Genomic DNA, 57055 nt, shown 5'->3' with positions numbered 1-57055 from the left:
CCGCACCCGTAAGGTTGTATTTACTGATTTGAAGCCTAACTCCTTTGACCAAATAACTTCCGATGGCAGCCTCATCTCCTTTTTTGAGGCTAGAAAAAATCTTAGATAGATCATCGGTTTTGACTGATTTTGGTTTCATACTTTACCCTGCTTTCTTTCTTAGTTTGCGTTCTGTTAGATTTTGAAATGTTAATGCATATTAGGTAGTACCTTCTAACTTGCAAGATAATTTTTTATTGCCTTTCTTTTGAAAGAGTATATTCTTTTTTTAGGAGAAGTTCCCATGTCAGAAGCAAACACATCAGCAAAAAAATATACTTCATTGAAAGAGTTTTTTCCCTTTTACCTTTCCGAACATAGCCATCCTCTCAATCGAGCACTTCATTTCATCGGTAGTTCATTTGCCTTGGGTTTTCTGTTAGGTTTTCTTTCGACACACTCGCTTTGGAATCTTTTGGCAGCGCTTATCTCTGGTTATTTCTTTGCTTGGATAGGTCATTTTCTCGTAGAACACAATCGACCTGCTACATTTACCTATCCATTCTACTCATTTATCTCCGATTGGATCATGTATGCAAAGATGCTCACTGGGAGAATTCCTAAGACATAGTGTTAAAATGAGAGCAAAACTATTTAAAAAATTTTCCATCTTCATTCTGGGTTTTGCTCTACTTTGTTCGATCCAAACTCCCAACCAAAAGATCAAAGACCTACAAATGAGAACAGACCTGGGAGCAGAAGCGATCCTCAGCCGAATCCTACCTATAGTATTTTCAGAACGCTTGAAAGAATGGAAATATGATCCGATTCAATCCAAACTCTTCGTTTCTTACGGTGGACACTCCGCTCTCACCTTTGACCGTAAAGAAGAATATTCTGAAAATCTAACACAGGAACATGCGCTTTTTAGTCTACGCTTGGTTTGGTCCACTTCACATTTGGATTTAAATTCTTTGGTTCTACTTTTGAAAAAACCGATCTATATTGAGGAAACAGAGACTACCGAAGAAGAGATCATGGAAATCGATCTGCTCCAGACAAATCTAAACAAAAGCGAGATCAAAACAATTTTGGATGACTTAGATGGTTTAGACCCTTTTATTAAAAAGGGGGCCAATTTTCACTTAACCAAGCCATTGACAGACATAAGAAAGATCTGGAAGGTAGAAAAGAACCAAATTCCCAATATCAATGTGAAATGATCCAAGGATCTGGATTTTGGATCGCATTCTCCAAACGATCCAAATAGGAACTTTTCGGGATTTCATAAGCACCCAACGCCCAAGTAACATGATTTAGCTGTTGGGTATCAAATAAAAGAAAGCCATCTAGTTTTAGTTTTTCAAATAGATGATATAATGCAATTTTTCCTGCATCGGATTCATAAGCAAACATGGACTCACCTGCGAAAAATTTTCCTATGGCAACTCCATAGACTCCGCCCACCAGTTCTTGTTTTTCGTTCCAAACCTCTACGCTGTGGGCCCAACCCATTCGATGTAGCTGGAGATAACCTTTGAAAAAACCACTAGTGATCCAAGTGTTGTCTTTTTCCCGATAGGAGCAACCTTGCATGACAGCCAAAAATGCCTCATTGAAAGAGATTCGATGTCTCTTTTGTCGGATCTTCCGCATAACAGTCTTAGAAAAATGAACTCGATTGAGATCAAAGATCGCTCTCGGATCCAAACAATACCATCGGATTGGGTTTTCAGACCAAGGGAAGATTCCCTTTTGGTAGGCATACAGCAAACGATCGGTATGGAAGTCACCTCCGATCGCTACTAAATCGTCTTTATGTGTTCTTGGGTTTTTGAAAAATTGTTGGAAATCTCTCTGTGTCACTCTAACAGAATGTCCTTAGGGTAGTCGTAAACCAATTTGACGCGCAAACTCTTTCCATTCTCATCATTGATATTCGAAAGTCCTTCGAACTGCAATATTCTTTTTGTTTTGATGTCATATACAAGGAGAAAGGGCTGGACCAATCGTTTCAAAATGAAGTTATCGATTTCCAATTTCAAATACAATGCGGACCTATCCTTCCATTTGTCTTCTTTGATTTTTTCTACGGCAAATAGGTAATCATCGAGTTGGACCGGCGCTAAAAAATGAAAGGAAAGTCTCTCTCCTTGCATGAGTTTATCCCATTGGTTCCTCACAAAATAGTCAAAACCTCCATCCATAACTCCTGGTGTCTTTGGCTGGTAAGTCCTTTCTTCAATGGGATCTTCGCTTTTCCTTCGGAAAAAAAGCTTCACTTGTTTCCCGTTAACTTCTGCTCCCTCCAGATACCCGTCTCTGTCGTCTTCGGTCCGAAAGCTCGGCAAAACCGGGTTTGGTGCAAACTCTATCCGCTTCCTTCCGAATTCCTTTCCAGATGGATCTTTGTAACTGATTTGAGAGTAGATGTGTTTATCACCTTGGTAAAACTCACGGTGGTTATCTGTGTAGAGAAATTTGCCAGTTTTTAGGTCATAGGCCTTACCGAGATAGGAGAAGCGAGCTTTTTCGGCAAAAATAGGGAAAAAGGATGGAAAAACGATGACCAAAATCAGTATTCTACGTTTCATACTCTTTAGACATGAAAAAGTACAGGTTGACTGACCAGAGAACGGTTTTGGGAATCCTGAGTAAACTCAGCAATGTCAGTTTACAAGATCCAAAATCCAAACATAAGTACCAAATCCAAAACCCCAATACGGTAAATGATATCATCAAATCCGTTCATTTCGAACTCAAAACCTTAGAAGATAAGTGGAACAAACCGAGTAGTTTGCTCTGTGTTTTAAAAGACAATCGAGTTGAAATACGGATTAAACAAGTAAACCCGTACCGAGATGATCTATTCATGGTAATGGAAATTTTGATCGAACCATTAGAGCGTTCAGCAAAGAGAACATCATTAGAAGACATCAATGCATACCAATTTCAGATTGCCGCAAAGATAGATATCAGTACCATCATTTCTCTGTATGGAAAAACATCCATTATCAACCAAGCTTTAAACCAATGGCAGTTCCATTTGGAACAAGTCTTGGGAAATTTTGGCTACTTCATCAAAAAAGTAAATATTGGTTTTTATTATGCTGCGGATACACCGCTCATGGAAGCACTTAGCGTTAGTTCGGCTCCGTTTTTTTTGCGTGATTCAAACAAAGGAATGTTCTTTACGGATCAAGGGTTTTTCTCACCAAAAAAATTGAATGAGATTTACGTACGCTCCTATTTGGACAATTTGCTAGTAAACAATATCAAATCTGTTTTGATCTATCCTGTTTTTTCCAACGAAAAAGTATTGTTAGGTTATTTTGAAATCCAAAGTAACTTACCTGATTTAGGGAACCAAGCTTTGCAACAAGACATTACAGGACCTGGTGGAATCAATCCACTGCTCGCATTTCTGGAACGAAAGTCTGAAGAGTATGTTTTCCATTTGGAATTTTCCTACGCAAAGGATTGGGATCTTATCGCGGAGACGGCAATGGTTCGAGACTTAAGCCAGGACGGAAGAGGGATCGGTATTTACCTTTCAGATGGCAGGGATTGGGAATCAAAACCTCTAGGTGCTCCTGTCTCCTTCCAACTCCTCATCAATGGTATCTATTTCACCTTCTTTGGTTCCCTCAGGAGCATTAAGCCAGGCAGCCATGAAAAGGAATCCAAGAGCGCAGGAGTTCACATCTTTCAATGTGATCGACCAGAAGGGCTTGCACTTTTGGAGGCATATGCGACTCAATTGATAGGAGCAGGGGTCGCCTAATGAGTCCAGAACAGTATGATACAATCTTGCAAATTCTTCGGGAAATCCAGGCATTCCAGGAAGAAAGCCGAGCAAGTAAAATCATACTCTACTTGGTTCCCAATATGGGAATCATCTTTGGAACCACTCTCCTATTCTTTCTATTCCTTTGGATGCACCGACAGAAGATGGCTTTGATCCAATCTGGCCAGTACAAACCCTGGTCATTCGACCTGAGAGCCTATTCCTTTTTCCTGGGTCTTTTGTTGACATTCACTGGATTAGCCCTTTCCATAGTATTTATCAGCGTGCTGGGGAATTCATTGGCTATGCTGGGAGGGGTAATCCCATTCGCGATTGGGCTCGGTCTATTGACCTACTACAAACTAAGCAGCTAGACAAAACAAAGGAGCGTGTCTGCAACGAGGCAGATTGGCGCGCGGTGCAAGCTGTACTCAAAGGAGATCTTTCTTCTTTTGAAGAGCTCATGAAACGATATGAGGGAATGGTGCTTTCCCAAGCGCGGAGGGCCTTTTCTTCCTCTGACGAAGCAGAAGACTTTGCCCAAGAAGTTTTTTTGAAAGCCTATGAATCATTAAGTACATTTCGCGGTGAAGCCCAATTCTCGACATGGCTCTACCAAATTGCTCGCAATCTCATCATCAAATCTTCCAAAAAGAAATCTCCCATTATGGAAACCTTAGTCGAGACCCAGGTGGCAAGCCACAAGGCCGATATTGGCGATGAAATTTTACGAGGAATGCGTGAAGAGTCGGATAAGCGCCTACTACAAATGTTGTTGTCTCGTCTCCCTTTGGTCTACCGAAAGCCCATCATCCTTCACTACTTTGAAAATCGCCCTTTAAAAGAGATCTCCGCTGATCTAAATGTGAAAATCAATACCCTAAAGAGTCATATCTCTCGTGGGAAGGAATTGCTTAGGAAGTGGTGGCAACATGAAACTTAAACGCACACCTTTGGAACAAACATTTTTACATCCAGATCCTCTGCTTAAGGGACGGTATCAGAATCCTTCTTTCCGTTTGGCGGTCTTGTCTCAGCTATTACCTGTCCATTATTTGGTGACGGCTCTCTTTCTCTCTGCCACTCTCTTTTTGATTCCAATCGGACTACTGATGCTTGTCAAAGGCTCGATGGATTGGAAGCCTTATTTACTCCCTATTTTGATTAGCTCTAGCCTATTTTATTGCTTCTATTCCTTGCTTTTGGGGGTCCTTTTCATCAACTCTCGAATTCCTTTTCTAAAAGAATGGAAAGAAAAACTTGGCTTTCATGAACTGTAATTCTACTCTCCATTCTTTTTCCTTAGCTGTTTTGTTCTCTTTTCTATTTGCCCAGCCTGTCCTTGCGGAAGTTCCCAAAGCAAAGGACCTATTGGAATTGGAAATGGACAAGGCGCTCCCTCTCATTGAATCTTTGAGCCTTGAAGAGAGTAAGGAATTGGTCACGCAAATCCGAGCTGAGGCAAAGTTGACCTATCCTAAAATAGACCATTTTTACTTTTTGGTTTCGCACCTTGAGGAAATCCAAGCAATCCAAAAAGAGCAGGCACGTCTTCGGAGTTTACTTTGGGTCTTTGCTTTAGCCTTGGTTCTTTTTTTAGGTTTACTTGCTTATTTGATGATTCGCCAAAGACAAGCCATTGAACAAATCAATCGTTTGAGCCAACCAGAATAAATCTCAATTGTAATCGAATTGTATTCGTAATGTAACCAAAACTAGGTATGTTATGAAATATCTATGAAAATTCTTGTTGTTGATGACGAAGAAGACATAGCCAACTTAATCCAGTTCCATTTGGAAGAAGAAGGATTTCAAGTAGAAGTCTGCCACAATGGAATGGAAGTTTTAGGACGTCTGGAGAAAAATCTCCCGGACGGAATGATCCTTGATCTGATGTTACCCGGCATCGGTGGTTTGGATCTATGCAAACGCATCAAAGAAAAATACCCACAATTGCCCATCTTGATGGTTACGGCCAAGACAGGGGAAACGGATGTAGTGCTCGGCCTTGAGCTTGGAGCAGACGACTATATCAAAAAGCCTTTCAACATTCGGGAACTCGTTGCAAGGGTTCGCACAGTTACCAGAAGAAATGCAGAATCTGCAGCTGTTGTAGAAAAGGTAGGACCAGTCAGTAGCGGAAAGATCCAAATGAATCCAACCGCCCATAAAGTTTATGTGGATGGCAAAGAGGTTGAACTTACACTGATAGAGTTCAAAATCCTACAATTATTTCTCTCAAACCCTGGAGTTGCTTTCTCGAGGGATAAACTCTTGGATCGTATTTGGGGAAAGGATGTCTTTGTTACAGATCGTACGGTAGATGTAAACATTAAAAGACTAAGAGACAAATTACTCTCAGAAAAAGAAAGACTCGAAACAATCCGTGGTGTCGGATATCGTTTCAGAGATGCGTAGCTTTTTTTCCACATTACTTCTATTAAACTGGGGTTTACTGCTAATTTTGATTTTGTTGGCAGCAGGTGTGATTGCAGTAGAAGATTACCTGTCCAATAGCTTGAAGCCTTTGTTATTTTTTTCTTATATTCTAATAGCTATCTTTGGCACGTTTTATGTTTCTTTTACAATCGCACGAAAGGTCACAGATCCCCTATCTCTCATAGAGAATAAAACCAAAGATATCAATGCTGGAGATTTTGGAGTTGAATTGCCCTCTCCGGAAATTTTGGAATTAGCTCAGCTTACATCTTCCATAAATGAAATGGCAAAGCGACTAAAGAACCAGTTCTTAGACCTGACAGTAGAAAAAGAAAAATTCAATTCATTACTCCAAAATTTAAAGGAAGGAGTCTTTGCCATTGATTTTAATAACAAGTTTCTTTTTTTAAATCGCAATATTCCAGAAAGTATCATTTCTCAAAATTCTCAATTCAAAGATATACGTTCTGCAGTAAAGAATAGAGAGCTCTTACAATTCATCGAAACAAAAGTTGCAAAAAAGGCCGAAGGTAAAACAGAATTTCAGGAAGGAAGCCACTTTTACAATGCTCGTTTGTACCCGATAAAGTCCAACGATATCGTATATTTATATATCGGAGTGATATTAGATATTACAGAGGATAGACAAAATCAGCTAGTAAGAGAACAATTCTTTCAAAATGCTTCTCATGAACTTAAAACACCGATTACATCTATTAAAGGTTACGCAGAAACTCTCCATTACCGACTAAAGTTAGAAGATGGTAGCAATGAAAAAAAGTTCTTAGATGCGATTTTAAGAAATACGGAACGGCTCGTGAGAATCGTGGAAGATATGCTCACAATCTCCCGACTAGAAAATCACAAAACGATTTTGCAAACTGAATCCTTCCAATTATATGAACTCGTTAAAAATGTGAGAGATTCCGTTGGAGTCATTCTCTCCAATAAAAACCAAAATTTAATCATCGAAATTGAAAAAACCATGAGAGTCCAAGCCGATCTAGTCTTGATGGAGCATGTACTCGTAAATTTAATCTCGAATGCCTCAGCCTATTCGCCAGAGAATTCAAACATCGTAGTTTTTGCTAAAGAGGTTAATGAAAAGTACCTTTTGGAAGTTCGAGATAATGGGATCGGGATTTCTCCAGAAGACTCAGAACGTATCTTCGAAAGGTTCTTTCGTGTCGATACAAATCGATCTCGGAAAGAAGGTGGTACAGGACTAGGTTTGTCGATTGTAAAACACATAGCAAGACTCCATGCAGGAGAAGTATACGTTCGTCCAAACCCTGAGGGCGGCTCAATTTTCTCATTTGAATTTCCAAAAAAATAGGGACGATTTCACTCCTTTCACGGCATATTGGCTATGAATTGATTTTATGAAATACCCTCTCGGCTTTTACTCTTTTGGAAAAAATATCGGCATCAAAGATTCGACTTTAGACTTCGCTGTTGTTTATTCAGATGTTCCTTGTAAGGCGGCGGCAGTTTTTACAAAAAATAACTTTCCGGGTGCTCCTATCATAGTAGGAAGAGAACATATACGTGACGGCCAATTACAAGCACTGGTAATCAATTCAAAAAATTCAAACGTTGCCACGGGAGAACTTGGCATTGAACATTCCAGGCAAATCTGTGCTGCGATCGCACAATCATTGAATATAAAAAAAGAAGATGTCTTACCTTCGTCAACGGGTGTCATTGGTGTTCCACTTCCGATAGAAAAGATCTTAACCGCCTGTAAATCCGCCAAAGAGAATCTCCAGCCAGGAAACCTCGACCAAGTTGCAGAAGCGATAATGACAACGGATACTCGCAGAAAAATTGCAACGAGAGAAATTCAGTATCAAGGTAAAACAGGTGTTCTTTATGGAATAGCAAAAGGTGCTGGCATGATAGAACCGAATATGGCTACCATGTTATCATATATTTTTTCTGATTTTTTACCTGAATCGGACGATTTGTACGGTATTTTAAAAAATGCCGTAGATAAATCATACAATTGTATCAGCATAGATTCAGACACTTCTACAAGCGATACCGTCGTTTTAATGTGCTCAGGAAAATTAGGTAAGATTCCCGATGCACTTTTTTATAAAAATTTAGAGGAAATCGCTATCGAGTTATCGAAAAAAATTGCGCGCGACGGTGAGGGTGCAAGTAAATTGATCGAGTGTACTATCTCGAAGGCTCGAGATGAAATTCAAGCAAGAAAAATAGGAAAATCAGTCATCAACTCTCCCTTGATCAAAACCGCTATCTACGGGGGAGATCCCAACTGGGGGCGATTTGTTATGGCTGTTGGAAAGGTATTTGATGAGCCAATCCCTTACGAATCCCTGCAAATCTATTTAGGTGGGATTTCTGTAAAAGGTGCCGATGCAACAACCAAAGAAAGATTAGCTGAGTATCTAAAATCCAATGAGGAAGTTAAAATTTTAATTCAATTGGGAACAGGAGACGTAGAGAAAACCTTTTGGACTTGCGATTTCACCGAAGGTTATATTAAAGAAAACGCATATTATACGACATGAAGTTTTCTTTGTATACAAATCAATTGAAGAGATTGTTACCTTCGAATTACCAACTGAAACAATCTCTAACCATCATTTTAACAAGAACTACGTATATCATAATCGTTCTCCTCACATATTATTTTATCTTACGAAATCTACCAAAAGATCTCAATTATCATCTCGAAATGGCATTTATACTTGTGATGGCAATGTCTATCTTAATCTACTTACCTCTAGTCGAGAAATTCACTCGAAAGATGAGAGTAAAACTTTTATCTGAATACCTCACCGACGATGCGGAATCCTACAGACAAGCTATCAAACAATTTAACTATGATTCACTCGTAAAACATGTGTTTCCCGATATGGTCAAAATTACAGAAAGCCATGCTGGTACTATTGCCTTGTTAAATCCTTTGGGCACTTTTGACTTCCACAGCTATTTCCGAGGAAGGCAAAAAAAACTCAGTCCAACAAAAGAGATTAAAGTAAAACAATCCTTTTTGGAGTTCCTCAGAAGCAAAAAGAATGGAGCTTCCCTTATGGATGCAATCCATTCGACTGAAATCAACAACGACTTCATGGAACTACATGCAAATTTTATTTATCCATTTTTGTTTCGAGAAAAAGTATTCGGATTCTTGGCTGTTTCTAACATTCCAAACACAGAATCAAAGCATACCCTGTCTCTATTGGCAGGACAATCTGCCTTAGCCATTCATAACCATGTGCTCTCCTATCACATCACAGAGAACAAAAAATACCAAAAAGAAGCAGAGTATGCAGATCGCATACAGGATTTATTAGAAACAGGAAAGATTCCAGACTTGCCTGGTTGGTCGATTCGAGCATACCCTAGAAACCATGGAAACCTCGTTGAATTTTTCCAAGTAGAAGATGGATCTTGGTACTTTGTTGTACTACATGCAGGAAGGACATACCAGCACATCGGTATCATTCTATCCTATATCCTGGGTGTCGTATATTCTCAATCCAGACTGCGACTCTTAAGAGGATTTTCAGATATCAAACAATTGATTACGAATACATTTCAAAAATTAGATTGGAACAATAAGTACGAACTCATCATTGGAAAGATTGATTTTAACGAAATCTATATCATCCAAGAAGGAAAACAATTTAAAGTGGTGAGAGAAAGTAATGATGAAGAAGTCGTAGCGAGTATGGGATGGAAAAATAAAATACCCATGGAAAAAGGAGCGATTCAAATTTTATTCGCAGAACAGGCTATACTTAGATTCAGTTTGAGCGACAAAAAATGAGAGAGATAACAATCACTATTTTTTCTACTCTTATCTTTTGTCTTTTGGTCTTCTTTGCTTATTTAGGTATCCAATCTTCCAAAATCAGACTTCCCTTTTTCTACTATGATTCAGGTTTAATTGTAAATGTAGCCGAAGAGTATAAATCTCTTTGGGGAAGTTATCTCAGCCAAGAAGATATCGCGAACTTCCATCAAGCGGAGAATCTAAATCTTGGAGAGACCTATACAATCAAGGTACGAAATTTAAAACAAGAAGAAAGATTGCTGTCTGTTCAACCGATCAAATTTGAAAAATTTGATATCCTTACATTTTTCAGTTTAGATTTTTTGTTAGCCTTCTTCAGCGTACTATCTGCCGTCTATTTTTACGTCGCCACAAGAGATGGGTTGATATTTTCTTTCTTTTTAAATCTATCGATTTTGTTTTTTTCGAATGTCTTTCTCATCACCTACCATATAACGGTTTTTCCATTATTCTTTTCTATCTATTTCAGTGCATTTCTTCATTATCATCTCATTTATCGTTTACGAGGAAAGGAAATCCCATCTAAATGGTTGCTTCCTCAGTTTTTGATTGCAGTTGTTATTGGTGTCATTGCTGACCAAGAAGATACAAATTGGCAATTGGCACTGAACATAGTCAATATCGGACATGGACTGAATTTTTTCTTTGGAGTATTCAATTTCACTTTAAATCTTAAAGACTTACTCAACACAAAAACAAAGGGAGAAGCATTGCTTAAGAGGATTTCATTGCTTACGGCCATAGTCCTGTACACGAGCATGCCAATCTCAATTCTTTTTTTCCAAGGGTTTCCCTGGTTTTATGTAGATAGGATATTTTTCTTTTTGTCTTATCTTTTCTTCATGATTACTTTCTTTTACGGAACCTATCGATATACCTTTGTTCCTTCATTCGTCATCTTTACTCCTACAATTATTACTTTGATTTTGGTTTCTTTTTCTACTGTTGTATATATTTCCTTGGTACTGTTGGTAGATTATTTGCTTCCAGTTCCTTATCTTAAAGAAAGATGGTTTCTAAATTTTCTTTTGCTTCTCGTGCTAACCATCTATATGATTCCCATCAAGTTGAAAATGAAGGAGTGGATTGATTTTTGGTTTTTTGAAAAGAATCCCATCCTGAGTAAAGGGATAGAAAAAGTAACTAAGATCATCACAGATCCAATTTCGATGAGACGAACTATCTCATCGATCAATAGAACTGTGATGGAAACCCTTTCCATTTCCAATATCATTATTCTGATTCCAGGAGATACATTTGCTAGAACAGATTTACGAAATGTAAATTTTGTCCGGATCCCAGCTCAATCTGAAATTTGGAATTATTTTGCCAATACCGATCGAGTGACCGTTACATCTCACCTTGAATATGGAATTGGGTTAAGAGAAACTCTTTATAATTTCTTAAAAGAATTAAATATCCAATTGGCTTTCCCAGCTTACGGGCATTCTTCGGGTAAAAAAATTATTAGAGCAATGATCCTGCTTGGAGAAAAATCAGACTCAAATTACTTTTCTATTGGTGAGCTAAAGTTTATCAATGAAATTGTAAAGATTACTGCAATGCTTATTGAAAATTACTCCTTGTTAGAGGATGAAATCCAAAAAAGAAAAATCGTGCGCGATATCCAAACAGCATCTCTGGTAGACAATACCTTGAGAATTATCCCACCCAGTGAAATCAAAGGGATTGAATTTGCCTATATTAGTAAACCTGCAGTAGGAATTTCGGGAGATTATCTAGATATTATTTCAATCTCGCCTAGCAAAATGATAATTATGTTAGGTGATGTTTCTGGGCACGGATTAGGAACAGGCTTTCTAGTGAGTGCGATCAAAGGTATCGTACGCGAGCAACTCAGAAATGGGACCTCTCTTGAGGGACTTTTCCGAGAGATCAATTCGTTCTTTCGAGCGCGATACCAGGGAAGTGAGTTTATGACTCTCATTGGCGGAGTCATCGATACACAGTCAAAAACATTTCGATTTATCAATGCTGGCCATTTAGCACTCATTGAAATGTCTCCAGACGCAAAATTACACTTTCATTCTAAGACACAGAGAGTTCTGGGCATACTTGAAACAGATTATGTTTCCCAAGAAGTTAATCTTGGTTCAGGAACCAGATTATTCCTTTTTTCCGACGGTGTGACGGAAACATTTAGTGAAAAAGACGAGCTATTTGGAGAGGAATCTTTAGTCGAGTTTCTTTCGTCTCATGGTCAATCTGCGATCAAAGACCTACCGATTCGCCTGGAAGAAGTTTTAAACCGATTCCGTGGAAATAGAGAGATGACCGATGATATGACATTTATCTCTCTATCTTTTTCAAATCTCTAGCCGATAATCTAATAGGCTATGTCTGACAAACCATTGAAGTTTGCGATTTTTTTGTCATTGGTCTTAAGTTTGATCGCATTTTGGGACCATCAGGTGACCTCATACCTAAAAGAATTTGTGGTTTTGATCCACGAAATCTGTCATGCGACAGCTGCACTCTTTACTGGTGGTGTTGTAAAAGGTATTGCTTTGCATGGAAATGAAGGTGGTGAGACCATTGCAACTCCAGCATCCTTTAGAGGTTCTTTCATTTTAGTAGTATCTGCAGGATATGTTGGTTGTTCGTTAGTTGGTGGTTTGCTATTGAGAGCAGGCTTTTCAGGCAGACATGCACGTCAAACATTGATTTTATTCGGTCTATTTTTGATTTCTGTCAGCGTTCTTTATTCCAAATTAGGTGAGTTAGCTTACTTTACTGGAATCCTTTGGGGAGTGGGAATTTTAGTAGTTGGTATGTTAGGTGAATCTATATCGATACTGAGTCTTGTATTTTTAGGTACGAGTATTTCTCTTTATTCGATCTATGATCTATCAGATTTTGCAGACAAGTTGTCCGACTCTGATGCGGGTATCCTTGCCTTTTGGATGGCAGGCTTAAGCCCGGAAGACTTAAGTTCAGAGGATGTACCAAAAGCTGTCTTGTTTTTAGGATATCTCATTGCTAGTTTATGGAGCTTACTCAGCATCGGTATCATCATTCATTTCTTGCGTAGTTCTTTACATGAACATACAATTGAGGTGACTGAGGACAATGCGAAGCTTGCTGATTGGGAGCGATTCCCAGGAGACCTTTCTCCTGAAGCCAAGGTCTGGCTAGAAAAGAGAGGTGTTGACCCTGAAAGTGGAATCGTGATTCCACCGGATACTTTCTTTGGTATGCCTCCAAAAGACAATTAGTCAGAAGACGGTAAATTTTTAATTTGCCGAGGATTTTGACCTGGCAAATATAGAATCTCAATGGCCAAACGAATTCTCATTACGGGCGGTGCTGGGTTTATCGGCTCACATCTCTGCGAAAAACTCTTACAAGAAGGCAATGAAGTCATAGCCCTAGACAACTTCCACACAGGTCGAAAAAACAATCTAGAAAAGCTCTTTGCAAATCCCAAATTTGAACTCATTCGACACGATATCACAGATCCAATTAAACTCGAGGTAGACCAGATTTACAATATGGCCTGCCCTGCTTCGCCAGTTCACTACCAAAGCAATCCAATCAAAACGATGAAAACAAACATTCTGGGTATGATGAATATGCTTGGATTGGCAAAGCGGGTTGGGGCAAGGATACTACAAGCCTCAACGAGCGAAGTCTATGGAAACCCTCTCGAGCACCCTCAAAAAGAATCCTATTGGGGAAATGTAAATACGATTGGAATTCGTAGCTGCTATGATGAGGGTAAACGAGCGGCAGAAACACTTTGTTTTGATTATAAGCGAACCTCAAATGTGGATATTCGAGTCATTCGGATATTCAATACATATGGCCCGCGGATGATACCAGATGATGGCCGCGTGGTTTCAAATTTCATAGTGCAGGCAATTCGAGGCCAAGATATAACCATCTACGGTGATGGAAGTCAAACAAGATCCTTTTGTTATGTAGACGATTTGGTACGTGGTATTGTTTCCATGATGGACCAAGACCATTTCATCGGTCCAGTGAATCTTGGCAATGATGGAGAGTTTACTGTTAAAGAATTAGCTGAAATGGTAATCAAAGAAGTTGGTTCTAAATCAAAAATTATTTATCTCCCTCTACCACAAGATGATCCGACGAGACGCAAACCAGACCTCAGTTTAGCCAAAGAAAAATTAAATTACCAACCCACGGTTCCGTTAATCGAAGGAATCAAAAAAACTATCCAATACTTTAAAGCGAGTTTAAACGCATGAAAATCGGAGCCTTAAAAGAACCTTCATTTGAAAATCGAGTTTCTCTCACACCTGATGTAATCGACGCATTACAAAAATTAGGTTTTAGTATTTCGATCGAATCTGGTGCGGGAAACCAAGCCTTCTTTTCAGATTCCGATTACCAGCAAGCAGGCGCTAAGGTATTGCCAAAAAGTGAATTACTTGGTGATTCTGATATTCTAGTCTCAATACACCAGACAGATGCAGACACATTTTCAAAGATAGCAAAATCAAAATTATATATTGGTACTTTCTCACCACTTGCCCAGCCGACAAAATTCAAAGAAATGGCAAACTTTGGAATGAAAGTTTTTTCTATGGATATGATTCCTAGAATCACGAGAGCTCAATCTATGGATGTATTGAGTTCACAGGCAACGGTTTCAGGATACAAAGCTGTTTTACTTGCCGCCGCGAATTATAGTCGTTTTTTTCCAATGCTCACCACAGCAGCAGGAACCATTACTCCCGCAAGAGCTTTGATCCTGGGTGCTGGTGTTGCTGGTTTGCAAGCCATTGCAACTGCCAGAAGATTGGGCGCTGTGGTCGATGTATTTGATACGAGACCCGAGGTCCGAGAACAATGTATGTCTCTTGGCGCAAAGTTTGTTGAGGTAGAGGGTGCAGCAGATGCCAGTGGAAGTGGCGGATATGCAGTTGAACAATCCGAAGACTACCAACGAAGACAAAAAGAAGCCATTGCTAAGTATGCGGAAAAAGCAGACATCATTGTGACCACAGCTTTAATCCCTGGGAAAAAAGCACCCGTTCTCATCACAAAAGAAATGGTTGAGTCCATGCGAAAGGGATCTGTGATAGTTGATTTAGCGGCTGTTATGGGTGGTAACTGTGAATTAACTCAAAATGACGCAACGATCTTACACAATGGAGTCACCATCATTGGAAATTCTAATCTTCCTTCAACGCAACCGATGGATGCAAGCAAGATGTATGCAAAAAACATTGTGAATTTTTTAAAGCTCTTTGTGAATAAAGAGAAACAATTCAACATAAATTTAGAAGATGAAATCATCAACACCTGTCTGATTGCAGACCAGGGAGAGATAAGGCACAAGGCTATTCTGTCTTTGCTTACGTAGTTGTATCCGGCGGCTGGGTACGCCACCTTCGGTGTACCCAGAAATACTGTTCCGGAAACAATCTAACCTCACTTTCGAGAGTTCTCGTCCACAATTCTGTATAATATCTTAAAATTTCTTCTTTGGTTCCGAATTTCTTTTTATCTACGAAACCTAAATCTTTAACTCTTACAATAACTTTGCCTTTTTCGCCTGCCAACACAGAATAGTATAACATTTTAGCGCCTGTTAAATAAGCCATAGTCACAGGTCCAACAAAAGTAGAAGCTTGCCTATTCATAAAAGGAACAAATATTCCCGCCTTTCCCGCATTTTGATCGGAGCCAAAGCCTACCCAATAGCCTTGCTTTAACATTTTCACAACTTGAGAGGAATCTTCAACCGGGACCAAAACAATACCATTATTTGCTCGCATGTCATGAAGGAGTTTATCCACAAAAGGATTGCGAACTCTTTTATAGATTCCCCCACCTTTCATACGAATTCCTAAAAATTGAACGAGTATCTCCCAAGTACCCAAATGTCCTGAAATTAAAACGACCCCCACACCAGACTTCTTGGTTTCTTCTTCTATCTTGAGGCTTTCTTCGTCAATTTGTAGATAGGTATCCAACCACTTCCGAGTCATCCTCGGTGCCCATAGGGTGTGAGCCAAAAGAATCCCTAGATGATCAAAGTGTTTTTTGACAAGATTTAGAATCTCTACTTCATTCTTTTCCGGAAACGCATAATGTAAATTATCTGCAGCAATTTTGCGATGCCTCTTTGCGATCGGAAAAATAATTCTCGTTAAAAGGATGCCATATGCAAGACAAACACGATAGGGTAAGATTTTAAAGGGTAAGTAAAACAAATAAACAATGCAAAAGGAGAAAAAATAACCAATTGTCTTCATAGGATTTCAATATCTCCAGGTACTAATTACAGATTGAAAAAAGAAAACTCCAAAAAGACCCATCAAAACTCCAATGATCCATCCTCCCACAATATCACTGACATAGTGATGCAAAGTTAGCAAACGACCGACTCCAGCAAAAATACTGAAGACAAAAAAATATGGGGTCTCATGGAATGCAAAAACTAGAATTGTAGCAACGACCATAGAATTCGCGCTATGCGCCGAAGGAAAAGAGTGCTTCATATCAGGATTTGCATCTACCTTCCCCATTACACTGATCAAAGGACGTTTCCTTGCGTAATATTTTTTTAGGAATAGCACCAACCTATCGGTAAAAAAAGTAAATACCAAAACTAAAGGAAGAGAAACGTACAAAGGCGAGTATCTTTGGCTAAGGATCATCAAAGGAAGTAAAATCAAGGCAAAAACTTCTCCTCGATTCACTCTTGATAAAACCCAAGAAAGCTTCTCATTGTGAAGATACTTCTTGATCCACTGCGAAAACCTCAGATCAGTTTCTGAAATTAGATTCATTTTTTTGTTTGCTCGTTAACTTTTTGTAAGGCAACTTCTAAGCTAAAAGTTTCTTGAGAACGTTCTTGCATATCTTTCAGTGTTACCAAGTTTTTAGCAATTTCATCTTCACCAAGTAACAAGATCCAACGATACCCTTTTTTTTCTGCATACGATAGTTGTTTTCCCATCTTTTGAGAAACCAAGGCTTGGTCTACAGGGATTCCATGCTTTCGGAACTCTTTTGCTATGGTTTGGCAGGATAAGAAAAAAGTTTCATCTAGAAGTGGAATGAAAACTGTGTTTTCATTCGAGAGATTTGGTACTAGATTGTGAGTTTGCAAAAAATTGAGTAAAGTCACATCTCCCAAACCAAAACCTGTTCCCGATAGCTCCTCGTGAGAAAAGAGACCGATTAGATTGTCATAGCGACCACCGCCGTAGAGAGAACGTTTGTTTTTGGGACTCGTATCAAAAATCTCAAAGATAAAACCTGTATAATAATCAAATCCCCTAACGACGGAAGGGTCAAAATCAATGATGTCCCGAAGACCCAAACTCTCTAAATCGGAAAATAAACTTTGGATTTTTTGGTAGGAATCCTCAGAAATACCAGGGATTTCTTTCAGGTTTGCTATGTTTGAATTTAGAAATTGATCAATGAGTGTGACCGCATCATTGTTATTTGGCACCACTTTTTGTACCATTGATACATATTCATCCTGGGTGATTTTGCTCTTCTTGTCCAAAATTTTTGAAACATCGTGCGCCTGCTCTGGTTTTAATTTTAAACCATTCTGAAAAAATTCATCCAACAAGCTACGATGTGACACTTTGAGTCGAAAAGAATTTCTCGGTGCCCCAAAAGCGAACAGAATGTCACAAGCTAAAGAAAAGATTTCAAGCTCGGCCGCATGGTGATTTACACCGAAGATATCAACATTTAACTGCCAATGCTCTCGTAAACGTCCATGCCCTGGCTGCTCGTATCTCCATAAGTTGGGTATCGAAAACCAACGGATGGGCCGAGGCAATTCTCGCAATCGACTCGCAACCATCCTAGCTACTGTAGGAGTCATTTCGGGCCGTATCGCGACTTCCCTACCACCCTTATCTACAAAGTCATAGATTTGTTTCCCAACAATTTCCTCTCCCGTTTTTGCTCGGTATAAATCTAAAGATTCCAACATGGGACCATCATACTCTTCATATCCATAAGAACGAACTACCTGTTTCATAATGGAAAAAAGATAGTTGCGAATACGCATGTCTTCTGGAAAAAAATCTCGGGTACCTTTATAATTTTCTGTGGTGAGTTTTTTTTCTTTCACTCTTTGACTCGGCTTTCTGTAAAGTTTAACTAAAAAATGTGATTAGACTATAATAAATATCTTTTGCTTTTTTGTCCCCAATCAATCCAACAATTTGTCCGCCAACAACAAAATAGTCTTTAACTTCTTCCATGTGGCGAAGTTCAACCGCCATACGGAGTGGTGCTTGCATTTTGAAGTTAATATCTAAAGTCATCGAAGGTTTCACTTTAAGTGCCTTAATGATCTCTCTTTCTCGAATCTCAATAGAAAGACCACCTCGAGAGACATTAAATACGTTTTGTTTTAAGTCTAGTACTTGGGTATTGGAATCCATGATCCGAGCTTGGAAGGTAGATTCAACTTCTTTATATTTCTGAAATACTTCTTCCGGAACCGAAGTCTTTTCCATTTCAATGGTCAAATAGGCAAAGAAATGAAGATCATTCATGGCAATGAAGATAGGATATAAAAGGAAAGAATCAATTTTTTTCCTTTTATACTCTGCAATCTTATCTTCCAAAATCATATCTTCTTCAAACGCAGATTTTGGATCAAAAACTTCCGAGGATGGATGAGATTCAAGAGTGTGAGTATTTAGAATATAAAGAGGTTTTTGTTTTTCCCTTAATAAATCTATTTCATCGGACTGGTCTCCACCAGCAACAAACACTACCTTTGATTTTGGGTAGGCGTTCAGTAGATTTTTGTGAATATCGGTTAGAATAACTTGTGAACTCACACCCGTTAACTTCGAAAAATCAATATTCGTTTTTGCGATCAAAAAGTTCGAAGCAACGACCGTCCCGTACACTTTATCATTTCTAGATTCTACTCGGATTTGGTTACTAATCTTTTTTGATAAAATCTTTCCCAAAAGCAAGGTATCCTTTTGGTTTAATAATTCATACTCTACCTCTATATGATAGGAAGGAGTGGTATAAACAGTAAACTTTGAACTTCCGAGATCAATGACTACATCCGTTTCAAAAATATGAGAGCCGTCCTGTCTTTCACCCTTAAACTTGATCCGCAAATCTGTGTCGTATCCTTTCAAAAAAAGTCCTTCAGCCGCCATTCTGCTTTTGAAGAACTCTGAAATATTTACAGAAGGGTCTAAATCTTCGAAGGCTCTTTCTTTTTGAAAATGTGTTTTGATAGGTAATATCATCTTAATTGACTTTTTTAAAGTTTACTCTTCGGTTTTTTGCGCGGCCTTCTTCGGTATCGTTGTCCGTAAGAGGTTGAGAATAATGATAAGCCTGGATTTTCATTTTTTCTTTTGCTACCCCTTTTTCTCTCAGATATTGATACACTGCCAATGCTCTATCTTCACTTAAGGTAATGTTGTATTCTTTACTACCTACATTATCTGTATGACCACCGATTTCAACGATATCATTCTTATTTTTAATTAGATATTCAGCAAATCTATCTAAGATCTTTTTGTCCTCGTCACTGATTGAACGTTGGTTAAACGGAAAATAGATAACCGTATTATAAAGATCATCATAATCATTCAAATTCCGCAAATATAAGACTGTTTCTTTGCCAACCATGTCCTGGATCCGTTGGACAGGAAACAAAAAGGTATCTGTTTTGTATCCCTTTGCTTTAACCAAAATCTCAAAGCCGATGTTAGGTGTTTCTGTTAAATCAAACTGATTGTCCTTTGGCGTCAGCACCTTTCCTTTTCGATTAATATCATCAAAATATGTACAATCAGCATTTGGAATGACTACATTTGTCTTTTTGTCTTTCACGACAAATCGAATGCCTTTTATAGTCATATCTGGCCGATCAGGTTTTTCTTCTTTGATTGGTAACAGTTTTATCCGAGAGTATTGTTCCTTTTTTTCACCCACATTTCCCCGAAGGTCCAAATTCAGCTCGGTCGGAATGAACCCTGGCGAGGAAATTTCTACACGATAGAACTTGCCAGTTCGAATATTTGTACGAAAATTTTCATTCTCTTCGGTAGAAAGATCACCTCCGATTCTTTTGGAAGTGATGATACCGATTGGTTTTGTTTCATCAAAAATTTTTAAAGTGGCATCCAATCCAATCATAATGGATTCGGAACCATCATAAACCAATCCTCTAAATACAAAATCATAAGATTTGCGCAGGTCTTCCGGGACTTGAGTCCGATAGATATCAAATTGTCCCTGTCCTCCTGGACGATTGGATGCAAAGTAAAACCATAAATCATCATGTGTAACGCTGATTCCTTCGTTGTCACTTTCCTCGTATAAACTATAGGTTGAACGATCAGACGGTGTATCGAATGGAAAGCCTGTTGATTGAGTTGTGAGTACTCGTTTGGTATTGAAAGGATCTCCCATCAGTTTTGGAATAGAATATTTTTCTGAGTTGGAGTCATAGTCTGAGTAATAGAAGCTATATTTTTTCTGCTGTTGGTTACGGTTAGAACTAAAATACAAACGCGTACCATCCCAATGAAAACTAGGACTGATCTCATCCTCAGGACCATTTACCGAAGAACCAAGATTAATAGGTCGTTGCCAAACCCCATCTCTACATTTCAATCTGGGCTTGTCCGCATTTGGTTCTAGGTTCTCAATCTTTGTGCTGGGAACTCTTTTTGAAATCCATAAATCATAACCGCCCAATCCTCCTGGACGATTGGAGGAAAATATCACATAACAGCCATCCGGTGAAACCGCAGGCATTTTATCTTCAAAATGTGAATTGATTTCATTTAAATGTAAGGGGATTGCCCAAAGACCTGTTCGCGGATTGATCTTGGTATAATAGATATTTAATCCATCGAAACCATCTCGGTTTTTTTTTCTATCTCTAGCATCATCGTAACGAGCGGATGTAAAATACAACTCGTACGGCTTTTCAGCCTCATCGAATAGAACGGTAAACATCCCTTCAAAATTTGGAGTATTCAACTCTCGGAAATTTTTCGGTGCATCCCAGGACGGTGTTTTCATTCGATTTGGGTAACTTAAATTTTCTGTAACCCAAATATCCATGCCCCCTTCACCACCGGGGCGATTGGACTGGAAAACCAAATACCGACCAGTTGGTGAGATAATAGGGTTGTATTCTACATTTTGGGTATTTAATGGACCAAAAAAATAAGAATCCGTGATTTTAGGTAAGGGTTGAGCCAACAAACCAATCGCAACAACCAATGTAAGTAGAATTCCCTTTTTCATCTGCCTATCTCTTAAAGGTATCGGTTTTACTCATTATTCTGCCAAGGGAAAAAAGAAGGAATTGTCAGCAAAGATCACTTCCGATTCTTTCAGGGAATGAGCACTTATTTTGGAATCCTGAATATGACCGAAGATTCTTTTTCGGATGGGAATCAATTTTTGGAACCCAAATATGCCCTACGTAAAATCGAAGAGCTCCTCAAGGATGGTGCAGATTGGATCGAAATTTCAGGCCAATCCTCAAATGTTTCTGCAACACTCGTTCCCATAGAAGAAGAAATCCGAAGGATTCGCAGTATCCTTCCTGAATTAAGAAAGCTGACTCCCCAGATCTGTTTGGATAGCTTTCGACCAGAGGTTCAGTCAGTGGGCATCCAAGAAGGAGTATTGGTTGTAAATGATATCAGCGGATTTTCAGACCCTAAATCAAAAATGATCTTACAACCCTTGTTACTCCAAAACAGGGAGATTAAGTTGATAGTTATGCACTCTCACACACTTGGCATCGCGCGAAAAGAATCCATTTTGACCACTGATAACATTCTCCAACACATAACTGCATTTTTTAAAGAGAGACAATCCTATCTGTCCTCTTGGGGGCTAGAAACCGATCGATTGTATTTTGATCCTGGGATGGGAATGTTTTTAGGAGAGGATGCAAATCTTTCCTTCACTGCCCTAGCAAAGATTGATGTCCTCTTGGAAGAGTATCCAAATCTTATGGTGAGTGTCTCGAGGAAGTCTTTTTTGGGTTCGGCATTAGGGGGTATCCCTGCTCTAGAACGAGAGATAGCCACTTTGGTTTGCGAACAGTATCTAGTTGAAAAAGGTGTCCCTTGGATCCGCACTCATAACATAAAAAAAATCAAACAAGCCGAGATCATTTTAAAGAGAATCAAATCAATGTCTACCTGATCGCATTGCTTTTCTTAATTCTTTACCAGAAGTATCTTTAGTGGGAAAAAAATTTGATTCTGGTATCGTATATCCCAATTCTTTCAATTTTCGGTAGTGAGGCAACAATGCGTCCCACTTCGGGTCTTCTTGTGTGAGCAATAAACAATCTCTCCAAAGTTCTAAAAAAGAGAGTTGGGCCTTTTCCTGGTCAGTTGCTTTGACCGCCCAAGAGATTGCTTCACTGTATTCACCCAATTCAAAATAGGCCTTCATAAAATAGTAATGATAATCTTTCCTCTTCTTTGCAACTACAGATATGGATTTTGCATAATCCAAAACAGAATACCATTTTTGTTGGATAATCTGGATCTCTACCATACCGTACAAAGCGTCCTCATGGAAAGGATTCACCTCTAAGATTTGGTTCCAATAGGAAACCGCATAATTGATATTTCCCTGGTTTTGGTAGTATTCAGCTAGTTCTTGGTAAGCATATAATTCCCATCCTTTCACTCTTGAAAGTCCGTCTAGAAGTACTACTTGTTCTTCTAATCGATATTTCTCTTCTAAGTCTCTGAGGATGGCGAGGTAGGTTGGATTTTGGAATTCTGGTGCTTCTTTTTGGACCTTTTTTTTGAATGTTTCATATTCTTCTAAAAGGAAAAAAAGCCGGAGCCGATTCAGATGTGTCAGAACAGAACGTGGATTGGTTTGGACACAATCGTCCCAAATAGCTTCTGCCATTTCTATTTTGCCATCCTTTGCAGCTCTAATCCCTTTCTGGTTACAGGAATAACTATCTTCTGTTTCAGGAGGAAGTAAAAACCCTCTATCTTCCTCTATCCTTTCCTGGTTCTTAACAGGGTAACGACAAGAAAATATGGTAAGGCAAATGAGTAATAAAATCCCTCTCAATCTCAGTCCTTTGCATCCGTGTTTTCCTTCATCTTCTGGGCAAAGACCAAATATTGCATCGCTTTTTCTGGATTTCCGTTAAATAGATACAACAAACTTAAATCCAAAGCTTCCTGGGGTTCTGGTGGCGCAAATTCTTCTGGATTCTCTCTTGATAGCTCCAATTTTGTTTGGAATTCTTTTAGTCTTTTTTTTGCCGTTGTTTGGATTCGATGTATGCTTTCCTTTGCTAGTTCATCTTCCTCTTGCCAGGCCGATGCCAAGGTTTCATTAAAATGAGTGAAACCAACATCCGTCTTTGTCATTTCCATCAAAAGATTTGCTGATTCTTTAAAGTTCCCCTGTTTTGCCAATACTTCCGATTGAATCAACTTAAGTTGAGCATTACCTGGATAGAGCAAAAGGTATCTCTCCAGCATTTTCAAACTCTCCGGATAGCGCTTCCTTTCATAATAAAACATAGCTAAGCCTCCCAAAGCTGATTTATGGTTTGGATCTAGTTTAATAATATTTTTTAGATAAATCTCTGTCTTCTCATCTTGGTTTAGATGTTGGTAGATTTGAGCCAAGAGCAAATGCCCAAGGATAAACTGTTTGTTTAAATGTAATGCCTGTTTAATGAAATGCACAGCCTTTTCATATTCTTTCAATTTGAATACAGAAACACCTGCATTATAGTAATTTTTGAAATCAGGATTTAATCGGATTGCTTTCAGAAAGAAGTCCAAGGCATTCCGATGATCTCCCTCTTTTGAAAAAATGGCACCTAAGTTTTGATAGCTGAGATGATGGTCTGGGGATAACTCGATGATTTTTAAATATGTCTCTTTGCTTTTTTTCCTTTCACCTGCTTTTTCGAGTCTTACAGCCTCATTGAATAGTGATTGGATTTCGGGCGCTTGCATCAGTTCGAGTATCGATTGTATTTTTCTTTTGGCCTGAAAAATCTTTCATGGGATTCTCAAAAACTCTCCGAAAGGTATTGTAAGATTCCAAAAGAAAGGGGATAGCCATGCAAAAGTTTTTAATCGTACCTTTGGTACTATGGCTGGTATCTTGTTCCTCCACAGACGCAACAAGAAGAAGCTACAGTGCCTCCGGAGATCCAGAGGATATTTTTTTCGAAAGGTCACAGAAAAGCCGAACTGTTTCCAACAGTGAGGACCCTGTTGCCAAGTCTGTGTTAGCAGATCTCGACGCAACGAAACCGACAACTGGATTGCCAGAAAAGAAAGCAAACCCTACAGGTAGCTTCGATGAAGTGGGATTATCTTCTTGGTATGGATTGAAATTCCAAGGGCGCCAAACGGCGAGTGGTGAGCCATTTGATAGAACCAAATTAACGGGAGCCCACAGAACTCTTCCTTTAGGCACGCTGGTCAAGATCCAAAACCTTGAAAATAATAAGGAAGCTGTCGTGCGAATCAACGACCGAGGGCCTTTTGTGGATGAACGCATCGTGGATGTTTCGGAAAAAACTGCCGAACTACTCGATTTTAAAGATAAAGGTGTAACCAAAGTCGGCATTCGTGTTCTCAAAAAAGGAGAGGCGGTGGAAGATCTTGACAATGACCTGGACGATGCAGACCTTTTAGATGATGTTCCCGCAAAGCCAGAGAAATTAACTCCCAACAAAACCAATCCTACACCTACAAAAACTGCTGTTCCTTCAGTCCAACAGCCAAAGGGATATACGGTGCAAGTTGGAGTGTTTAAGGAACAAGAACGTGCCAATAAATACAAGGAAACCTTAAAGTCAGAATACAACGAATCCGTCTTTATCTATCCTAGGGAAGGGAAGTATGTGGTTCAAGTTGGGGATTTCTCCGATCGAACCAAGGCAGAAAGTCTGAAATCTCGTATGAAGTACGATGGGATCGACTGCTTCATTCCCCCCAAATAAGTAAACCTATCGGAATCCTTTCTTCCGCAACCTGGAGATCCCCAGGTTGCAGAAATTCGGAAAATAGATTGCTTTCCGATGTCATCTTATGATACCATTTTCTGAAATCAACCCTGCCAGAAGCCCCAAATATGAGTGATACACTTTCGATTCAACACATTCTTACCAACTATTATACCTTTGGTAGTCTTATCGTAACCGTTCTGATCGGAATCCTTTCCGTCTTCTTTCTTTCACTCAAGGACAAAACACCGGCAACCAAACATTTGGGTCTTGCGTGTTTATACCTTTGCCTCTTTCAATTTGGTTACTTTTTGGCTGCATTTTACTACCATCCGATAGCATCTTACCACCGTTGGTTCACGGGTGGTTTGATTCTTTTTGGTATCATTCACTTTGGTCAATTTTTCTTTCGTTTTCCCTCTAACGCAGATAAGAAGATTGGAGATATCATTCTTTATGCAACTTATGGTTTTGCGATCGTTGTTGTGCTATGGTTTCTCTACCAAACTTCCATCAGCGAAAAGAAATACCACTTCACCGCTCACCACTGGGATTTCAATGCAGAAGGTGCAAGTAAGATTCTGGGAATCTGCATCGGCTTATACTCTTTGTTAAACTTCTTCATATTACCTGGCTACCGATTGACAAAATTAGAGAAGGGGAAAAAGAGAGCCTTGTTTGGATTGGGTATCGCTGGCCTAACAGCAGCTATTGTTCCAAACATCACAAATGTAATGAGTAGAGACGGAGCTATGGAAAGGAGTACCTACCTCACAGCGCTAGTTCTCTTGTTTACCCTCGCCTTCTTTATGATCACTCTGATCTATATCAATACCAGTGAAGAAAGAACCACCTTCATGGTGAAAATCGTTGGTATTTCCTTTGTTACAATGCTTTTGATCATGCAAGCATTTAGCTTCATCGTAGACCAAGAAAAAGAAGTTGCCTTTGACAATCTATCCATTCAAAAAACACTCCGCGCAGTAGAAGGAGGGGAACGGACAGCTGACATTCGGTTTATCATTGAATACGACAACCTAACACAGGGAATTCGAAAATCACTCTACCCCGAAAATGTATCTTTAGACCTTCCTCTCGTTCAAGCCGACTTATATAACACAGAACTGTATATTGAAGTTACAAATCTTCCAACCAATGGATACCGTAAGGCTCTTCAGGACAAATTAGCCACTACTCCGTATTTCTTTGAAGGCTATAAGAACGCAATCCAAGCTTATCTAGAAGACAATCCTGATTTAGAGAATGCAGAACTCAAAGAAAAGCTGAACGCGCTCTTTGAAAAATTAAACAAAAGCACTTTTATCAATACCAACAAACTTTCTGACATTGGTGCCGAACAATTTTGTGAAGATGGGCGCAATTACATAGCCAAAGTAAAAAATGCGGATAGTTTTAAAAATGCGATCCTGAGCCATATTTCAGATGATTGCAAATGGGATGGAAAGGAGATATCTGGCAAAGACCTCAGATTGGAATTTCTCAAGTTTTTCCGTTATTTTAAGCCTGATCTCACTCGCCACTACCGAAAGGATTTAGATGGCCTAGGTCACTATGTTGCCTATATGACCTATGATTCTAAAAAACGAATCATACGTGAAGTAGGATTCAATTATCGTGACTATCGTGCCTATATGCACAAGTCTGCTAAACTTGAAATTGTCATTCTCGCGATTGTTTTGGTTGTGCTCTTGGTCATTTTTCCTCTCTTCTTCCGATCTACTTTAATAAATCCGCTATATAGCCTGTTAGCTGGGGTTGAAAAAGTAAACCAGGGTAATATGGAGGTAGAAGTCTCCATCCAAGTAAATGATGAGATTGGATACCTAACCGAATCTTTCAATGGAATGGTGACATCTATACGAGATGCGAGACGTGAACTGCAGGATTACGCAGAAAACCTTGAAGAGAAGGTGAAAGAGAGAACTAAAGAACTCCAAGAGAAAATGGACGAAATCCACCGTTTGAAAGTACAACAAGATGGTGACTATTTCTTAACTTCCTTATTAGCAAAGCCTCTCTTCTTTAATGCAAACAAATCTTCCAATATCAAATCTGATTTTTATGTGCACCAAAAGAAAACCTTCGAGTTTCGAAACAAAACTGGTGATCTCGGTGGTGACATTTGTATCACAGGAAATTTAAAACTTGGGAAACCTGATGATTTCCGTCGCTATACGATGGTGATGAACGGGGATGCCATGGGAAAATCTATGCAAGGGGCTGGTGGATCACTAGTGATGGGAGTTGTCATGAACTCCATCATGGCAAGATCTGCAGGTAACAAACGTATTTTGAACAGAACTCCTGAGGAATGGCTCACAGATGTGTATGAAGAAGTCAATATGGTCTTCAAATCTTTCAGTGGGACGATGGTGATTTCTGCCACCATTATGCTCATTGACGATGAGACTGGAAAGATTTGGTACTTCAATGCAGAGCACCCTTTTAGCATTTTATACCGAGATGGTAAGGCATCCTTCATTGAAGACGAACTCAAACTTAGAAAACTAGGATTGGATTCAGAGTATCCTTTCGAAGTCCAAACCTTTCAATTGATGCCTGGTGATAAACTTATTTTAGCCTCAGATGGTCGAGATGATATTGATTTAACACCAGATGAAGATGTCAGAACTATAAACGAAGACGAAACATTGATTCTAAAATACATCGAACAAGCCAATGGCGATATCTATGAAGTAGAAAGGATATTGAAGGGTGTCGGTGAGTTAACAGACGACTTTTCCATGCTCTCTCTTGTCTTCAAAGAAGAAATGGCTTCCTCAGGTAAGACCTCTTCCAATGAAAATATCGAAGAGGTACCTGTTGACACTTACTTCGAAGCTCCCAAGGAGGATTGGGATTCATCGCTGACAACCTCGGGTGCTTTTGAGGAAGGAAAGATGCATTACCAAAACGGAGAATTGGAAAGAGCCATTTCCGTGATGAAAAAAGCATTCGATAGTGACCCAAGCAACCAAAAACTCAATAAATTTCTAGGTCTAGTGAGTTATAAAGGGAAAGACTATGAGGTCGCCTCAGAAGTTCTCAACGAATTTTTGAAAGAAAACCAAAGCCAATCCGAGTACTGGTATTACCTTGCCATGTCAGAGAAAAAACTTGGAAATTATGAAAAGGCTCTACATGCTGCGCACGAAGCATTTAAAATTGATCCAGATCATTTTCAAAATCTGATCAACCTAGCTGATGTGAGTCGCTTGATGGGGAATTATGACAGAGCCCTTACCTATGTGACGAGAGCACAGGCGATCGAACCTGAAAACAAAAACGTAGTTAAACTCTCTAAATTATTGGAGAAAACAACAAGTCTGAACTAAAGTCAACCCGGGGGCTCAGGCATTTCTCGTGCCTGGGTCTTGTTTTGGTCATGCCTATTTTCCTTTAGGGCAAAAACAGGCTCAGGATAAAAAACCAGCTTGCCATACTTTTGCCTTTCCTATACTATATGGGAATCAAAATTACCATCATTAGTAAGGAAATTTATGAAATCAAAATCTCTCTTGTTGTTTGGAATTTTATCCTTTGGGTCCTTTTCCATGTTATTTGCTCAAGAAGCAGACGTTGCTGTTGGCCGTTATATACCACCAGAAAAAGACTCTGTGATCGAAATCTTCAAATGTGGTGACAAGTATTGTGGAAAAACAATTTGCATCAAAGACAATGCATATCCTGAAAAAGACAAAGACAAAGGAGTGCCTGGCACACCTTACCTTGACCACAACAATGAGGACCCTGCACTCAGAAAGAGACCCAATTTAGGTATGGTATTTATTACTGGGTTTGACTACGTGGGAGAAGGTGTGTATAAAAATGGAAAGATTTACAACCCACGTGATGGTAAAACCTATTGTGGTAAATTCACATCCATTGAAGGTGGCAACAAGTTAGATCTACGGGGTACACTTTGTTCTCTTTCTTTCCTTGGTAAAACCAATACCTGGACCAAATTGTCTGGATTAAACCTGGATGAGTCTCGTTGGGATTGCACATTTAAAACAAAAAAATAGCCCTAAGCATATGAATGGCTCGGATAGACTCCGAGCCATTCCACATCTATTCAAAATCTTTATATAGCAAAGATGGTTGGATACCTTGGTTCGCTTGGTACTTGCCTGATTTGTATTCCTCAATGGAACCCTCTACTGTGTGGTAGAATATCTGGCAGATTTGTACGCCTGCATATACACGCAAGGGATGAATCACCTGTATCTCCAGAGTCCAAAATCCTTTAAAGCCAACATCACCGAAGCCAGCAGTGATATGTACAAACATACCTAACCTACCAATAGAAGACCGTCCTTCTAACATTGGGACTAGGTTATGTGTCTCCGTGAATTCTATCGTTCTACCCAGGTATAGTTTTCCAGGCTCTAGCACGATACCCTCTTTTGGTATAGTGATTTTTTCTGTTGGGTTTGGTTTTTTCATATCCAAGGGAAATTGAGAATACACCAATAAATCTTCATGCAAACATAGGTTATACGAATTTGGGTTCAATAATTTTGCATCATATGGTTTTATTTTGATATCGTTTCCTAGACGTTTTAGAATTTCTTTTCCGGTGAGAATCATCTCTACTCTCCTACAAAATTTGGTTTTCTTTTTTCTTTGAAAGCTTGGAGCGCTTCTTTTCTGTCTTTACTTCTCAATGTTTCTGTATAACAAACTCTTTCCCATTCCAAACCTTCATCTAATCCAGGAATGGTGGCGGAACGAATCGCTTTTTTGGCTGCTCGGACAGCTAAGGGGGCTGCAGAGGAAATCTCATTTGCAATTTTCAAAATCTCGTTCTCTAAGCTCTCACCTGAAAATACATCCAAAAACAATCCCTTTGCCTTTCCTTCGGCTGCCGAGATTTTCTTTCCTGTGAAGATCCACTCTTTGGCTTGCTGCTCTCCCACAAGCCGGCAAAGCCTCTGCGTGCCTCCCGCTCCAGGGATGATGCCTAATCTTGTCTCAGTCAGGCCTACGACTGCTGATTCCTGGGCATAGAGTAAATCACAAGACAAGGCCAACTCCAATCCTCCTCCAAACGCGTATCCGTTTACAGAGGCAATGGTTGGCATTGGTAGATTTTGGATTTGTAGGAAGATAGACCCGATGCGGTGTAAGAATTGAAAGACTTCTTTTTCTGTCCAAGAAAGGCGCTCTTTTAAATCAGCCCCTGCCGAAAAGGAGTCACCAGTACCAGTAAAGACCAAACAGCGGTATGCTCCTGCTATGGCTTTCTGTATTTGAGCTTCCAAATCGTTTAGAAGTTCATGGTTGATCGCATGCTTTACTTCCGGTCGGTTGAATCGAATAAATGCGACATAATCGCCAAAAGGTTCTAACTGAACTGTGGACATAGAATTTCCTACCATTGAAAAAATAGAAATGAAATCATGCAATGAAATCCGATAATGGGAGAGCTAGGCCCTGCATGACAAAATCCGTTGCGTGCTATTTCTGGATTCCCATTTGCCTGACTTTCTTCCAATGCTCAAAGGGAAAGTCTGAGGATGCGCTGGCACTTGTATTTCTAGGAAGCCCCGCCATAACTTCCGTGGAACCAAAAATTGGAACCCCTCGCCAAAACAACGAAAATGGGGTCTATCCTCCTACACAGATTGTGATCAAAGGAAGTAATTTTGGCGTGGATACGGTTATCCGCTTCAACCAATTACCTGCGGCCATCTCAGCAAATTTAGGGACAGAACTCTATACCTCAGTTCCTGATGGGGCAACGAGCGGCTTTCTCACCATTTCCAAAAGTGGTGGCTCTTGTTTACCAGGTACGGCCTCGGGAATCAATTGTGCGGGCACAGAATTCTTTATCGACTGTTACTCTGTCACCGGTAACTTATACGGTTCCGAGATTGAAATCAAACAAGGAGAAAGCCAAAGCATAGAGTTTAAAGGTCTACAGACAAAAGCATTTCGCTCAAGCCTGATTTTGGGAAATGCAAAACTCACAGTTACCTGTGATAGTAATGTCACGGTAAGGTTATTCAGTACGAGTTGTCTCGCCACAGATTATATCTCGAAAAAAGATCCTTCCATTCCGCTAAATGCAAATGCGAATAACCAATTTTACGTTACAGCTTTTGATGACACCTGCACTGTAAGCATTTGATTTAGATAGATTTGTTTTTCACGAATCGCTTAAAGATGATGATGTTTGCCGCGCCCATCCAATGGTTCATATTTTCTCGGAAGATCTCATCGATTCTCTTGGCAGACTTTACCTCAGCGGGCAATTTGTCATACTCAGCCATTGCACGAGCTGAAGCCTCTTTGTACTTATCCTGAACTACCTCTGCGATTTTTCTTAGTAGGGAGAGATTGTTCTTTTCATCTCCCACGTTTGGTAAGATGACTTTGTTCCAATAATCGATGATGTGCTTTTTTACTACCTCTCCAGGAATGACGCGGGTGACTTTTTTCCCATCGGAAGATTGGACATGGAGATAACCAGTATTTACTTCCATGAGAAACTTCTTTATGATCATATAAAAATGAGAAGGACCTATATGAAATAAAAAAACCCATTTTAGTGAATTGGGAATACCTAAGTTCATCATGATGATATTTTCAATGAAATCAAAGAAATTATTCAAGAAGGTTAGATAATCGATTTCGTATTCCTGCGGTGACTTTAACTTTCGTTTGATACTGGACATTGATTTGATAAATTCAGATTTCAACATCTGTTCATCTGCACCCAGATGTGTATCCATATTGATGGTTTGTTTAAAGAGATTTTTTTCGATTTGGTATTTATCTAGTTCATACCTAAAGAAGTAGTGAAGGTCCGAATTCCAGGAATACTTGCCAAAGGCTTGTATAAAATTTACAGGTACCTCTTCTTTCTTTGCCTCTTTTCTAATCGGAATCGGAGTTTCCTTCTTTGGTGGTTTTTTCTCTGAGAACAAAAAGTCTGATTCTACTTCCAAAGAAAATTGCCGATTTTGCTCAGATTCTTCTTCTGCGCGAGTCCTTTGGCCATTTTGTTCATACAAATTTTCACTGAAGACTGCCGAAAGCTTATAGCTTAAGGTTTCGTTAAACTTTGGTTTAATGCTCCTATTTTCAAAAACAGTTTTGTAATTTTCTATCCCGAGAATACAGGCCATTCGTTTTACAAAGATCGATATTTGGTTTAGCTTTTCCAACATAGGCAGAATGCGAAATTGGAGAAGGGCATCATCTCGGAAGATATGGTCAGTGAACTTTCCTAACTCTATGGAATGTTTGAGTTCAAGCCAGGGAGGTTTGGAATCGATGATCAGATCTCTGAGCATTTCAAAAATAACCATGAACTCAACAAATTCGGTTCTTGGCCCATCAACATAACCTCCTTGGAAGAACCGAGCATACTCTTTCTTTACCATGGGGTACATATGCTTTTCGTCGAGATTGAAGATGATTTCCTTCAATCGTTTTTGTACAGAGTTGAGTTCGATATCAAGAGCTTTGCGGTAAGGAAGCAAATCTCGTTTGTTTTGCTCGGAAATGGTCCCAGAAGAGACAAATTGCAAAAAGCTCGTGATTAGGTTTTGGAAGTTGGTAAGGAAATATACGTAACCGCGTTGGAAATCCCGAATTTGTTCCAACTCAAGGCGGTCCTCATTGGTCGCTGGTTGCATGCCATGAGGACTCTATCGTATGTTATGGAAAAATCAACCGGAATTAGTTCTCGTAGTAGATCTCGATCAAATTTTGGCTTGGATCAGTAAATGTCAGGCTTTCTCCGTTCTCTGTCCCTTCTGGACCCTTCACGATTTTTACGTTTTTTTCTTCGAGTTCTGAGATCGCTTCTGTAAAATCATCCACATCCATAACAAAGCTGATCACTGGCATGGACTGGTCTTTGGGAGTGCCTTTGACGAGACGAATTTTGAAAGAGTCCAAAGATAGGATGGCTTCGGAATCCTTTTTTGACTCCAATTCAAAATCAAAGATTTCCCGATAAAACTCGATGGATGCTTCCAATTGGGAAACCGGGATATTCACGTGGCCGATGCCTTCTACGATGATCATGATGTGCTGTTACCTTGGTGGACTTTTCTGTCATCATGCTTGAAAAAGCGGCTTTGTCGAGAAAAAAGCAATGGGATTTCTCCTGAGATTGCATTTAAAATTGAATTCCCAGTCCATAGTCCAGAAAATTTAATTCAATTATGAGACTTGTTACCTCCACCCTTACTCTTTTTTTTCTACTTTTCAGCTCCTGTGAGAAAAAATCCGAACCTTGGAACACAGGAGACCTAGGATTGGTCGAAAGACTCTTCCTGGAAAACGAAAAAGTCCATGAACTTTTATTGAAAGACCCTACAAAGGCTCATTTAACTACCATAAAACAAATCTTAAACGAAGCATCTAAATCAGAAAATTCTAACTTCAAAATTTGGGCAGAGCAATCGAGCCAATTCTTCCTGGAAAACCCCAAAGGGGAAGATGATTTGTATCAAAAACTTTCTGACTTTTCTTTAAAACTTTTAGAACTCAAGAAGATTAGCCAATACCAAGGAAAGTACAACAAGTTTTATTGTCCCATGGTGGACAAATATTGGGTTTCACAAGATACAGTGGTCAGGAATCCATATGCGGAAGATATGCGCGACTGTGGAGAGTTGCTAACTGAGTAAGATCCCATGAAGCGTTGTTTTCTCGACGTAGGGCTATCTGAGGCCTGCTTGGCTAACTGCAAATCGTCTATTCCCTTGTTAAGCAAACAGGAGAAGGAGCAGATGAATTGTTTGGCCAAGGAAAAGTTGTTCCTTTTTCTGCAAGAGAAAGTGACCTTTCGTGTTGGGATTTCTGCATTCCACCAAGCCCACCCGACTTTATTGGAAGAATTTTTGGTGGAGTCCAAAGAAAACCGTGAGTTGATCACCTATTTCCTATACATTAACGAACCGCCTATTGTCAAAGATGCGATCGAGAATTTTTCTGCAAAGACACTAGCAAATTTATTTCGTGCCGATTTTGAATCATTCGATGCCTTGCCCATCAAAGATAGAAGGAAACGAAATATTTTCGAAGTCAGAAGCTATCGCTATTGGAAGTATATAAATTTCCAAAAGATTTGTGATACTATCGTCTATTTTTTGCGAGAAGAGAACTCTGCTTATTTAGCTTCTCAGTTTTTGGTTGTTCTTCCCTCTACCATAGTTTCCAATTTGCGAGATTATACAGGTTTATTACCAGAAGAAGAAAAAACACTTTATCTCGCCTTAGGTGATGCAATATACGAACTTCCGATTCAATCCCCAAAGATTTATGACCATATGCTGAGTCTCTTCTCAGAGGATATGGAAATTTTTATGATTCTATCCACCATGGAGGAGTTGATCAAAAGACACCAAAGAATCCTTGACCTCACTGAGAAGTTACTGCACTATTCCGAAAAAAATAGACTCGAACTTAACATTCAATTTATCTTTTCAGAGTTGAATGGTCTGGACATTGAAACCTCTTCTGAAATATTAAATCAGCTCCTTGACAAAAAAGTGATCAGCCAATCACAAAAAAATCTAGTATTAGAATTTTTAATCAACGGCAATTTAGATATCTTAAAACCACTTAAAATCGATCTATTGCGCTGATTCTTTTTCGTTAACCTTTACAAAAGACGCAACGTAAACACTTAAAACCAAAGAAAACACAGAAATAATGCCCACGATTTCATAGTGCAGTAAAGTTCCCGTGGCAGTTTGTGAAAGAATAGCTCCCGATAGAAGGGAAGCAAGCCCAGAAGCTACTTGCTGCACCGCCGTGTTGACAGACATAAAGCTACCACGTATCTTAGGCTCAACCGTAGACGTTATCATAGCAAAGGCAGGAACCATCCGCCCGGAAACAAGGATCATAAACAGTGTTGTGATGCATATCACCACCCAAACTGGAGTAGGCTTTAGGTTTGTGATGATCAAAACAGGTAGAATGGATGCAAAAGCCAAGATCAGGTAGACTCTAAATTTTCCATAGGTATCAGATAATATACCTATCATTCGACTTGTGAAGAAGGTAAACATCCCCCCAAAGAAATAAATGTATGGTAATTGTTCTGTAGTCAATCCTACATTGGAAACTAAAAATGGACTCAAAAATGGAATGACTGTAAATCCGCCAAACATAAGTAATGTTGTAAATGCAAATGCATAATAATGAGTTTTACGCAAAAATACTGTTTTGATCGCTAACCATTTATCTTCGCCTTCCTTTTTATCCGAAAGATGTACTCTGATTTCTGGAAGTGCAAGATAAGAGATGGGTAATAATACAAAACTCAAAATTGCCAAAGCTAAAAAAGGAAAATGCCAACCCCAGATATTTGCCAGATAGAGTCCAGATGGTACGCCAATCACAGATGCCAAAGAGAAGGCTGACATCACTACGCCTGTCGCCTTTCCTCTTCGAAAGATTGGAATGATGTCACCTATGATGGAGAGCACTAAGGCTCCTATCATTCCTCCGAATCCACCTGCTAAAATACGAGCTGCGAGCAACATCTCATAATTTGGAGCAAGAGCACAAAATAAAGTGCCTAAGGCAAATCCGAAATATACAAATAGGAGCGCATTTTTCCGATCAAAACGATCCATAAAAAAAGCACCTAAAAATCCCAATATCCCAGCACTAAAGGTATATGCAGAGACCAAGAGCCCGAACTCTGCAGAATTGATTTTGAACTCTTTCATGAATACAGGACCCAAAGGCATCATGATGACAAAATCTAAAATATGAAAGAACTGAAAAAGAGCGAGGATGAGAATGATGATTCTTTCCTTAGGTACGTGCGAATCAGTATGGTTTTGGGGAGCGCCTTCGGATTGTGCAGACATGGTACCATTGTTGACCAAGTGGTCAAAAAATAAGCAAAAAAAATCTTTTAAATGTGAATAATTCTAAGTAATGTTTCGCTGGTAGATATTAATGAATTCTTTTTCATTTTCGCGTAAATTTAACGATTCCCATTTTTTTTCAGAGCACAGCAAATTGATGAGCTTAAAATCCAAACTCGAAAGCCAGGGGCTGAATGATTTGGTGCGTACCAATCCAAACTCTCTAGGACTTAGCTTTCCAAATCATTTACTAACACACCATGTATCGGAACTAGAATTATCAAGCTATGATCCAAATCCCAAAGGAAGTGAGGCGACCCGGCTTGCGATTTGGGAAAGTGTCCAAAAAAAAGGAGGGCATGGTAGTCCGCATGATTTGATTCTTACTTCCTCAACTTCTGAAGCAATTTCCTTTATTTTAAAAATGTTAACAAATCCAGGCGATGAGATTTTGGTTCCTGCACCTGGCTATCCTTTGTTTGAATCTATCGCTGCCTTAGAAAACGTGAGAGTCATCGAGTATCCTTTGGTTGAACATCAATTAGGTGATTGGCAGTATTCCCTAGATTCAATCCAGGAAAGGTATTCTACCAAAACAAAGCTCGTAGTTTTTGTATCCCCTTCGAACCCTACCGGCTCCATACTGCAGGCAAATGAATGGAGAAACATCTGCCAATGGTCAAAACAAACGAAGATTCCACTTTTAGTGGATGAAGTTTTTGCTGATTACTTTTTTTCTAAGTACGAGTCTCAATACTTTTATCCACAACAATCAGAATTTCTTTCCTTTGTCATCAATGGAATATCAAAATCCTTGGCCCTTCCTCAATGGAAGCTGGCTTGGATTCATGTACAAGGAGAAGAAACACTCAAGCAAAAGGCAATTTCCTCCTTAGAACTCATTGCCGATACCTATCTATCTGTCAATTCTACAATCCAAAAATTATTACCCAATCTTCTGCGATGGTCTCCTTTGGTACAAAACCAGATTCGCAATCGACTCTCTCGAAATCTATTTTTCCTTGAAGAATTATTCGGCGAAGATACAAACTGGAAGATTCACATAACAAAGGCTGGATGGCATTTGTGTATTGAGCACTTGGGTTCTCTATACACTCATTCTGAAGATCTCTGCATTGAAATTTTAAAAAAAACAAAGGTATTCTGTCATCCAGGAGAGTGGTATTCCTTTCCCAAAGATAGAATGGTAATGGTGCTTAGCCTCTTGGTTCCAGAAGAGGAATTTCAAAGTGGAATGAGAGAGTTGAAATCTTTCTTTAAGTAGTCTATGATTTCATCTTTTAAAGATTCTGCATCTTCTTTCCCTAATTCATAGGTATCTCTTACCCCTTTGGGGTTTGTATAATCAAATGAGGTAATGGGAAGCGGTCGAGAAGGTTTGATCAAAAAAGATCGTTTGAGCAAGTCTGGATCTTTCCCAACGATGGTCGCTGGCTCATAGTAAATTCCTATAATTTTTGCATTGGTTTGGAATTTTTCGAGAAGCAAGTTATTTGTTAATCCACCATCCAAATAATACTCGTTATTCACAGATTGAAAATCCACAATGGGAGGGATTGAAGAAGAATTTAGAATAAACTGTTCTATATTATCAGGATTTGAAAAATCTCTTTCTGTAAAAACGACTTCTTCCATATTCCATTTCTTAATGATTTCTCCCATCCGATTGGAAGCTATGCCTTCATTTCTATCCCGATCATCGAGTAAAAAAGCTCTGCCTGTTTCGCTGATCAACCTTGCCAGACGGAATTTGTTTTGGAGAGAATTTTCCTTGGGGTAGGCTCTAACAGTATGAATGTACACCTTGGCGCCTGAGGACAAAATCTTGTCGAAGCGCATACCAAATCGGATGCCACGGCGGTACATTTCTTCATGGGGAAAAGTTCTCTCTCCTCTTAAGAGATTGGAGAAATGGAAGTTACTAGAATTCCGTTTGGTGATTTCTTCGAAGTACTCGACCGTCTCGTCCTCGGTTTCTGAGAGCATCGCCAAGGCCATGGCAGCCCCTGCCGAAACCCCTGAAACCTCAGTAAACCGAACGCCCCACTCTCTGAGCTTTCTTCCAATGCCTAGTGCGTAAAATGCCTTACAGCCTCCACCGGCGATCCCAAGTGACGCTTCGTACTGAGGGAGAAACTTCTGAATCGTCTGTAATAGTTGGTCCTTTACATCGGATAAATTGATGTCTAATCCTCTTCCCAGCGGAAACATAGAGTGTTATTTTCTCCTAGATAGCGATCAAAGTAAAGACTTCTTCGACAAGCCTCCTCTGTTGCTAGAAAAAAATCATAACCACCTGCTGGGTATTTGATCTTACAGCAGCCTTTCTTTTCTTTCCGATCTTTCGGCTGTCTCACGGATTTGTCCTGCTCTTTCAAATCGTTCACGCTAGGTGGCAGTTCCGAATATGACTGTGCTTGGATCAAATTTACTGGTAGAGACAAGAATCCTAAAAAGACCACGCTCAATCCTATCAACATCCGCACTCGTTTCATACCTGTATAGACTCTCGTCACCGACGGAATGCCAAATTAAAATTATTCTTTACTGAGAGAAGATGTGAGTAGAGGATTGGAGCGCATTTCAAAAGGAAAGGGATCATGGACAATAGAAGATTAGAATACAAAGGCAAGGGTGAGGATTTACTCCTTATATTCTTAAAGAACATTTTTCTGACAATTGTGACATTGGGTATTTATAGCTTTTGGGCTAAGACGAATGTCCAAAAATACAATGCACAAAATCTCTATTGGGCCGGAGAAGCATTTGCTTTCCATGGATCTGGAAAAGAGAGGTTGCTCGGATTTCTGAAGGCGCTCGTCATTTTGGCTGTTGCAGGTCTCGTCATTGTTGCCATTTCTTCTCTACTGGCCCTTGTCCATCCATTTGCACAATTGTTTGGCACATACCTTCTCATTGTCTTTTTCCTGATTGGTCTCAATCCATTCATTATTGTTGGCAATAAGAGATACTTTACATCTCGCTCTTCCTATCGAAATGTACGATTTGGATTCTCTGGTAAGGCATTGGATATCATCAAAATCTACGCGCTTGGGATCTTACTTTGCATACTCACCTTAGGGATCTACTATCCATGGTTTTATGCCAAAAAAGAAAGTTACATTGGCTCGAAGACGCGTTATGGAAATGCCTACTTTACCCTCACTTTAAATGGAAAGGATTTGTTTTTCATCTACCTAAAAGTAATCATATTAACAATTGTTACTTTGGGGATCTACATTCCTTGGTTTATTGCAGAAAAATACAACTATACTTGGTCCCAAACCTCTTTCCAAGGGAAACGGTTTCGATCCGATTTGAGTGGCGGAAAAGTTTTGGGATATAGCATTCTTGCTTATTTTCTCATTTTTTTCACCTTCGGAATTGGATATGGCTGGGCAGTCGTCTTGATGAACCAACTTTTTTATCATGCCATTGAATTAGAAGAGGAGATCGATTTTGAATCCATTCTTGCACAACCTGACTTAGGTGCGAATGCAATTACGGAAGGATTAGATTCACTTGCGGAAGCATTCGAAAATTTTCTAGGATAACCCGTTTGCTCGAAAACAAACAGTTTTCAGCCAGATACTTCAATGGAACCTCTCCGATTCCGATATCCGGGGAGGTTGCTCTCTCTCCTACGGAAGTATCTTTTTTTAGCCAGTCGACGAAAGAGGTTTTGCATCTAAGAGATTTCCATGACCTAACTTTCCAAGCCAAAGGTTTGAAATTTACATTCAGGGAAGACCAAACTCAGGAAAGTCCTATTCTAGAAATCCATTGCAATCAAGAGGAAGCGAGAGAAATCGAACTCCTATGGCTCCGTGCAAAAAATGATATGAATCTATCCAGAGCCATCAATCGAGAGTTAAGAATGGTTCATCCCGTACTAATCACTGCGGTTGGCCTCGTTTTATTAATCGGCATTGGCTTCGCTTATGTTTCTATGCTAAAAAAAATTCATCTCGTCATACCAGTGACCTTTGATGTCTCCCTTGGCAAAGAAGTCTCCGAACGAATTGAATCATCCCTACCTTTGTGTGAATCCAATGAGCTGAGCCAATACTTTTCGAAAAAAGCAAACCTCCTCATTCCGAAGGGATCTCCCTTCACCTATCAGATAAAATTTCTCGACATTCCCAATACAAATGCCATCGCGCTTTCAGGAGGAACGATTTATTTGTTCCGAGGATTGCTTGAAAAGAGTGATCATCCCAATGAAGTATGGGGAGTCATGGCGCATGAAATTTCACATGTGGAGAATCGTCACCACGTACGCCAGCTGGTCAAAGCCCTTGGAATTACCGCACTCATCACCTTTTTGATCGGTCCTGGAGTAGGCGATTTCCAAGCCTTAGAAAATGTATCTGAGCTTGTGAGTACGGTTTTGGTTTTAAAGTTTTCCAGAGATTTTGAAGATGAAGCAGATGATCAAGGTTTAGTTCTCTTGCGCAATGCTAAATCCGACCCACAAGGATTCCTGATCGTATTGAAAAGGATTTTAAAAGAAGAAAAACAAGATGTGATTGGGAATGATTCAACGATGAGAGTATTTGAATTGTTGAATACACATCCAGCAACGGAAGACCGCATAGCAAAGATAAAAGATAAAATGTTCCGAAGCTCATCTGATCCCTTTGCCCTTAAAGACTGGAATCGGGTGAAAAAGTCATGCAAAGCAAAGAAAGTTAAGTCTCCGCTTCAATAAATCTATATATTTCCGTAAGTGCATCCAGGATCTCATACTTTTGGCTCCAACCCAAATTTTTGATCTTGGTATTGTCCCCAAAAACTCGGTTTGTCTCAGCTGAGCGTATCCTACTTTGATCTATGCGAAATTCTAAAGTGTACCCAGAGATTTTAAGAATGCTCTCTGCCATCCATTGAATAGAAATTTCTTTTCCCGAGCAAATATTGTAGACTTCTCCGGATGAGCCCGTTTCGATCAAAGTGATATAAGCATCAACAATATCCTTCACATTTAAAAAATCCCGTGTTGGAGATAAATCACCCACTGAGATAAACGTTTCATTTCTCTTTTTTGCATTCACTACTTGGTGACAAAAGTTTGGAATGACAAACTCCTTTCTCTGGCCTACACCGATATGATTGAATGGTCTCGCGATGATAACTTGGAGATCTTGATTGTACAAAGCGTACTGTTTGCAATATGTTTCTGCGGCCAATTTACTTCCAGAATACGGGTTGAGTGGGTTTGGTGATAAGGCTTCATTGTAGGGCAAATCTTCCAATCTCTGCCTTCCATATACATCAGAGGAGGAAACATAAAGCATGCGCACTGGTTTTTTCAAACGATGTAAACCTTCCAATAGATTCAAGGTTCCCATTACATTGATGTTTTCCGTTTCCCATGGATCTTCTATCGCTCTGGGAACGAAGGCTTGGGCGGCTAAATGGATCACAAAATCTGGTGAATCCTTCTGGATTTGATCTAAAACCTGTTTCTGATCACGAATGTCGGATTGTAGGAACCGAATTTCGTATGTTCCTTTGGCTTCCAGTGCAGAAATGAGATATTTCCCCACAAAGCCAGACCCACCAGTGATCAGTATTTTTATTTTTTTCATAAAAGGGGAATTTTCCCGAAAGATCCTAAGATTTTCTTGCCATCCTTGCAAAATTTCAAATCCTCTCAACAAAAGAAAGAATTCTGTGGAGAGAGAGCCTTTTATTACACCCAGCCCCTTTCAGGAGATCAGAGACAGCCATCTGAATGTCCAAGAAATCGTAAATTCCATAGAATCAAAGATCGCCCTCCCTCCACCCAGCCTCGAAGAGCTCGAAAGAATCCAAAGAATGCAGTACCAACCCGAATCTCCGGAAGGATACCGCAAATTTGACCCAGCGACGACGGCGCATCTATTTGAAAAGGGTATCTCGGCACCTAAATTTACAAACCCTAAGCTTTGGTTCATCAAAGGACCACTCAAGTATCTTTTCACCAGTATTATTGATTTTTATAGCTTGGTTGACAAAAAGCTATCTGAAAATCGTTTAAAGGCTTTTTTTTCCGTATTACACGAGTTAATTCGACTAAATAAAAGAATCTCAAATATTGAAAAGCGATTAGACTCTTTTCGAAAGGAAGTCCTGAACACTTCTGCCACCAAAGAGGATGGATTCTCTCTAGATTTTGGATGGTCTACATACCAGTACTTTGAATCAGCAGGAAAGAATGATTTTTGGAGTCGAGCTGTTGAGGATATGAAAGGCCTCAGTTCCGTTGCTGTCTTATTTCCGTCTTATGGAATGTTGCTAAAAGACTTAACAATTGCTAAAGTTCCTTTTAAATCCTTTACAAACCTTGAATCCGAATATAGTTTCATAAAAAACAAAATCTGCTCACAGGTGGAGCTCGTCACTCAAACCTTTCCATTGCAACAATCATTAAACTCAGTAGACAATCTCATTATATTTCTCCCACTCAATCGATTTCCCTCCATTTATATCGAAAAAATTTTAAGTGAGGCCAGTGAACTTCTTACTAAGGGTTCGCATATATACCTTTCCGTACTAACAGCTGGGAAAGAGGATTTGAATCGGGTATTCACTGATATCGATATTTGTAAAGTAGACACCAATTTATTGCCTCAATACATGAAGACAATTCAATTCGACTCGCAACGAAATTTAACTATCCATCCCTCTCTTGAAATCTTTAGATTTACAAAAGTCTAATCATGAGGATCTTCCAACATATAGATGAATTGAAAGATTCTGATGGCGTTGGCAATGATGCTATAGGTTTACACACCCAGTTTAGAAAATTAAACATAGAATCAAATTTTATCACTCGGCTTCCTAGAACTGGAACTTCCCTCTACGAAACTCAATTTTATAAAATAGACCATCTTCCTAAATTTTCCAATAGTGATATCCACATTCTTCATTTTGGGGGACATGGTTATCCACTTTCAGCCTTCCTTGGTGCTCCAGGAAAAAAAATCTTACGATTTCACAACATAACACCCGCTCAATATTATAAAAATACAACTACACCTGAAATTTATTCAGCCATGGAAAAATTTGAATCAGTTTCTTATCTCGAGTTAGCGAGTATGGCTATCTCTGTAGATTCAGTTTGGTGTGATTCACCTTTCAATGGACATGTCTTGCAAAGTTATGATTTTCATTCCCTTTTCCACGTACCCATCTGCAAACAATACCGAGTCGAAACAGATTTGGTCTGGAAATCCAATCAAAATGATATTTGTTTTGTTGGTCGTTTTGCACCTCAAAAAAAATGGGAAGACTTAATCGTATTTTTTTCTTCTTGGAAACAAAAGTACAAGGATGCTCGCTTAAAGTGTATTGGCTCGGTAATTGGAGCTTTTGACGGTTATTTTGATTTTTTGCAACAAATCACAAACAATCTTGGCATCAAAGACTCCGTTGATTTTTTATTAGGTCTCAAAGACATTGAAGTCTTACAAGTGATGAGAGATTGCCTTTGTATGGTATCAATGAGTGAACATGAAGGATTTTGTCTTCCAATCTTAGAAGCTTTCGGAATGGGATTGCCAGTCTTTGCGTTTGAAGCGGGTGCTGTTCGCACTACCATGAATGGAGGAGGACAAATATTTAATGCGAAAAACCATCTAACATTAATAAATTTGCTCGAAACCATTTCAAAAGATCCAAAGCAAAGACTCTCCCAAATCCAAAAACAATGGGATGCCCTTTCCTTTTACAATAACTATCCTTGGCAACAAACGCTTCCAGTCTTGTTAAACAAATGAAAAAGAAATACAGAATTTTACAGTTTTCCGCAGGATTTCAATTAGGTGATGCTATTACACAAGAAATGATTTCCTTGGACCAAACATTTGTTCAAAGTGGATACAAAACAAAAATCTTCTCTGAGAATATCAATCAGCCTGATCGAAAACTAGCGCAGAAATTCACGAAAGCAGACGTCCAAGACAATGATATTTTTATTTACCATCATTCTATCCACTCAGATGTTCTCCCATTTTTATTAAAATTTCCAAATCGTAAAATTTTAATTTATCATAATGTTACTCCCAAACATTACTTTGAACCATATGATCTCAGATTTTCTTATCTGCTAGCTGAAGGGAGAAAAGATCTAAGCATCATTCAAGAAAAATTCCACGATTTCTTTGCGGTGTCCGAATACAATCGCCAGGAATTAATAGAGAATGGCTTTCAAAATGTTCACTTACTCCCATTGAGTTTAAATTTTTCGAAATGGAAAAAAGAAGGAATTTCGAAACACAACAAGGATTTTCTTCAATTTCTGTTTGTTGGCAGAATAGCACCCAATAAAAGACAAGATGATTTGATACGATTTGCAAAAATTTGGAAAGAAGTCACAAAGCGACCTTTTCAATTTAATTTAGTTGGATTTTGCAATCCAAATCAAAAATCCTATCTAGCAGAACTTGAATTTATGATCCATACATATGAACTTAAAGATTTGGTTCATATCATTTCCTTTGTTGATTTACAGAGCTTATCAAGGCACTACCAAGAGAGTGATTATTTTATCTCTATGAGCGAACATGAAGGATTTTGTGTACCTTTAATGGAGGCCATGTATTTCAACCTTCCAGTATTTGCTTATAAGGCTGGAGCAGTAGAAGAAACATTGGGTGGTAGTGGTATTTTGTTTACCGAAAAAAACTTTATCAATCTAGTAGAAAACATTGTGTCCTTAGATTCAGATCAAACCAAAAAAAATCAACTTATCGAGCAACAGACAAATCGATTGAATCAATACCTCTCGATCCAGCATTCCAAGGCCTTAATAGATTTGATAGAGAACATCAAATGAAACCAAAAATCGCTTTGGTGGTCTCGAGATATTTGCCAAATGTTGCCGGAGGTGCTGAAAAGTTAGCCTTCGATTATGTTCAAATTCTTAGGCACAAGTATGAGATTGAAGTATTTACTTCTTGCGCAAAAGACTATTTAACCTGGAAGAACGAATATCCTGAAGGTACAGAATACTTTGATGGTTACCCTATCCATAGGTTCAAAGTGAAAAAAGAAAGAGAGATTGAGAAAATGAATCGAATCTTGGATTCATTATTACAAGACCTCCCAAAGGAAAATGAAGCCAAAGAGAAAGAATTCATTGAAGAACAAGGACCGTTTGTTCCGTCCTTACTAGAGAATTTTTTAAAGCGAGAGCATGAGTTTGCCCTAGTGATTTTGGTAGGGTATTTATACTACCCAATAGTAGAACTTTTACCAAAATTAAAGATAAGGAGTCTTATCATTCCAACATTTCATGAAGAACCTGTCTTAAATCTTTCTATTTTTGAAAAAGTGTATCGATCTGATTACTTTTATTCCTTCAATGCACCCGAAGAATTGTTAGTCTACCAAAGACGATTTCGTTCCACTCCAAATTATACATTGATCGGTACCTTTCTAGAAGAAACAGTCTTCCAAAACTCAACCAAAGAAAAAGAAGAGATTTTTACAGTCATTACAATGGGTCGGATGGAAGCATCGAAAGGTTACCCCGAGCTATTCCAATCAATACAATCATGGGAAAAAAGATCCGACTCTAGTCAGATAAATTTTGTTTGCCTTGGAAATTTATACCTTCCTAAATCAACTGTTCCGCAAGTTGTATCTCTGCCTGGTTACATTTCCGAAAAAGAAAAAATCCAATACATTCGGAAGGCAGATCTATTTGTTAACCCATCACCATATGAAAGTTTTTCGATTGCAATGATGGAAGCTTGGGCAAATAAAATTCCGGTACTTGTAAATGGTAAATCCGAAGTCATGCGCGGTCATTGTTTACGAAGCCAAGGAGGTCTTTTTTATTCAGACGAGACATCCTTTCATAGAATGCTATCCTATTTCTTAAATAATAGAGAGAATGCAATGAGAATGGGAGAGAACGGTTACCAGTATGTTCGTTTGAATTTTTCCAAAGACATTGTACGAGCTAAAGTATTTGATCTTGTTAATAAACTTCTCGAATGATTGAGTTTTCGAACTCGTTTAAAAGCATCATGTGAACATGACCATTCGAAGCAACGATGCTCGGGGTATAGATATCAAAGTTATTTCCATCTAAGGTGGTGATCTTTCCTCCTGCCTCAGTAACGATCAATCCGGCAGCAGCCATATCCCAAGGTTTCAAACCAAGCTCATAATAACCTTCAAACTTTCCGTCTGCGACCCAGCAAAGGTCAATGGTAGCCGCCCCAGTACGGCGTATCCCTCGTGATTTTTTCAAGATGGATTTATAATAGGTTAAAAGAACATCCAAGGAATTGTTTCGGTCATATGGGAAGCCCGTTGTGAAGAGGGAATCCTTCATAGTCTGTGTTTGGGATACCTTGATGGGTTTTTTGTCACAAAAAGCACCTTCACCGAGAATAGCATGGTAACATTGGTTTAAAGCTGGAACCAAAACAATGCCAAGAACAGGAGTTTTTGTTTCAATTTGTTCTAGGGCGACGGACACTCCGTATAGCGGGAGTTTGTGGGCAAAATTGGTTGTTCCATCAATCGGATCAATGATCCATCGATATCCAGATGCGCTCTCTTTTTCTCCCGTTTCCTCTGACAAAAAGCCATCAGCTGGGAAATTCTTCTCTATCTCTTCTAAAATCATTTTCTCTGAGTGGATGTCAGCCTCCGTCACCAAATCATAGATCGCTTTTTCCGATACCATGAAGTCTTTCTCGGTTTGGGTTTGGATGAGGTACTGTCCTACTTTGGGAAGAAAGTTTAAAAAATGATAGGAGCGAGATTTAAGCTCTGAGTTCACTAATAGCCACCAAATTCAATGTTTTTCTTCATGGCGGTAATTTCTACATCTAAATTCAAGGTTTCATCGGCTTTTATTTTTTGTCTGACCTGCTCCGTAGTTTTGATCACTTCATGGAGAAGCTGATTGAGTTCTGTTTTACGTTTTGCGCCTTCATCAGTAGAAGGAGTGTTTGACGATACGCGATTGAACTGACTTAGGATTTTTGCAATCGTATCTGGAAAGTAATTTAGATATTGTTTGGCCTTTTTGTACTCATTTGGTTTTTCCGCCAATTGGATACGCAAATCACTCAAAGAGTGTAACATCTCATTTCCCAAAGTGATCAGATTTGTATCATTCAAAGATTTGAGCTCTCGCTCGATTTGAAGTTTGTTTGTATCAAATCGTTCCATCAATGATTTGTATTCATTGAACTCTATCTTGTCAGAAAACTGGTTCTTAAGATCATTCCAATTTTGTTTTGTTTTGCTACTCGAAAAAAGAAAGGGAAAGAAACTAAATGGATACTTATGTGCTTTGCCTAAGCTAGTTCGAAACACACCAAAGCCCAACAAAGATAGATGTAAAAATCCCATAAACACATAGGCGAATACTAGGAGTACGCGATCTTCAGCAAACGCATTTCCAAATCCTATATAACCAAAAGAAACGATCGCTTGTAAGTAGAGTGCTTCTAAGGATTGAGCGGCAGAATAGGATTTTTTATTTCTGGATAGCCAAAACAAAAAAGGAATACCCAATGCACCCAATGCTTCCATAAAAAAAGGAAAGGGCAAAAGGGAGAGAGGGTAGACAAGTAGGGTGCTTAGGTGTGCCCTCCTTGCCCATTGTTTTTCTTCTTTAGAGATAGGTTCTTCTTGTTCCATACTACTTTGCTTCCAGAAGTTTTTGTTTGATGTCAGATTCCAATTTGATCAATTCTTGTTCTGCAAGTTTGCGCTTTGATCTTCCTTCTTCTTGGATTTTCAATGTTTCAGATATTGTTTCGATCAATTGTTGGTTTACTTTTTTGAGTGTCTCGACCTCAACAATACCTTTCTCTGATTCCTTTGCGATCTCTATCGTTCCTGATTTTAACATTTCGGAATTTTTTTGGATCAATTCATTTGTTGTTTTGGTGACTTCTTGTTGAGCCGTTAGAGCCTTTCTTTGGCGGAGGAGTCCAAGTGCGATGACGATTTGGTTTTTCCAAAGAGGAATCGTATTTAAGATTGAGCTTTGGATTTTTTCAACCAAGACTTGGTTTCCATTTTGGATCAACCTGATTTGTGGGCCAGTTTGTAGAGAAAGGATTCGGCTCAATTTCAAATCATGGAGCTTTTTCTCAAAACGGTCTACCATTTGCACCATATCCTGGTATTTTTGGGAGGCTAAGGTATCCCCTTGTGCTTGGGCTTTAGCCAACATATCTGGCAATATTTTGTTGCGAAACTCTTGTACCTTTTGGTCACCGGCGGCAATATAGATTTGGATCTCTTTGAAGTACTCCAAATTTTTTTCATATAAATTTTGTAGAAGGGCTATGTCTTTCGTTAAATTTGTGCGCGCTACGTGGAGTTCATCTACGATTTTTTCTACTTGGCTCTGGAGGTCTTCAAACTTGGCAAGAAATTTCTTTCCTGCATCAAAGAGTCCTCCGATCACAGGAATCTTTGATAAGACTCCACCTTCCGAGCCAACAGAGTCTAGGTTTAGGTCTTTTACTCGAAACAATAAATTATTTAAGAGTTCACCCGCATAACCAGCATCTTTTGTTTTGATTTCACCTAATACTTTGTCGGCAAATTCAGAAACTTTTGCTTGGACTTGGGAGCCATATTGGATGATATCATTGGGTTGGTCTAATTTGATCTGAGCAGTCAGTTCTTGTACTTTTTTCTGTTCCTCTGCTGTGAGTTGTAATTCAGGATCATTTGTTTTGATTTCTAGGGAGTCCATACTACCAATCCTTTGTCTTGCTACTTAAAATTTGCCTTTTGTGAAGCGCCATGCAAGCAGAAAAGATTCGATCAAAAAGGTGAATTTTTAGAAAAATAATCGATTCATACCGAGCTCCTTTTCTTAGATTTTTTACATTCTTTCTCTAGTTGGTCTCGAAGAGCTTCTGATTCCATCCGATAATTTGTGAGAAAAAAACTATGTTAAAATCGCTCCTACCCCTTTTCCCTCAAAATCGTTTTCCCGAGGTCCTTCTCTCTGAGTACCAAAGCCCTCTCCTCAGCAATGATGAAGTACATAAAGTATTAGCAGACATTAGAAAGTACAATTTTGAACATTACCTCATCTTACGTTTGCTGATCGTTACGGGCTTACAACTTCCAGAGCTTTTACAACTGAAAAAAGTCGATATCCATTGGAATGAGCAGTCCATTTCCCTAGGCAACCGCAAACGATTGAAAGAAAGAAAGGTCTTTGTAGAGAAGACCTTATGCCGTGAGCTCTTCCTGCAAGCACAGCAATTTATCGACACGGATCTACTCTTTCCGGGAAGAAAAGGGCCACGGGAAGTCCGCTCCATCCAAAAAGTATTGAGCAAAGCCTCCCAATTTTTAAGGAAACCTCTCCACATACCTTTACTCCGCGACTCATTGGCTCTGTATTTCTATGCAAAAGGGCATTCTGTAGAGGAGATCCAAAGGCTTTTGGGGCATAGGTCTATCAAAAGCACAAAGACACGCCTCCAATTGTATGAAAATTTGTTAGGAAATGCGCTAAATGTAAATTTTAGAGGCCCACAAAGGAAAGCCGCCTAAAAATTTCTTGAATGTTAACCAGAATGCATGATCGTGTCCGTAAGTAGGCGCGTTTTGGAAATAAAGACCAAAAAAATTGGAAATCATACCTTAGTCCACCTAAATGGTAGACTAGACATTACACATTCTGACGAGGTTGAGGCAAAATTAGCAGAAGATGTGCAAAGTGGAAATGGTGATATCATCATTAACCTTGAGCTCATCTCCTATATCTCCTCTTCTGGGATCAGAATCTTTGTGGGTATGGTTCGCGAACTAGACAAACAAGGTCGCAAACTCAAACTTTGTTGCATCACTCCTCCTGTTAAGAAAGTTTTCGATGTGGTTGAGCTCCTTGACCTCTTTGAAGTTTTTGAAACTGAGCAAGAAGCCGTTGCTTCACTCTCAAAATAACTCATCTCTACGTAGCTTTCTCCGCTTTCCGTTTTTTTTCCCCTTTTTCTTTTCTGCTGTCCTATTCATTTCCATCGGTTTAGAACTTCCTCCTGTCTGGCCCGATGAAGTTTTATTTTTTTCACCGGCATCTCAATTTGCAAAGACTGGTATCCTCCAAACAGATGTTCTCATAGGCCTTATACCAGGTATGGAATCCAAAACTCTTTGGATGCCTCCTGTTCATATCCTACTGACTTCATTCTGTATCAAAATTTTTTCAGCAACGCTGGGAACAATTCGTACGGTGAGTTTTTTCACGAGTATCTCATCTGTAATCGTATTTGTGTATCTTCTCCATCTCTGGAAATTTTCGAAATCATCAATCTTAATCGCGTGTACAACTATTTTATATGAACCCTTGTTCTTTCGTTTTGGGATACCCGCACGAATGGAAGGGACTACAATTTTATTTTTTTTGTTGAGTTTGGTTTGTTCTTTTTCAGAAGGACGGGATAGACAAAGAGCATTTTTATCCGGTATTTTTTATGCCTTATCTGTTTTATCGCATCCATTTGCTTTATCCTTAGGACCTCTCTTTCTCTATTCTCTGATCCGAGATAAACAAATAAGGTGGAAGATGTTTTTCTATGGTGGTATCGGGGCTTTTCTCCCGATTTTTCTTTGGGTTCTTTACATTCACCCCGATTGGGAGCTATTTCTTGTTCAATTTGGTGCCCAGCTAACAAGAAAAAAGTCCTTATTTGGGACTTTTGATTTTTTAACTAAGTTAAAAATCTTTAGTTTTGGTTTTGCATTTTCTAAGTTCAGGATGGTTATCATACTTTTTCAATTTTTGATTCTTTCCTTATTTACTTTTCAAGTATTAAGATCTTTTAAAAAAATACCTGAACGATTTGTACTATTCTGGATTTGGTTTGCGCTTATAGTATTTGCAATCTTTTCCTCTTCAGAAGGTTGGTATGTCATTCATTTTATGTTTCCATTTGCTCTTGGGATGGCAATCATCAGCGAACAAAAGTATATCGGCCTCTCTCTGACAATCGTAAGCATCACTATTTCTATTCTTGGTTGGATTTCAATTTTAAATATTCATTACATAAAAACAAATTCTTCTGAACTGCTCAAAAATCATTTTTCTCAAATCGAGAATTCCCTAAAAGGCCACCAAAAGGTATATTTGCAAGCCATCCCTGATCCGTATTTTTATTTAAAGCAAAGTGATCCAAACAAAACTCTCCTAGAATTTATACCTGGAGAATTAGAAATACCCTCCCAACATTATTCGGATACAATTGCTTCTCAAGATGCTTTTGTCTTTTATAGAGAGGATTTAATAAACCAAACGATCCGCACATTTTTATCCGAACACCCAGATTGGATCCGAGAAGAAATCAACATACCTGTCCCCTCGCAACATTGGTATTCTTTTGGTACCATCATCTACAAAAAACCAAGATGAATGTTATATGAGACGATATCTGTTTGTTGCCCTTTTTTTTATATCCTGTTATAAACAGAATCAAAATGATATAGGTGTGAGTTTAGCTTTGTTAAACCAAAATTCTACAATCAAAATCAGTATTTTAGGGGACTCTCTCTCGCAATGGTCGGATGCATTCGGATTGAAAGGTAAGCTCTCAAGCAGATACCAAATCACTGATCTTTCTGTTGCTGGTTACGATACTCGCAATTGGTTGAATGATTTGCCAAGAGCTGAGCAGTTACCTACAGATGTTTGGATTATAGAGCTTGGGACAAATGATGCAAGTTATACGGGAACTTCTGGATTTTTGGAAAGATATAAAGAAATTTTAACTCAATTGACAATCAATAAAAGCCCATACTTCATTCTGAGTGCCGTTCCTCGGACCAAACAAACTGGTTTGTTTGAGTCTATCCTAACAAATAACCAGAGAATTCGAGAACTTGTAGCCGAGAACCCCAGATACAGATTGGCAGATTTGGATTTGGTTTTTCAAAAAAGTGGCAACTCCGAAAATCTTTATCCCCTGGCCGACCCTATCCACCCCAACCAATTGGGGTATGATCTGATCGGTAATGAATATGCTCGTATCCTACTAGGACTATGAGTTTAATTCTGCTAAGATTTTTAAGCCCTTGAGAGTTAACATTGGATCGATATGGTCAAAAACTTTGTTATCGGAAGAATGAATCGTTGTTACCAAACCACCTGTTCCAATCACTTTGTAGTCGCCAGGCAACTCTGCTTTAATCGCGCGTACGATTTCTTTCAGTAAACCAATCCAACCATAAAAGAATCCTGATTGTATAGACTCCACGGTAGATCCTCCTAAGACAACACTCGGTGAACCAAATACGATCGGAGGTAACTGTGCTGTGTTTCTCGTTAGAGCATCCATAGAAATCTTTAAACCTGGAGCGATCACTCCACCTACGTATTCTGGCTTTTCATTGATCACACAAAAGGTAGTCGCAGTGCCTAAATCTACTAAGATTGCCTTTTGATTGGGAAACATCTTTGCACAGTAGGCGGCATTCACCAAACGGTCTGCTCCAATTTCAAAAGGACGAGGGTAGGTAATACCAAAATTTAACTTCATTTGGTAATGTACACGAAGTGGTTTTACTTCAAACCAATCCTCAAACATGCGTTCAATGATAGGATTGAGGGAGGGCACTACACTGGAATAGATTGCTTTTTTGATTTGAAGGGAATCAACTTTCTCTTGAGTCAAAAAGCCTTTTAAGAAAAGACCGAGTTCATCGGATGTCCTGTCTCTCCTCGTGACAGTTCGTTTATGGAAATCAGGTTGTTCTTGCCCTTCTCGAAAAATCCCAAATACAGTATTTGTATTCCCAACATCCACAACCAATAAAAGTGCACTGTCTGCCATTAAATCACCCTAAACTCTGGAGAGGTATCCATAAGCTCAATCTTCTCGCCTTTCTCAGTCATAATGATGAGGAAACCAAATTCATCAATTCCCAAAACTTTTCCTCTCACGATTTTTGAATCCCAGAGAGTTTCAATTGCTTTGTCTTTTAAGTAAGAATGGTTTTCAACCCAAATCAATTCTTGTAAAATTGTACTTGGATCAATCATTTTGATGAAATAGTGATTCAATTGTTCAATTAAATCTTTGGTCAGTGTCTCCAACTCTCCTTCCATAGGCAGGTTATCAGAAACAAAGGCAGCCTTAGTCTTCCATTCATTGGGGACGTTCTGTCCAAAAACATTTACCCCAATTCCAATAACCAAAGTACAAATTCCAGATTGGATCTCAGATTCGATCAAGATTCCGGCGACCTTTTTGTCCTCTCTGTAAATATCGTTTGGCCATTTAATACTCAGATCAGTAGAAACTTTTGGAAAATTTTTTTGTAGTGCTTTTAGCAATCCTGCCGCCACAAAAATAGATACCAATTGCAATTGGATATCCGTCTGCGGAAATTGGATCTTACCAGAAAAGATTAAAAATTCATCACCTAATGTCTGCCAGGTATGTTGCCCTCTTCCTTTTCCTTGCGTTTGCTCATCTGCTATAACCCAAGATCCTACAGGCACCTCTGGATTTTTGATCCACTCATTTGTAGAGGAGACAGAGGAAAGCCTCTGGCCTTTTTCCCATTTTAAGAAGTGATACGACATACTAGGATTGTCTTTTTTTGAATTGGATTGACGAAAGTAAAAAAACAGCATTCTCTTGGTTTGTGGAAATAAAAGGAAAAACGGCTCTGATCACCGGTGCTGGCATGGGCATTGGCGCACTTGTTTGTGAGGATTTTGCAAAGTTAGGGATCAAAAAAATCATTGGTGTAGATGTAGACACAAAAGCTCTCAAAGAGATGAAGCTAAAGATTGAGTCTTATGGTGTAGAATTTGAGTCCTATCCTTGCGATCTTTCTTCGGTCTCTCAGATCGAAGCCTTGTTCTCCCGAATACAAAAGAAGAAAGTATCCTTTGAGATATTGATCAACAATGCCGGTATAGCTCCTTCGGGCTCCTTTGTTGACGGTGAATTTCAAAAATGGGAAAAAGCTATCCAAATCAATGTCACAGGTTTAATCAAAGTTACACATTTGGCACTACCAATTTTATCCCAAGCAGAGAATGCGCACATTGTAAATTTGGCAAGCATTGCTGGAAAGTATGGCTCGGAAGGTACAGCTGTTTATTCTGCCACAAAACATGCAGTAGTTGGCTTTTCACATGCTCTCAGAATGGAATACTATGAAAAAAATATTGGTGTTAGTTGGGTCTGTCCCACCATGGCTAAAACGAGAATGATAGAAGGTGTGAAACCTTCTATTTTTACTCCGGTAATCCCTCCCCTCTCTGTTGCCCTGGCCATTCGAAAGGCTATTCAAAAAAATCAAGCTGAGGTGATGGTTCCGTCCTATCTCAGGCTGTCCATAGTGGTTCTTCCGACCCTATTCCCACGTTTCTTTTTTTGGCTAGCTGTCAAACTGAAAGTTTCCAAAGGCTGGTTGGATGCAAACAAGGGACTTGAGAAAAATATTCCAGTTTAGATTCTAGTCTACATGCACATTTCTCAGGTCCTCACAAAACGAAAAACTTCTATCAGTTTTGAATTTTTCCCTCCCAAAAATGAAGAAGCTTCTGAAGAGCTCTTCAAAAATATCCAGGACCTTTCCTCTTTAAATCCAGCCTACGTGAGTGTTACCTATGGCGCCGGTGGTTCCACTAGAGACTTGACTCATGATCTAGTTTTAAAACTTCAGGAAAAAACGGGACTAACGATTGTTAGCCACTTGACATGTGTAGGTGCGAGCAAAGACGACATCCATCAAGTACTCAAACGATACCATAGTTCAGGGATTCACAATATCATGGCATTGCGTGGTGATCCACCCAAAGGCGAGTCCAATTTTGTAAAGCCGGTGGATGGTTTTGAATACGCTGGGGAGTTAGTGCAATTCATCAAACAACACTTTCCAGAGATGGGCATCGGTGTGGCAGGCTTTCCGGAAGGCCACCCCTCTACTCCCAATCGACTCAAAGAAATCGAAAACCTAAAATGGAAAGTTGACCAAGGAGCTGATTATATTTGCACGCAGCTATTTTTCGACAACAATGACTTCTTTGACTTTATGGAACGCTGCGAGATCGCAGGTATCAAAGTCCCTATCATTGCGGGTATTATGCCGATCACCTCTAGAAAAGGAATGGCACGTATGGCGGAACTTTCCCTTGGTTCCAGATTTCCAGCAAAACTTTTGAAATCACTTTCACGAGCAGAAGATGATGCCTATGCAGAAAATGTAGGCATCCACTGGGCAACGGAACAAGTGAGAGGACTCTTAGACCAGAATGTGGCTGGCATCCATATGTATACACTGAACAAATCTAAGGCGACTCGAAAGATTTACGAATCTTTGGGCATCAGAAACTTCGACGCTATTTAATTGGAATCTTCTTTGGGTTCTTCTCTACCTAGGTATTTGTTGTCCTTCCAATACCCTTCGTGGATGATCCTTCCTTTTGGGTTTCGGATGATTGCTTTTCCTTGGAGATGGTTTTCTTTCCAAACCCCTTCTAACACGTTTTTGTCGGCGAATATGTAGATCCCAGGCCCCTCACGTTTTCCGTTTTTGTAGCTACCCTCGAAACGATCTCCATTGGGATAAGTATAGGTTCCCATTCCCTCTCTTAGGCCAGAACGATACGTCCCTTCGTACACTTCCTGGTTTTTGTAATGGTACTTTCCATTTCCGTGGCGTAAGCCCTCTTCAAACTTTCCCTCATACCGATCAGAACCGTGGTGGCTATATGTGCCTTGGCCTTCTCGTTTGCCTTCAAAGAATTCACCATCGTAGATGTCCTGATTTTCGTAATAAAGCTTTCCTTTGCCCTGGCGCCTTGCTCCTAAAAACTCGCCTTCATAGCGACTGCCATCGGCAATGATCTGGATACCTTCTCCGTTATCACAATCACCTGAGGTACATGTCACAGGTACGGTACTACAATGAGACAAAAGCAATCCCAAGAGTAGCAAGAAAATTCCTGTTGCCATATCTTTGCGTAAATTCAACACTTTGATAACCTAATCGATAAGAACCATGAGTCATTTGAAAAAGGATTTTAAATATGTCAGCTAAAAAGGCATTGATTGTGGACGATAGTACGGTGACTAGATTGATGATCAAAAAGATCATTGGAGAATTGCCTCTGGACTGTGAATTCACAGAATCTGACTCCGCAGACAAAGCCAAGGACATTTTGAACGGTATCTCTCAGCTCGATTTTGCAACGATAGACCAAAATATGCCAGGAACCTTGACTGGATTGGAACTTGCTAGTATCGTAAAACAAAAGTTTCCTGATGCAAAAGTGGCTCTGATCACTGCAAATATACAAGATGCCATTCGTAACCAGGCAGCGGCCATAAATATTGATTTCATCGAAAAACCTATCTCTCCAGAAAAGCTTACGCCATTCATCAAAAAAGTATAAATATGGACCAACTCACAGAACTGGAAGCCGATGCCCTCAATGAACTCTTCAACATAAGTTTGGGAGGAGCCGCAAAGTTATTGAGTGAGATGATTTCTAACGAAATCTTACTTACGGTTCCAGGTTTGAAACTCATTACCTTTGATGATGCCATCAAAATGGACAATCTGATTGACCGAGATGTTTGTTCTATCAAACAAAACTTCAAAGGTGGTTTGGGAAATGGTTCTGCCTTCATTTTGTTTCACAAAACCTCTAGTCTAGAAATTGTACGCATGATGATGAAAGACTATGTGGAAACCAATGAGGTTTCTCACTTTGAAAAAGATGCTCTTAGTGAAATTGGCAATATTATATTAAATTCTATCCTTTCTACTCTCGCAAAGATGGCTCAAAAAAAAATTGAGACCTTTTTGCCTGAGTTCAACGTTGGGAAATACCAAGAGATGATCCACCAAGACTACCAATCCGATGAAAATACTCTATTGTTAGCATTTATCAATTACCATGTCAAAGGCAGAGATATACAAGGTTATATCTTCTTTGTTCTCGAATTCAAATCCATCAAAGAACTTTCACAAGTTTTAATCAGCGAATTATAACCTATCAGTGAGATCGTTTTCCATCAATGTATTAGAAACCATTATCCGAAAGTCTGGTATTGGTATCCTCATCATTGATCAAGAAGAAACTATCTCTCTAGTCAATCAGTGGTTTTTGAAGTACGCTCTGTTACAAGAGATCGATGTTTGCG

General features: G+C 39.2%; 62 protein-coding genes (2 of these 62 running past the window's edge). 38 read left to right on the top strand and 24 right to left on the bottom strand.

The genetic code is table 11. From position 1 onward, the window contains the following. A protein-coding gene (locus tag DI060_RS15745) for an LIC10235 family protein (RefSeq protein ID WP_108977884.1) crosses the window boundary here: on the bottom strand, positions 1-139 show its 5' portion. 146 nt of this gene lie to the left of the window's left edge; only the first 139 of its 285 coding nucleotides appear in the window; it begins with the start codon at positions 137-139; its stop codon lies beyond the left edge, outside the window. Between the two features lie 144 nt (positions 140-283). Between DI060_RS15745 and DI060_RS15740 the strand changes: the two genes are divergently transcribed. After that, entirely contained in the window at positions 284-610 is a 327-nt protein-coding gene (locus tag DI060_RS15740; RefSeq protein WP_108977883.1) for an Mpo1-like protein, read from the top strand. Between the two features lie 7 nt (positions 611-617). Then, positions 618-1202 (top strand): hypothetical protein, encoded by a 585-nt coding sequence (locus DI060_RS15735; RefSeq protein ID WP_108977882.1) that lies wholly within the window; start codon positions 618-620, stop codon positions 1200-1202. Here DI060_RS15735 and aat read toward each other — a convergent pair. Both aat and DI060_RS15725 read right to left on the bottom strand, forming a co-directional pair. Beyond that, positions 1189-1845 carry a leucyl/phenylalanyl-tRNA--protein transferase gene (gene aat / locus DI060_RS15730; protein WP_108977881.1) on the bottom strand — a complete coding sequence of 219 codons (657 nt, stop codon included), beginning with the start codon at positions 1843-1845 and terminating at the stop codon, positions 1189-1191. The genes DI060_RS15735 and aat overlap by 14 nt on opposite strands. Beyond that, positions 1842-2573, bottom strand: a complete 732-nt coding sequence (locus DI060_RS15725) for a hypothetical protein (protein ID WP_108977880.1) — start codon at positions 2571-2573, stop codon at positions 1842-1844. The genes aat and DI060_RS15725 overlap by 4 nt, the downstream gene beginning before the upstream one ends. Positions 2574-2584: 11 nt before the next feature. On the opposite strand from DI060_RS15725, the gene DI060_RS15720 reads away from it, so the two are divergent. The 13 genes from DI060_RS15720 to DI060_RS15660 all read left to right on the top strand — a co-directional run bounded on the left by DI060_RS15720 (position 2585) and on the right by DI060_RS15660 (position 15390). Beyond that, positions 2585-3763, top strand: coding sequence for a hypothetical protein (locus DI060_RS15720; protein ID WP_108977879.1), 1179 nt, complete (start codon positions 2585-2587; stop codon positions 3761-3763). Further along, positions 3763-4140, top strand: a complete 378-nt coding sequence (locus DI060_RS15715; RefSeq protein ID WP_108977878.1) for a DUF6249 domain-containing protein — start codon at positions 3763-3765, stop codon at positions 4138-4140. Before DI060_RS15720 ends, DI060_RS15715 begins: the two co-directional genes overlap by 1 nt. A gap of 89 nt (positions 4141-4229) precedes the next feature. Further along, positions 4230-4709: an RNA polymerase sigma factor gene (locus DI060_RS15710; protein ID WP_108978176.1), complete on the top strand. Its 480-nt coding sequence runs from the start codon at positions 4230-4232 to the stop codon at positions 4707-4709. Then, the gene (locus DI060_RS15705) at positions 4699-5046 is read left to right on the top strand and encodes a hypothetical protein (RefSeq protein ID WP_108977877.1); all 348 of its coding nucleotides are present in this window, start codon (positions 4699-4701) and stop codon (positions 5044-5046) included. Before DI060_RS15710 ends, DI060_RS15705 begins: the two co-directional genes overlap by 11 nt. Further along, entirely contained in the window at positions 5036-5440 is a 405-nt protein-coding gene (locus DI060_RS15700; protein ID WP_108977876.1) for a hypothetical protein, read from the top strand. Before DI060_RS15705 ends, DI060_RS15700 begins: the two co-directional genes overlap by 11 nt. Before the next feature lie 63 nt (positions 5441-5503). Next, positions 5504-6184 carry a response regulator gene (locus DI060_RS15695; protein WP_108977875.1) on the top strand — a complete coding sequence of 227 codons (681 nt, stop codon included), beginning with the start codon at positions 5504-5506 and terminating at the stop codon, positions 6182-6184. Further along, positions 6177-7541 (top strand): HAMP domain-containing sensor histidine kinase, encoded by a 1365-nt coding sequence (locus DI060_RS15690; protein WP_108977874.1) that lies wholly within the window; start codon positions 6177-6179, stop codon positions 7539-7541. Before DI060_RS15695 ends, DI060_RS15690 begins: the two co-directional genes overlap by 8 nt. 46 nt (positions 7542-7587) lie before the next feature. Further along, positions 7588-8742: a bifunctional glutamate N-acetyltransferase/amino-acid acetyltransferase ArgJ gene (argJ, locus tag DI060_RS15685; RefSeq protein ID WP_108977873.1), complete on the top strand. Its 1155-nt coding sequence runs from the start codon at positions 7588-7590 to the stop codon at positions 8740-8742. 32 nt (positions 8743-8774) lie between these two features. Next, a complete protein-coding gene (locus tag DI060_RS15680; RefSeq protein ID WP_244594447.1) occupies positions 8775-10007 on the top strand; it encodes a hypothetical protein in 1233 nt (410 codons plus the stop codon). Further along, positions 10004-12373, top strand: coding sequence for a PP2C family protein-serine/threonine phosphatase (locus tag DI060_RS15675; protein ID WP_108977871.1), 2370 nt, complete (start codon positions 10004-10006; stop codon positions 12371-12373). The genes DI060_RS15680 and DI060_RS15675 overlap by 4 nt, the downstream gene beginning before the upstream one ends. A gap of 18 nt (positions 12374-12391) precedes the next feature. Further along, positions 12392-13270 carry a M50 family metallopeptidase gene (locus DI060_RS15670; RefSeq protein WP_108977870.1) on the top strand — a complete coding sequence of 293 codons (879 nt, stop codon included), beginning with the start codon at positions 12392-12394 and terminating at the stop codon, positions 13268-13270. Positions 13271-13330: 60 nt separating this feature from the next. After that, positions 13331-14269 carry a UDP-glucuronic acid decarboxylase family protein gene (locus DI060_RS15665; RefSeq protein ID WP_108977869.1) on the top strand — a complete coding sequence of 313 codons (939 nt, stop codon included), beginning with the start codon at positions 13331-13333 and terminating at the stop codon, positions 14267-14269. Further along, positions 14266-15390, top strand: a complete 1125-nt coding sequence (locus DI060_RS15660) for a Re/Si-specific NAD(P)(+) transhydrogenase subunit alpha (protein ID WP_108977868.1) — start codon at positions 14266-14268, stop codon at positions 15388-15390. Before DI060_RS15665 ends, DI060_RS15660 begins: the two co-directional genes overlap by 4 nt. Here DI060_RS15660 and DI060_RS15655 read toward each other — a convergent pair. The 5 genes from DI060_RS15655 to DI060_RS15635 are packed head-to-tail and all read right to left on the bottom strand — an operon-like array spanning position 15383 to position 21302. Then, a complete protein-coding gene (locus DI060_RS15655) occupies positions 15383-16285 on the bottom strand; it encodes a lysophospholipid acyltransferase family protein (RefSeq protein ID WP_108977867.1) in 903 nt (300 codons plus the stop codon). The genes DI060_RS15660 and DI060_RS15655 overlap by 8 nt on opposite strands. Before the next feature lie 6 nt (positions 16286-16291). Beyond that, the gene (locus DI060_RS15650) at positions 16292-16822 is read right to left on the bottom strand and encodes a phosphatase PAP2 family protein (RefSeq protein WP_108977866.1); all 531 of its coding nucleotides are present in this window, start codon (positions 16820-16822) and stop codon (positions 16292-16294) included. Then, positions 16819-18132, bottom strand: coding sequence for a histidine--tRNA ligase (gene hisS, locus DI060_RS15645; RefSeq protein ID WP_108977865.1), 1314 nt, complete (start codon positions 18130-18132; stop codon positions 16819-16821). The genes DI060_RS15650 and hisS overlap by 4 nt, the downstream gene beginning before the upstream one ends. A gap of 25 nt (positions 18133-18157) precedes the next feature. Continuing rightward, a complete protein-coding gene (locus DI060_RS15640; protein WP_108977864.1) occupies positions 18158-19282 on the bottom strand; it encodes a DUF1577 domain-containing protein in 1125 nt (374 codons plus the stop codon). Position 19283: 1 nt separating this feature from the next. Next, complete coding sequence (locus tag DI060_RS15635) at positions 19284-21302, bottom strand: OmpA family protein (protein ID WP_108977863.1); 2019 nt, start codon at positions 21300-21302, stop codon at positions 19284-19286. A gap of 96 nt (positions 21303-21398) precedes the next feature. On the opposite strand from DI060_RS15635, the gene folP reads away from it, so the two are divergent. Continuing rightward, positions 21399-22217 (top strand): dihydropteroate synthase, encoded by an 819-nt coding sequence (folP, locus tag DI060_RS15630; RefSeq protein WP_108977862.1) that lies wholly within the window; start codon positions 21399-21401, stop codon positions 22215-22217. On the opposite strand, the gene DI060_RS15625 is transcribed toward folP, so the two are convergent. After that, positions 22203-23114 (bottom strand): tetratricopeptide repeat protein, encoded by a 912-nt coding sequence (locus DI060_RS15625; RefSeq protein ID WP_244594445.1) that lies wholly within the window; start codon positions 23112-23114, stop codon positions 22203-22205. The two genes, folP and DI060_RS15625, sit on opposite strands and share 15 nt — an antisense overlap. A gap of 2 nt (positions 23115-23116) precedes the next feature. Further along, complete coding sequence (locus DI060_RS15620; RefSeq protein ID WP_108977860.1) at positions 23117-24019, bottom strand: tetratricopeptide repeat protein; 903 nt, start codon at positions 24017-24019, stop codon at positions 23117-23119. A gap of 107 nt (positions 24020-24126) precedes the next feature. Between DI060_RS15620 and mpl36 the strand changes: the two genes are divergently transcribed. From mpl36 to DI060_RS15605, 3 genes are all read left to right on the top strand, one after another. Further along, positions 24127-25017, top strand: a complete 891-nt coding sequence (mpl36, locus tag DI060_RS15615) for an RlpA family plasminogen-binding lipoprotein MPL36 (protein WP_108977859.1) — start codon at positions 24127-24129, stop codon at positions 25015-25017. Between the two features lie 131 nt (positions 25018-25148). Continuing rightward, the gene (locus DI060_RS15610) at positions 25149-28376 is read left to right on the top strand and encodes a SpoIIE family protein phosphatase (RefSeq protein ID WP_108977858.1); all 3228 of its coding nucleotides are present in this window, start codon (positions 25149-25151) and stop codon (positions 28374-28376) included. A gap of 165 nt (positions 28377-28541) precedes the next feature. Continuing rightward, positions 28542-29066 carry a DUF2147 domain-containing protein gene (locus tag DI060_RS15605; protein WP_108977857.1) on the top strand — a complete coding sequence of 175 codons (525 nt, stop codon included), beginning with the start codon at positions 28542-28544 and terminating at the stop codon, positions 29064-29066. A 46-nt stretch (positions 29067-29112) separates the two neighbouring features. Here DI060_RS15605 and dcd read toward each other — a convergent pair whose 3' ends face one another. Beyond that, complete coding sequence (dcd, locus tag DI060_RS15600; RefSeq protein WP_108977856.1) at positions 29113-29631, bottom strand: dCTP deaminase; 519 nt, start codon at positions 29629-29631, stop codon at positions 29113-29115. Positions 29632-29633: 2 nt separating this feature from the next. Further along, positions 29634-30407 (bottom strand): enoyl-CoA hydratase/isomerase family protein, encoded by a 774-nt coding sequence (locus DI060_RS15595; RefSeq protein ID WP_108977855.1) that lies wholly within the window; start codon positions 30405-30407, stop codon positions 29634-29636. Between the two features lie 74 nt (positions 30408-30481). On the opposite strand from DI060_RS15595, the gene DI060_RS15590 reads away from it, so the two are divergent. Then, positions 30482-31174: an LIC10067 family putative lipoprotein gene (locus tag DI060_RS15590; RefSeq protein WP_244594444.1), complete on the top strand. Its 693-nt coding sequence runs from the start codon at positions 30482-30484 to the stop codon at positions 31172-31174. 1 nt (position 31175) lies between these two features. Here DI060_RS15590 and DI060_RS15585 read toward each other — a convergent pair whose 3' ends face one another. Together DI060_RS15585 and DI060_RS15580 are read right to left on the bottom strand one after the other, a co-directional pair. Beyond that, positions 31176-32687: a hypothetical protein gene (locus DI060_RS15585; protein WP_108977854.1), complete on the bottom strand. Its 1512-nt coding sequence runs from the start codon at positions 32685-32687 to the stop codon at positions 31176-31178. 43 nt (positions 32688-32730) lie between these two features. Continuing rightward, a complete protein-coding gene (locus tag DI060_RS15580) occupies positions 32731-33081 on the bottom strand; it encodes a VOC family protein (RefSeq protein ID WP_108977853.1) in 351 nt (116 codons plus the stop codon). A gap of 140 nt (positions 33082-33221) precedes the next feature. Between DI060_RS15580 and DI060_RS15575 the strand changes: the two genes are divergently transcribed. Together DI060_RS15575 and DI060_RS15570 are read left to right on the top strand one after the other, a co-directional pair. Further along, positions 33222-33689, top strand: coding sequence for a DUF3347 domain-containing protein (locus DI060_RS15575; RefSeq protein ID WP_108977852.1), 468 nt, complete (start codon positions 33222-33224; stop codon positions 33687-33689). 102 nt (positions 33690-33791) lie between these two features. After that, positions 33792-34649, top strand: a complete 858-nt coding sequence (locus DI060_RS15570; protein ID WP_244594443.1) for a hypothetical protein — start codon at positions 33792-33794, stop codon at positions 34647-34649. Here DI060_RS15570 and DI060_RS15565 read toward each other — a convergent pair. Continuing rightward, entirely contained in the window at positions 34638-35888 is a 1251-nt protein-coding gene (locus DI060_RS15565) for an MFS transporter (RefSeq protein WP_108977850.1), read from the bottom strand. The genes DI060_RS15570 and DI060_RS15565 overlap by 12 nt on opposite strands. Before the next feature lie 91 nt (positions 35889-35979). Between DI060_RS15565 and DI060_RS15560 the strand changes: the two genes are divergently transcribed. Then, positions 35980-37173, top strand: coding sequence for a pyridoxal phosphate-dependent aminotransferase (locus tag DI060_RS15560; RefSeq protein WP_108977849.1), 1194 nt, complete (start codon positions 35980-35982; stop codon positions 37171-37173). Here DI060_RS15560 and DI060_RS15555 read toward each other — a convergent pair. Both DI060_RS15555 and DI060_RS15550 read right to left on the bottom strand, forming a co-directional pair. Next, positions 37134-38120, bottom strand: a complete 987-nt coding sequence (locus DI060_RS15555) for a patatin-like phospholipase family protein (protein WP_108977848.1) — start codon at positions 38118-38120, stop codon at positions 37134-37136. The genes DI060_RS15560 and DI060_RS15555 overlap by 40 nt on opposite strands. Continuing rightward, a complete protein-coding gene (locus DI060_RS15550) occupies positions 38096-38404 on the bottom strand; it encodes an LIC_11321 family protein (protein ID WP_108977847.1) in 309 nt (102 codons plus the stop codon). The genes DI060_RS15555 and DI060_RS15550 overlap by 25 nt, the downstream gene beginning before the upstream one ends. 105 nt (positions 38405-38509) lie before the next feature. Between DI060_RS15550 and DI060_RS15545 the strand changes: the two genes are divergently transcribed. Beyond that, complete coding sequence (locus DI060_RS15545; RefSeq protein WP_108977846.1) at positions 38510-39463, top strand: YjgN family protein; 954 nt, start codon at positions 38510-38512, stop codon at positions 39461-39463. A gap of 5 nt (positions 39464-39468) precedes the next feature. Continuing rightward, a complete protein-coding gene (locus tag DI060_RS15540; protein WP_108977845.1) occupies positions 39469-40620 on the top strand; it encodes a M48 family metallopeptidase in 1152 nt (383 codons plus the stop codon). Here the strand turns inward: DI060_RS15540 and DI060_RS15535 are convergent. Continuing rightward, positions 40601-41491, bottom strand: coding sequence for an NAD-dependent epimerase/dehydratase family protein (locus DI060_RS15535; RefSeq protein ID WP_209452073.1), 891 nt, complete (start codon positions 41489-41491; stop codon positions 40601-40603). The genes DI060_RS15540 and DI060_RS15535 overlap by 20 nt on opposite strands. A 94-nt stretch (positions 41492-41585) precedes the next feature. Here DI060_RS15535 and DI060_RS15530 point away from each other — a divergent pair, with 94 nt between their 5' ends. The 4 genes from DI060_RS15530 to DI060_RS15515 are packed head-to-tail and all read left to right on the top strand — an operon-like array spanning position 41586 to position 45899. Further along, the gene (locus DI060_RS15530) at positions 41586-42611 is read left to right on the top strand and encodes an LIC_10202 family protein (RefSeq protein WP_108978174.1); all 1026 of its coding nucleotides are present in this window, start codon (positions 41586-41588) and stop codon (positions 42609-42611) included. Positions 42612-42613: 2 nt separating this feature from the next. Next, a complete protein-coding gene (locus tag DI060_RS15525) occupies positions 42614-43672 on the top strand; it encodes a glycosyltransferase family 4 protein (protein ID WP_108977843.1) in 1059 nt (352 codons plus the stop codon). Beyond that, the gene (locus DI060_RS15520; RefSeq protein ID WP_108977842.1) at positions 43669-44730 is read left to right on the top strand and encodes a glycosyltransferase family 4 protein; all 1062 of its coding nucleotides are present in this window, start codon (positions 43669-43671) and stop codon (positions 44728-44730) included. The genes DI060_RS15525 and DI060_RS15520 overlap by 4 nt, the downstream gene beginning before the upstream one ends. Next, positions 44727-45899: a glycosyltransferase family 4 protein gene (locus DI060_RS15515; RefSeq protein ID WP_108977841.1), complete on the top strand. Its 1173-nt coding sequence runs from the start codon at positions 44727-44729 to the stop codon at positions 45897-45899. The genes DI060_RS15520 and DI060_RS15515 overlap by 4 nt, the downstream gene beginning before the upstream one ends. On the opposite strand, the gene DI060_RS15510 is transcribed toward DI060_RS15515, so the two are convergent. The 3 genes from DI060_RS15510 to DI060_RS15500 are packed head-to-tail and all read right to left on the bottom strand — an operon-like array spanning position 45880 to position 48633. Further along, positions 45880-46692 carry an inositol monophosphatase family protein gene (locus DI060_RS15510; protein WP_108977840.1) on the bottom strand — a complete coding sequence of 271 codons (813 nt, stop codon included), beginning with the start codon at positions 46690-46692 and terminating at the stop codon, positions 45880-45882. The two genes, DI060_RS15515 and DI060_RS15510, sit on opposite strands and share 20 nt — an antisense overlap. Beyond that, positions 46692-47561 (bottom strand): 5-bromo-4-chloroindolyl phosphate hydrolysis family protein, encoded by an 870-nt coding sequence (locus tag DI060_RS15505; protein ID WP_108977839.1) that lies wholly within the window; start codon positions 47559-47561, stop codon positions 46692-46694. The genes DI060_RS15510 and DI060_RS15505 overlap by 1 nt, the downstream gene beginning before the upstream one ends. Position 47562: 1 nt before the next feature. Continuing rightward, the gene (locus DI060_RS15500) at positions 47563-48633 is read right to left on the bottom strand and encodes a toxic anion resistance protein (RefSeq protein WP_108977838.1); all 1071 of its coding nucleotides are present in this window, start codon (positions 48631-48633) and stop codon (positions 47563-47565) included. A gap of 200 nt (positions 48634-48833) precedes the next feature. On the opposite strand from DI060_RS15500, the gene DI060_RS15495 reads away from it, so the two are divergent. Genes DI060_RS15495 through DI060_RS15480 form a run of 4 tightly spaced genes read left to right on the top strand, consistent with a single transcriptional unit; the run spans position 48834 to position 51934 of the window. Further along, positions 48834-49448: a tyrosine-type recombinase/integrase gene (locus DI060_RS15495; RefSeq protein ID WP_108977837.1), complete on the top strand. Its 615-nt coding sequence runs from the start codon at positions 48834-48836 to the stop codon at positions 49446-49448. Positions 49449-49502: 54 nt separating this feature from the next. After that, positions 49503-49841 (top strand): STAS domain-containing protein, encoded by a 339-nt coding sequence (locus DI060_RS15490; RefSeq protein ID WP_108978173.1) that lies wholly within the window; start codon positions 49503-49505, stop codon positions 49839-49841. Beyond that, positions 49822-51303, top strand: a complete 1482-nt coding sequence (locus DI060_RS15485) for a dolichyl-phosphate-mannose--protein mannosyltransferase (protein WP_167837024.1) — start codon at positions 49822-49824, stop codon at positions 51301-51303. Before DI060_RS15490 ends, DI060_RS15485 begins: the two co-directional genes overlap by 20 nt. A gap of 7 nt (positions 51304-51310) precedes the next feature. Further along, a complete protein-coding gene (locus tag DI060_RS15480; RefSeq protein ID WP_108977835.1) occupies positions 51311-51934 on the top strand; it encodes an SGNH/GDSL hydrolase family protein in 624 nt (207 codons plus the stop codon). On the opposite strand, the gene DI060_RS15475 is transcribed toward DI060_RS15480, so the two are convergent. Together DI060_RS15475 and DI060_RS15470 are read right to left on the bottom strand one after the other, a co-directional pair. Continuing rightward, positions 51929-52720: a type III pantothenate kinase gene (locus DI060_RS15475; RefSeq protein WP_108977834.1), complete on the bottom strand. Its 792-nt coding sequence runs from the start codon at positions 52718-52720 to the stop codon at positions 51929-51931. The two genes, DI060_RS15480 and DI060_RS15475, sit on opposite strands and share 6 nt — an antisense overlap. After that, positions 52720-53475 carry a biotin--[acetyl-CoA-carboxylase] ligase gene (locus tag DI060_RS15470; protein ID WP_108977833.1) on the bottom strand — a complete coding sequence of 252 codons (756 nt, stop codon included), beginning with the start codon at positions 53473-53475 and terminating at the stop codon, positions 52720-52722. Before DI060_RS15470 ends, DI060_RS15475 begins: the two co-directional genes overlap by 1 nt. A gap of 17 nt (positions 53476-53492) precedes the next feature. Between DI060_RS15470 and DI060_RS15465 the strand changes: the two genes are divergently transcribed. Together DI060_RS15465 and metF are read left to right on the top strand one after the other, a co-directional pair. Further along, positions 53493-54356, top strand: coding sequence for an SDR family NAD(P)-dependent oxidoreductase (locus DI060_RS15465; RefSeq protein ID WP_244594442.1), 864 nt, complete (start codon positions 53493-53495; stop codon positions 54354-54356). Between the two features lie 12 nt (positions 54357-54368). Continuing rightward, the gene (gene metF / locus DI060_RS15460; RefSeq protein WP_108977832.1) at positions 54369-55253 is read left to right on the top strand and encodes a methylenetetrahydrofolate reductase [NAD(P)H]; all 885 of its coding nucleotides are present in this window, start codon (positions 54369-54371) and stop codon (positions 55251-55253) included. Here the strand turns inward: metF and DI060_RS15455 are convergent. Beyond that, on the bottom strand, positions 55250-55882 hold the full coding sequence (locus DI060_RS15455; RefSeq protein WP_135355073.1) for an MORN repeat-containing protein: 633 nt from the start codon (positions 55880-55882) through the stop codon (positions 55250-55252). The genes metF and DI060_RS15455 overlap by 4 nt on opposite strands. Positions 55883-55935: 53 nt before the next feature. Between DI060_RS15455 and DI060_RS15450 the strand changes: the two genes are divergently transcribed. The 3 genes in view from DI060_RS15450 to DI060_RS15440 are tightly spaced (at most 7 nt apart) and all read left to right on the top strand, a layout consistent with a single transcriptional unit that may run on beyond the window. Beyond that, entirely contained in the window at positions 55936-56301 is a 366-nt protein-coding gene (locus DI060_RS15450; RefSeq protein WP_108977830.1) for a response regulator, read from the top strand. 2 nt (positions 56302-56303) lie between these two features. After that, a complete protein-coding gene (locus tag DI060_RS15445) occupies positions 56304-56903 on the top strand; it encodes a chemotaxis protein CheC (protein ID WP_108977829.1) in 600 nt (199 codons plus the stop codon). Between the two features lie 7 nt (positions 56904-56910). Continuing rightward, on the top strand, positions 56911-57055 hold the start of the coding sequence (locus tag DI060_RS15440) for an ATP-binding protein (protein ID WP_108977828.1). 1505 nt of this gene lie beyond the right edge of the window; 145 of the gene's 1650 nt are visible here — the first part of the coding sequence; its start codon is at positions 56911-56913; its stop codon lies off the right edge, out of view.

Source organism: Leptospira ryugenii, assembly GCF_003114855.1.
Taxonomy (GTDB): Bacteria; Spirochaetota; Leptospiria; order Leptospirales; family Leptospiraceae; genus Leptospira_A; species Leptospira_A ryugenii.
The sequence above is the reverse complement of the archived record's forward strand: the minus strand, read 5'-3'. Positions and strand labels throughout refer to the sequence as shown.

What these genes read in the sequence shown, in the direction of transcription:
- argJ (WP_108977873.1), top strand. Translation starts at nt 7,588, where the DNA reads ATGAAATACCCTCTCGGCTTTTACTCTTTTGGAAAAAATATCGGCATC.
- DI060_RS15735 (WP_108977882.1), top strand. Translation starts at nt 618, where the DNA reads ATGAGAGCAAAACTATTTAAAAAATTTTCCATCTTCATTCTGGGTTTT.
- DI060_RS15445 (WP_108977829.1), top strand. Translation starts at nt 56,304, where the DNA reads ATGGACCAACTCACAGAACTGGAAGCCGATGCCCTCAATGAACTCTTC.
- DI060_RS15580 (WP_108977853.1), bottom strand. Translation starts at nt 33,081, where the DNA reads ATGATCATCGTAGAAGGCATCGGCCACGTGAATATCCCGGTTTCCCAA.
- DI060_RS15565 (WP_108977850.1), bottom strand. Translation starts at nt 35,888, where the DNA reads ATGTCTGCACAATCCGAAGGCGCTCCCCAAAACCATACTGATTCGCAC.
- DI060_RS15605 (WP_108977857.1), top strand. Translation starts at nt 28,542, where the DNA reads ATGAAATCAAAATCTCTCTTGTTGTTTGGAATTTTATCCTTTGGGTCC.
- DI060_RS15740 (WP_108977883.1), top strand. Translation starts at nt 284, where the DNA reads ATGTCAGAAGCAAACACATCAGCAAAAAAATATACTTCATTGAAAGAG.
- DI060_RS15670 (WP_108977870.1), top strand. Translation starts at nt 12,392, where the DNA reads ATGTCTGACAAACCATTGAAGTTTGCGATTTTTTTGTCATTGGTCTTA.
- DI060_RS15585 (WP_108977854.1), bottom strand. Translation starts at nt 32,687, where the DNA reads ATGCAACCAGCGACCAATGAGGACCGCCTTGAGTTGGAACAAATTCGG.
- DI060_RS15475 (WP_108977834.1), bottom strand. Translation starts at nt 52,720, where the DNA reads ATGGCAGACAGTGCACTTTTATTGGTTGTGGATGTTGGGAATACAAAT.
- DI060_RS15665 (WP_108977869.1), top strand. Translation starts at nt 13,331, where the DNA reads ATGGCCAAACGAATTCTCATTACGGGCGGTGCTGGGTTTATCGGCTCA.
- DI060_RS15555 (WP_108977848.1), bottom strand. Translation starts at nt 38,120, where the DNA reads ATGTTTCCGCTGGGAAGAGGATTAGACATCAATTTATCCGATGTAAAG.
- DI060_RS15550 (WP_108977847.1), bottom strand. Translation starts at nt 38,404, where the DNA reads ATGAAACGAGTGCGGATGTTGATAGGATTGAGCGTGGTCTTTTTAGGA.
- DI060_RS15545 (WP_108977846.1), top strand. Translation starts at nt 38,510, where the DNA reads ATGGACAATAGAAGATTAGAATACAAAGGCAAGGGTGAGGATTTACTC.
- DI060_RS15725 (WP_108977880.1), bottom strand. Translation starts at nt 2,573, where the DNA reads ATGAAACGTAGAATACTGATTTTGGTCATCGTTTTTCCATCCTTTTTC.
- DI060_RS15480 (WP_108977835.1), top strand. Translation starts at nt 51,311, where the DNA reads ATGAGACGATATCTGTTTGTTGCCCTTTTTTTTATATCCTGTTATAAA.
- DI060_RS15690 (WP_108977874.1), top strand. Translation starts at nt 6,177, where the DNA reads ATGCGTAGCTTTTTTTCCACATTACTTCTATTAAACTGGGGTTTACTG.
- DI060_RS15675 (WP_108977871.1), top strand. Translation starts at nt 10,004, where the DNA reads ATGAGAGAGATAACAATCACTATTTTTTCTACTCTTATCTTTTGTCTT.
- DI060_RS15470 (WP_108977833.1), bottom strand. Translation starts at nt 53,475, where the DNA reads ATGTCGTATCACTTCTTAAAATGGGAAAAAGGCCAGAGGCTTTCCTCT.
- DI060_RS15640 (WP_108977864.1), bottom strand. Translation starts at nt 19,282, where the DNA reads ATGATATTACCTATCAAAACACATTTTCAAAAAGAAAGAGCCTTCGAA.
- DI060_RS15655 (WP_108977867.1), bottom strand. Translation starts at nt 16,285, where the DNA reads ATGAAGACAATTGGTTATTTTTTCTCCTTTTGCATTGTTTATTTGTTT.
- DI060_RS15715 (WP_108977878.1), top strand. Translation starts at nt 3,763, where the DNA reads ATGAGTCCAGAACAGTATGATACAATCTTGCAAATTCTTCGGGAAATC.
- DI060_RS15620 (WP_108977860.1), bottom strand. Translation starts at nt 24,019, where the DNA reads ATGCAAGCGCCCGAAATCCAATCACTATTCAATGAGGCTGTAAGACTC.
- DI060_RS15525 (WP_108977843.1), top strand. Translation starts at nt 42,614, where the DNA reads ATGAGGATCTTCCAACATATAGATGAATTGAAAGATTCTGATGGCGTT.
- DI060_RS15595 (WP_108977855.1), bottom strand. Translation starts at nt 30,407, where the DNA reads ATGTCCACAGTTCAGTTAGAACCTTTTGGCGATTATGTCGCATTTATT.
- mpl36 (WP_108977859.1), top strand. Translation starts at nt 24,127, where the DNA reads ATGCAAAAGTTTTTAATCGTACCTTTGGTACTATGGCTGGTATCTTGT.
- DI060_RS15705 (WP_108977877.1), top strand. Translation starts at nt 4,699, where the DNA reads ATGAAACTTAAACGCACACCTTTGGAACAAACATTTTTACATCCAGAT.
- DI060_RS15500 (WP_108977838.1), bottom strand. Translation starts at nt 48,633, where the DNA reads ATGGACTCCCTAGAAATCAAAACAAATGATCCTGAATTACAACTCACA.
- DI060_RS15505 (WP_108977839.1), bottom strand. Translation starts at nt 47,561, where the DNA reads ATGGAACAAGAAGAACCTATCTCTAAAGAAGAAAAACAATGGGCAAGG.
- DI060_RS15570 (WP_244594443.1), top strand. Translation starts at nt 33,792, where the DNA reads ATGAATTGTTTGGCCAAGGAAAAGTTGTTCCTTTTTCTGCAAGAGAAA.
- DI060_RS15695 (WP_108977875.1), top strand. Translation starts at nt 5,504, where the DNA reads ATGAAAATTCTTGTTGTTGATGACGAAGAAGACATAGCCAACTTAATC.
- DI060_RS15520 (WP_108977842.1), top strand. Translation starts at nt 43,669, where the DNA reads ATGAAAAAGAAATACAGAATTTTACAGTTTTCCGCAGGATTTCAATTA.
- DI060_RS15650 (WP_108977866.1), bottom strand. Translation starts at nt 16,822, where the DNA reads ATGAATCTAATTTCAGAAACTGATCTGAGGTTTTCGCAGTGGATCAAG.
- DI060_RS15700 (WP_108977876.1), top strand. Translation starts at nt 5,036, where the DNA reads ATGAACTGTAATTCTACTCTCCATTCTTTTTCCTTAGCTGTTTTGTTC.
- DI060_RS15575 (WP_108977852.1), top strand. Translation starts at nt 33,222, where the DNA reads ATGAGACTTGTTACCTCCACCCTTACTCTTTTTTTTCTACTTTTCAGC.
- DI060_RS15720 (WP_108977879.1), top strand. Translation starts at nt 2,585, where the DNA reads ATGAAAAAGTACAGGTTGACTGACCAGAGAACGGTTTTGGGAATCCTG.
- DI060_RS15560 (WP_108977849.1), top strand. Translation starts at nt 35,980, where the DNA reads ATGAATTCTTTTTCATTTTCGCGTAAATTTAACGATTCCCATTTTTTT.
- DI060_RS15635 (WP_108977863.1), bottom strand. Translation starts at nt 21,302, where the DNA reads ATGAAAAAGGGAATTCTACTTACATTGGTTGTTGCGATTGGTTTGTTG.
- dcd (WP_108977856.1), bottom strand. Translation starts at nt 29,631, where the DNA reads ATGATTCTCACCGGAAAAGAAATTCTAAAACGTCTAGGAAACGATATC.
- DI060_RS15495 (WP_108977837.1), top strand. Translation starts at nt 48,834, where the DNA reads ATGTTAAAATCGCTCCTACCCCTTTTCCCTCAAAATCGTTTTCCCGAG.
- DI060_RS15710 (WP_108978176.1), top strand. Translation starts at nt 4,230, where the DNA reads ATGAAACGATATGAGGGAATGGTGCTTTCCCAAGCGCGGAGGGCCTTT.
- DI060_RS15515 (WP_108977841.1), top strand. Translation starts at nt 44,727, where the DNA reads ATGAAACCAAAAATCGCTTTGGTGGTCTCGAGATATTTGCCAAATGTT.
- DI060_RS15450 (WP_108977830.1), top strand. Translation starts at nt 55,936, where the DNA reads ATGTCAGCTAAAAAGGCATTGATTGTGGACGATAGTACGGTGACTAGA.
- folP (WP_108977862.1), top strand. Translation starts at nt 21,399, where the DNA reads ATGAGCACTTATTTTGGAATCCTGAATATGACCGAAGATTCTTTTTCG.
- metF (WP_108977832.1), top strand. Translation starts at nt 54,369, where the DNA reads ATGCACATTTCTCAGGTCCTCACAAAACGAAAAACTTCTATCAGTTTT.
- DI060_RS15590 (WP_244594444.1), top strand. Translation starts at nt 30,482, where the DNA reads ATGACAAAATCCGTTGCGTGCTATTTCTGGATTCCCATTTGCCTGACT.
- DI060_RS15660 (WP_108977868.1), top strand. Translation starts at nt 14,266, where the DNA reads ATGAAAATCGGAGCCTTAAAAGAACCTTCATTTGAAAATCGAGTTTCT.
- DI060_RS15610 (WP_108977858.1), top strand. Translation starts at nt 25,149, where the DNA reads ATGAGTGATACACTTTCGATTCAACACATTCTTACCAACTATTATACC.